Source organism: Streptomyces montanus (assembly GCF_005786655.1).
GTDB lineage: Bacteria > Actinomycetota > Actinomycetes > Streptomycetales > Streptomycetaceae > Streptomyces > Streptomyces sporangiiformans.
In genome coordinates this window covers 1-56,421 of sequence record NZ_VBZC01000031.1, presented here as the reverse complement: position 1 = coordinate 56,421, position 56,421 = coordinate 1, and the positions used below count along the sequence as shown (strand labels likewise).

The 56,421-nt window shown below is 69.6% G+C and carries 53 protein-coding genes, 2 pseudogenes and 1 riboswitch (1 of these 56 only partly in view); of the genes and pseudogenes, 32 read left to right on the top strand and 23 right to left on the bottom strand.

The features are described 5' to 3' along the window. Window positions 1–1,401: the 5' portion of an alpha-amylase family glycosyl hydrolase gene (locus FE633_RS26380; protein WP_138047679.1), read on the bottom strand. 210 nt of this gene lie to the left of the window's left edge; the window shows 1,401 of its 1,611 coding nt (coding positions 1–1,401); it begins with the start codon at window positions 1,399–1,401; the stop codon falls past the left edge of the window. A gap of 160 nt (window positions 1,402–1,561) precedes the next feature. Here FE633_RS26380 and FE633_RS26375 point away from each other — a divergent pair, with 160 nt between their 5' ends. Then, window positions 1,562–2,326 carry a class I SAM-dependent methyltransferase gene (locus FE633_RS26375; RefSeq protein ID WP_138047737.1) on the top strand — a complete coding sequence of 255 codons (765 nt, stop codon included), beginning with the start codon at window positions 1,562–1,564 and terminating at the stop codon, window positions 2,324–2,326. Window positions 2,327–2,415: 89 nt separating this feature from the next. Next, window positions 2,416–3,147: a thioesterase family protein gene (locus tag FE633_RS26370; protein WP_246113839.1), complete on the top strand. Its 732-nt coding sequence runs from the start codon at window positions 2,416–2,418 to the stop codon at window positions 3,145–3,147. A gap of 15 nt (window positions 3,148–3,162) precedes the next feature. On the opposite strand, the gene FE633_RS26365 is transcribed toward FE633_RS26370, so the two are convergent. Then, window positions 3,163–5,238 (bottom strand): ATP-binding protein, encoded by a 2,076-nt coding sequence (locus FE633_RS26365; RefSeq protein ID WP_138047677.1) that lies wholly within the window; start codon window positions 5,236–5,238, stop codon window positions 3,163–3,165. A 171-nt stretch (window positions 5,239–5,409) separates the two neighbouring features. Here FE633_RS26365 and FE633_RS26360 point away from each other — a divergent pair, with 171 nt between their 5' ends. Together FE633_RS26360 and FE633_RS26355 are read left to right on the top strand one after the other, a co-directional pair. After that, window positions 5,410–6,351 carry an MEDS domain-containing protein gene (locus FE633_RS26360; RefSeq protein WP_138047676.1) on the top strand — a complete coding sequence of 314 codons (942 nt, stop codon included), beginning with the start codon at window positions 5,410–5,412 and terminating at the stop codon, window positions 6,349–6,351. Continuing rightward, entirely contained in the window at window positions 6,348–7,349 is a 1,002-nt protein-coding gene (locus FE633_RS26355; RefSeq protein WP_171060127.1) for a sensor histidine kinase, read from the top strand. Before FE633_RS26360 ends, FE633_RS26355 begins: the two co-directional genes overlap by 4 nt. Window positions 7,350–7,357: 8 nt before the next feature. On the opposite strand, the gene FE633_RS26350 is transcribed toward FE633_RS26355, so the two are convergent. The 5 genes from FE633_RS26350 to FE633_RS26330 form a co-directional block, all read right to left on the bottom strand. Continuing rightward, window positions 7,358–8,320, bottom strand: coding sequence for an ABC transporter substrate-binding protein (locus FE633_RS26350; RefSeq protein ID WP_138047675.1), 963 nt, complete (start codon window positions 8,318–8,320; stop codon window positions 7,358–7,360). Window positions 8,321–8,463: 143 nt separating this feature from the next. Beyond that, window positions 8,464–9,138, bottom strand: a complete 675-nt coding sequence (locus tag FE633_RS26345; RefSeq protein ID WP_138047674.1) for an ABC transporter permease — start codon at window positions 9,136–9,138, stop codon at window positions 8,464–8,466. Next, on the bottom strand, window positions 9,135–9,878 hold the full coding sequence (locus FE633_RS26340) for an ABC transporter permease (protein ID WP_138047673.1): 744 nt from the start codon (window positions 9,876–9,878) through the stop codon (window positions 9,135–9,137). Before FE633_RS26340 ends, FE633_RS26345 begins: the two co-directional genes overlap by 4 nt. Beyond that, window positions 9,875–11,026 carry an ABC transporter ATP-binding protein gene (locus tag FE633_RS26335; protein WP_138047672.1) on the bottom strand — a complete coding sequence of 384 codons (1,152 nt, stop codon included), beginning with the start codon at window positions 11,024–11,026 and terminating at the stop codon, window positions 9,875–9,877. Before FE633_RS26335 ends, FE633_RS26340 begins: the two co-directional genes overlap by 4 nt. 165 nt (window positions 11,027–11,191) lie before the next feature. Next, window positions 11,192–12,346, bottom strand: coding sequence for a serine hydrolase domain-containing protein (locus FE633_RS26330; protein WP_138047671.1), 1,155 nt, complete (start codon window positions 12,344–12,346; stop codon window positions 11,192–11,194). A gap of 566 nt (window positions 12,347–12,912) precedes the next feature. Here FE633_RS26330 and FE633_RS26325 point away from each other — a divergent pair. After that, window positions 12,913–13,734, top strand: a complete 822-nt coding sequence (locus FE633_RS26325; protein ID WP_246113838.1) for a putative immunity protein — start codon at window positions 12,913–12,915, stop codon at window positions 13,732–13,734. An 86-nt stretch (window positions 13,735–13,820) separates the two neighbouring features. Here FE633_RS26325 and FE633_RS49300 read toward each other — a convergent pair whose 3' ends face one another. Next, window positions 13,821–14,090 (bottom strand): FAD-dependent oxidoreductase, encoded by a 270-nt coding sequence (locus tag FE633_RS49300; protein WP_281291262.1) that lies wholly within the window; start codon window positions 14,088–14,090, stop codon window positions 13,821–13,823. 40 nt (window positions 14,091–14,130) lie between these two features. On the opposite strand from FE633_RS49300, the gene FE633_RS47870 reads away from it, so the two are divergent. Continuing rightward, complete coding sequence (locus FE633_RS47870) at window positions 14,131–14,445, top strand: hypothetical protein (RefSeq protein WP_212747282.1); 315 nt, start codon at window positions 14,131–14,133, stop codon at window positions 14,443–14,445. Between the two features lie 192 nt (window positions 14,446–14,637). Here the strand turns inward: FE633_RS47870 and FE633_RS26315 are convergent, their stop codons facing one another. The 4 genes from FE633_RS26315 to FE633_RS26300 form a co-directional block, all read right to left on the bottom strand. Further along, a complete protein-coding gene (locus tag FE633_RS26315) occupies window positions 14,638–15,606 on the bottom strand; it encodes an acetylxylan esterase (RefSeq protein WP_138047670.1) in 969 nt (322 codons plus the stop codon). A gap of 99 nt (window positions 15,607–15,705) precedes the next feature. Then, a complete protein-coding gene (locus FE633_RS26310; protein WP_138047669.1) occupies window positions 15,706–16,290 on the bottom strand; it encodes an Rv1733c family protein in 585 nt (194 codons plus the stop codon). A gap of 167 nt (window positions 16,291–16,457) precedes the next feature. Continuing rightward, the gene (locus FE633_RS26305) at window positions 16,458–17,228 is read right to left on the bottom strand and encodes a ferredoxin reductase (protein ID WP_138047668.1); all 771 of its coding nucleotides are present in this window, start codon (window positions 17,226–17,228) and stop codon (window positions 16,458–16,460) included. Next, the gene (locus tag FE633_RS26300) at window positions 17,221–17,826 is read right to left on the bottom strand and encodes a sulfite oxidase-like oxidoreductase (protein WP_138047667.1); all 606 of its coding nucleotides are present in this window, start codon (window positions 17,824–17,826) and stop codon (window positions 17,221–17,223) included. The genes FE633_RS26305 and FE633_RS26300 overlap by 8 nt, the downstream gene beginning before the upstream one ends. A 171-nt stretch (window positions 17,827–17,997) precedes the next feature. On the opposite strand from FE633_RS26300, the gene FE633_RS26295 reads away from it, so the two are divergent. From FE633_RS26295 to FE633_RS26280, 4 genes are all read left to right on the top strand, one after another. Then, complete coding sequence (locus tag FE633_RS26295) at window positions 17,998–18,918, top strand: NADP-dependent oxidoreductase (RefSeq protein ID WP_138047734.1); 921 nt, start codon at window positions 17,998–18,000, stop codon at window positions 18,916–18,918. Window positions 18,919–19,204: 286 nt separating this feature from the next. After that, the gene (locus FE633_RS26290; RefSeq protein ID WP_138047666.1) at window positions 19,205–20,059 is read left to right on the top strand and encodes a putative protein N(5)-glutamine methyltransferase; all 855 of its coding nucleotides are present in this window, start codon (window positions 19,205–19,207) and stop codon (window positions 20,057–20,059) included. A 61-nt stretch (window positions 20,060–20,120) separates the two neighbouring features. Then, complete coding sequence (locus FE633_RS26285; RefSeq protein WP_138047665.1) at window positions 20,121–22,136, top strand: NADPH-dependent 2,4-dienoyl-CoA reductase; 2,016 nt, start codon at window positions 20,121–20,123, stop codon at window positions 22,134–22,136. 85 nt (window positions 22,137–22,221) lie between these two features. Then, window positions 22,222–22,776, top strand: a complete 555-nt coding sequence (locus FE633_RS26280; protein ID WP_138047664.1) for a PadR family transcriptional regulator — start codon at window positions 22,222–22,224, stop codon at window positions 22,774–22,776. Between the two features lie 70 nt (window positions 22,777–22,846). Here FE633_RS26280 and FE633_RS26275 read toward each other — a convergent pair whose 3' ends face one another. The 4 genes from FE633_RS26275 to dhaK form a co-directional block, all read right to left on the bottom strand. Next, a complete protein-coding gene (locus FE633_RS26275) occupies window positions 22,847–23,389 on the bottom strand; it encodes a hypothetical protein (protein WP_138047663.1) in 543 nt (180 codons plus the stop codon). A gap of 194 nt (window positions 23,390–23,583) precedes the next feature. Then, window positions 23,584–24,018, bottom strand: a complete 435-nt coding sequence (locus FE633_RS26270) for a PTS sugar transporter subunit IIA domain-containing protein (RefSeq protein ID WP_138047662.1) — start codon at window positions 24,016–24,018, stop codon at window positions 23,584–23,586. Continuing rightward, window positions 24,011–24,610 carry a dihydroxyacetone kinase subunit DhaL gene (dhaL, locus tag FE633_RS26265; RefSeq protein WP_138047661.1) on the bottom strand — a complete coding sequence of 200 codons (600 nt, stop codon included), beginning with the start codon at window positions 24,608–24,610 and terminating at the stop codon, window positions 24,011–24,013. The genes FE633_RS26270 and dhaL overlap by 8 nt, the downstream gene beginning before the upstream one ends. A 35-nt stretch (window positions 24,611–24,645) precedes the next feature. After that, a complete protein-coding gene (gene dhaK / locus FE633_RS26260) occupies window positions 24,646–25,638 on the bottom strand; it encodes a dihydroxyacetone kinase subunit DhaK (protein ID WP_138047660.1) in 993 nt (330 codons plus the stop codon). Window positions 25,639–25,798: 160 nt separating this feature from the next. On the opposite strand from dhaK, the gene FE633_RS26255 reads away from it, so the two are divergent. Next, window positions 25,799–26,644 carry a class I SAM-dependent methyltransferase gene (locus FE633_RS26255; RefSeq protein ID WP_138047659.1) on the top strand — a complete coding sequence of 282 codons (846 nt, stop codon included), beginning with the start codon at window positions 25,799–25,801 and terminating at the stop codon, window positions 26,642–26,644. 211 nt (window positions 26,645–26,855) lie between these two features. Here the strand turns inward: FE633_RS26255 and FE633_RS26250 are convergent. From FE633_RS26250 to FE633_RS26235, 4 genes and pseudogenes are all read right to left on the bottom strand, one after another. Beyond that, window positions 26,856–27,452 (bottom strand): annotated as a pseudogene (locus FE633_RS26250) (aldehyde dehydrogenase family protein); the annotation flags it as partial. A 138-nt stretch (window positions 27,453–27,590) separates the two neighbouring features. Beyond that, on the bottom strand, window positions 27,591–28,682 hold the full coding sequence (locus tag FE633_RS26245; protein WP_138047658.1) for a proline racemase family protein: 1,092 nt from the start codon (window positions 28,680–28,682) through the stop codon (window positions 27,591–27,593). Then, on the bottom strand, window positions 28,682–29,599 hold the full coding sequence (locus FE633_RS26240) for a dihydrodipicolinate synthase family protein (protein WP_138047657.1): 918 nt from the start codon (window positions 29,597–29,599) through the stop codon (window positions 28,682–28,684). Before FE633_RS26240 ends, FE633_RS26245 begins: the two co-directional genes overlap by 1 nt. A gap of 56 nt (window positions 29,600–29,655) precedes the next feature. Then, window positions 29,656–30,900 (bottom strand): NAD(P)/FAD-dependent oxidoreductase, encoded by a 1,245-nt coding sequence (locus FE633_RS26235; RefSeq protein ID WP_138047656.1) that lies wholly within the window; start codon window positions 30,898–30,900, stop codon window positions 29,656–29,658. A gap of 220 nt (window positions 30,901–31,120) precedes the next feature. Here FE633_RS26235 and FE633_RS26230 point away from each other — a divergent pair, with 220 nt between their 5' ends. Continuing rightward, the gene (locus FE633_RS26230; RefSeq protein ID WP_138047655.1) at window positions 31,121–31,357 is read left to right on the top strand and encodes an ATP-binding cassette domain-containing protein; all 237 of its coding nucleotides are present in this window, start codon (window positions 31,121–31,123) and stop codon (window positions 31,355–31,357) included. Window positions 31,358–31,386: 29 nt separating this feature from the next. Next, window positions 31,387–32,097, top strand: a complete 711-nt coding sequence (locus tag FE633_RS26225; RefSeq protein WP_138047654.1) for a GntR family transcriptional regulator — start codon at window positions 31,387–31,389, stop codon at window positions 32,095–32,097. A gap of 114 nt (window positions 32,098–32,211) precedes the next feature. Here FE633_RS26225 and FE633_RS26220 read toward each other — a convergent pair whose 3' ends face one another. Beyond that, on the bottom strand, window positions 32,212–34,854 hold the full coding sequence (locus FE633_RS26220) for a carbohydrate-binding protein (protein ID WP_138047733.1): 2,643 nt from the start codon (window positions 34,852–34,854) through the stop codon (window positions 32,212–32,214). A 581-nt stretch (window positions 34,855–35,435) separates the two neighbouring features. On the opposite strand from FE633_RS26220, the gene FE633_RS26215 reads away from it, so the two are divergent. From FE633_RS26215 to FE633_RS26180, 8 genes are all read left to right on the top strand, one after another. Then, the gene (locus tag FE633_RS26215; protein WP_138047653.1) at window positions 35,436–36,497 is read left to right on the top strand and encodes a LacI family DNA-binding transcriptional regulator; all 1,062 of its coding nucleotides are present in this window, start codon (window positions 35,436–35,438) and stop codon (window positions 36,495–36,497) included. 267 nt (window positions 36,498–36,764) lie between these two features. Continuing rightward, complete coding sequence (locus FE633_RS26210; RefSeq protein WP_138047652.1) at window positions 36,765–38,009, top strand: sugar ABC transporter substrate-binding protein; 1,245 nt, start codon at window positions 36,765–36,767, stop codon at window positions 38,007–38,009. A gap of 19 nt (window positions 38,010–38,028) precedes the next feature. Beyond that, entirely contained in the window at window positions 38,029–39,015 is a 987-nt protein-coding gene (locus tag FE633_RS26205; protein WP_138047651.1) for a carbohydrate ABC transporter permease, read from the top strand. Continuing rightward, window positions 39,012–39,869, top strand: a complete 858-nt coding sequence (locus tag FE633_RS26200) for a carbohydrate ABC transporter permease (protein WP_138047650.1) — start codon at window positions 39,012–39,014, stop codon at window positions 39,867–39,869. The genes FE633_RS26205 and FE633_RS26200 overlap by 4 nt, the downstream gene beginning before the upstream one ends. Before the next feature lie 78 nt (window positions 39,870–39,947). After that, entirely contained in the window at window positions 39,948–41,708 is a 1,761-nt protein-coding gene (locus tag FE633_RS26195; RefSeq protein ID WP_138047649.1) for an amylo-alpha-1,6-glucosidase, read from the top strand. Between the two features lie 114 nt (window positions 41,709–41,822). After that, entirely contained in the window at window positions 41,823–42,167 is a 345-nt protein-coding gene (locus FE633_RS26190) for an RICIN domain-containing protein (protein ID WP_246113837.1), read from the top strand. A gap of 104 nt (window positions 42,168–42,271) precedes the next feature. Then, complete coding sequence (locus FE633_RS26185; RefSeq protein WP_212747281.1) at window positions 42,272–42,991, top strand: DUF6183 family protein; 720 nt, start codon at window positions 42,272–42,274, stop codon at window positions 42,989–42,991. 67 nt (window positions 42,992–43,058) lie between these two features. Continuing rightward, complete coding sequence (locus FE633_RS26180) at window positions 43,059–43,430, top strand: four-helix bundle copper-binding protein (RefSeq protein WP_171060126.1); 372 nt, start codon at window positions 43,059–43,061, stop codon at window positions 43,428–43,430. An 89-nt stretch (window positions 43,431–43,519) separates the two neighbouring features. On the opposite strand, the gene FE633_RS26175 is transcribed toward FE633_RS26180, so the two are convergent. Further along, window positions 43,520–44,098, bottom strand: a complete 579-nt coding sequence (locus tag FE633_RS26175; protein WP_138047647.1) for a histidine phosphatase family protein — start codon at window positions 44,096–44,098, stop codon at window positions 43,520–43,522. A gap of 130 nt (window positions 44,099–44,228) precedes the next feature. Continuing rightward, window positions 44,229–44,369: riboswitch (cobalamin riboswitch) on the top strand. A 36-nt stretch (window positions 44,370–44,405) separates the two neighbouring features. On the opposite strand from FE633_RS26175, the gene FE633_RS26170 reads away from it, so the two are divergent. The 4 genes from FE633_RS26170 to FE633_RS26155 all read left to right on the top strand — a co-directional run bounded on the left by FE633_RS26170 (window position 44,406) and on the right by FE633_RS26155 (window position 47,352). Further along, window positions 44,406–44,639 (top strand): CbtB domain-containing protein, encoded by a 234-nt coding sequence (locus tag FE633_RS26170; RefSeq protein ID WP_138047646.1) that lies wholly within the window; start codon window positions 44,406–44,408, stop codon window positions 44,637–44,639. A gap of 30 nt (window positions 44,640–44,669) precedes the next feature. Then, window positions 44,670–45,437, top strand: coding sequence for a CbtA family protein (locus FE633_RS26165; protein WP_138047645.1), 768 nt, complete (start codon window positions 44,670–44,672; stop codon window positions 45,435–45,437). A 175-nt stretch (window positions 45,438–45,612) separates the two neighbouring features. Beyond that, a complete protein-coding gene (locus FE633_RS26160; RefSeq protein WP_138047644.1) occupies window positions 45,613–46,803 on the top strand; it encodes an acyl-CoA dehydrogenase family protein in 1,191 nt (396 codons plus the stop codon). Window positions 46,804–46,992: 189 nt separating this feature from the next. Next, on the top strand, window positions 46,993–47,352 hold the full coding sequence (locus FE633_RS26155) for a hypothetical protein (protein ID WP_138047643.1): 360 nt from the start codon (window positions 46,993–46,995) through the stop codon (window positions 47,350–47,352). A gap of 23 nt (window positions 47,353–47,375) precedes the next feature. On the opposite strand, the gene FE633_RS26150 is transcribed toward FE633_RS26155, so the two are convergent. Next, entirely contained in the window at window positions 47,376–48,998 is a 1,623-nt protein-coding gene (locus tag FE633_RS26150; RefSeq protein ID WP_246113836.1) for an MFS transporter, read from the bottom strand. A 481-nt stretch (window positions 48,999–49,479) separates the two neighbouring features. Between FE633_RS26150 and FE633_RS26145 the strand changes: the two genes are divergently transcribed. From FE633_RS26145 to FE633_RS26115, 7 genes and pseudogenes are all read left to right on the top strand, one after another. Then, the gene (locus FE633_RS26145) at window positions 49,480–49,977 is read left to right on the top strand and encodes a winged helix-turn-helix transcriptional regulator (protein ID WP_138047642.1); all 498 of its coding nucleotides are present in this window, start codon (window positions 49,480–49,482) and stop codon (window positions 49,975–49,977) included. Between the two features lie 114 nt (window positions 49,978–50,091). Next, entirely contained in the window at window positions 50,092–50,625 is a 534-nt protein-coding gene (locus FE633_RS26140; RefSeq protein ID WP_138047641.1) for an SRPBCC family protein, read from the top strand. Continuing rightward, window positions 50,625–51,683 carry an LLM class flavin-dependent oxidoreductase gene (locus tag FE633_RS26135; RefSeq protein ID WP_138047640.1) on the top strand — a complete coding sequence of 353 codons (1,059 nt, stop codon included), beginning with the start codon at window positions 50,625–50,627 and terminating at the stop codon, window positions 51,681–51,683. The genes FE633_RS26140 and FE633_RS26135 overlap by 1 nt, the downstream gene beginning before the upstream one ends. A 121-nt stretch (window positions 51,684–51,804) precedes the next feature. After that, on the top strand, window positions 51,805–51,969 hold the full coding sequence (locus tag FE633_RS47435; protein ID WP_171060125.1) for a hypothetical protein: 165 nt from the start codon (window positions 51,805–51,807) through the stop codon (window positions 51,967–51,969). 362 nt (window positions 51,970–52,331) lie between these two features. Beyond that, window positions 52,332–52,709, top strand: a pseudogene (locus FE633_RS26125) (cupin domain-containing protein); the annotation flags it as partial. 414 nt (window positions 52,710–53,123) lie between these two features. Then, window positions 53,124–53,906: an oxygenase MpaB family protein gene (locus FE633_RS26120; protein WP_138047731.1), complete on the top strand. Its 783-nt coding sequence runs from the start codon at window positions 53,124–53,126 to the stop codon at window positions 53,904–53,906. 60 nt (window positions 53,907–53,966) lie between these two features. Then, complete coding sequence (locus FE633_RS26115) at window positions 53,967–56,207, top strand: serine/threonine-protein kinase (protein WP_138047639.1); 2,241 nt, start codon at window positions 53,967–53,969, stop codon at window positions 56,205–56,207. The last annotated feature ends 214 nt before the right edge of the window (window positions 56,208–56,421 follow it).

Genomic DNA, 56,421 nt, shown 5'->3' with positions numbered 1-56,421 from the left:
GGAGTGCAGTACCTCCACCGCTGCGCCCGAGCCCAGCTCCGGTGTGCGGGCGCGCAGCGCGATGAGGCGGCGTACGCGATGGAGGAGGGAGGTCTCGTCGGCGCGCTGGGCGGCGACGGTGGGGCGGTCGGGGGACGGGTCGAGCGGGAGGTAGAGGGCGTCCGCAGGGGCCGTGGAGAAACCGGCGTTCGGGCCGTCGTCCCACTGCATGGGAGTGCGTGAGCCCGCGCGGTTGTAGTGGGGGCCGATCACGCTGCCCTCCTTGTCGGGGAGCCCCGGGACGTAGCGCATGCCGATCTCGTCGCCGTAGTAGATCGCCGGAAGTGTGGGCCAGGTCAGCTGGAAGGCGAAGGCGACGGGGAGCTGTTCGGCCGTGCGCGGGCCACAGTTGAGGCGGGAGAAGTCGTGGTTGGCGGTGGGCAGGGAGATGAAGCCGCTGGTGCCGAGGGAGGTGGATGCCCGGTGATACGCCTCGACGAAGGGGCGCGGCGAACCCCTGCCGATCGCGTCGAAGAAGCAGTCGAGCGGGTCCCAGTCTTCGTTGACCGTGCCTTCGCGGTTGCTCCACAGCGAGCGCAGGGCGAGCCCGTCGGCGGGGCCGCCGAAGTGGAGGAAGAAGTCCGCGTGGAAGCCCGCCGGTACGGAGACATCCGGTTCGCCCCACTCCGCGAGGAGCACCGCCTCCGGGTGCGTACGGTCCAGCCAGAGGCGCAGCTCCGTCCACAGCGCGCTCGTTTCGACCTTGCCCGGGTCGTCCTTGACCAGTGACGCGGCCATGTCGACGCGGAAGCCCGACACACCGAGCCGCAGCCAGTGGTCCATGATCGTGCGCAGTGCCTCGCGGTTGGCGCGCGGGCCTTCGGCGTCCACGGGCAGGCGCCACGGCTCGGCCGGGTTCTCGCGCGCGTAGCCGAAGTTGAGGGCCGGCTGAGAGTCGAAGAAGTTCGGCAGATACGCGCCCGGGCGGCTGCCGGGGGAGGGGACGAAGCCGTCGGGGCAGCCCTGGGACGTCCAGATGTAGCGCTGGTCGTCGGGATCGTTCGCCGAGGCGGTGAACCAGGGGTGCTCGTCGGAGGTGTGGCCGGCGACGAGGTCCAGCAGTACGCGGATGCCGCGCCGGCCCGCGAGATCGACGAGCTTGGCGAGGTCTTCGCCGGTGCCGTAGCGGGGCGCGACGCTCAGGTAGTCGGAGACGTCGTATCCGGCGTCACGGAACGGTGAGACGAAGCAGGGGTTGATCCACACGGTGTTGACGCCCAGCCACGCGAGGTGGTCGAGGCGCTCGGTGATCCCGTTGAAGTCGCCGATGCCGTCGCCGTTCGAGTCCGCGAACGACTGCGGATAGATCTGGTAGAACACGGCGTCGGCCAGCCAGGCGGGTGCGGGACGGAAAGAGGTCATGAGGTTGACTACGGCCTTTCCTGAGGAGCACTTCGACATGGAGCGGCGCGGCCGACGAGACCTGGGGATCCACGCCGACACTGTCGAGGGTGACAGCCCCGGGGTACGTCCGAAAAGTCCGCCTCATGGCAAGGGCTTCGACATGGCTAAGCTGACCATGATGTTCACCCCTCAGGGCCCCACCTTCCGCGAGCTCGCCGTCCAGGCGCTTTCGTCCGTCGAGCATGGTTACGACCTGCTCGCGCCGAAGTTCGACCACACCCCGTTCCGTACGCCGGACTCGATCCTGCGCTCCGTCGCGCGGGCGCTGGACCGGATCGGCCCGTTCGACCGCGGGCTCGACCTGTGCTGCGGCACCGGTGCCGGCATCGATGTGCTGCGCGCGGTGTGCCGCGAGCATGTCACCGGCGTCGACATCAGCTCGGGCATGCTCGCCGTGGCACGGGAAAGCGCACGGGAAAACGCAAGGGGAGGGGCACGGGAACGTGGGCGCCCAGGCGGGCCTCCGGTCGCGTGGGTGCGCGGCGACGCCCGCGCCCTGCCCTTCGGGCCCGCCTTCGACCTGGTGGTCAGTTTCGGGGCGTTCGGGCACTTCCTGCCGCGGGAGGTGCCGGGGCTGTTCGCCCAGGTGTACTCGGTGCTGCGCCCCGGCGGGCGGTTCGCCTTTCCCGTCGTGGCCCCCGCCCGGCCCGGCTCCCCCGGTTACTGGGCTCTGCTCGCCTTCGACACGGCGATGCGCGTACGCAACGCGGTGTGGCGTCCTCCGTTCGTCATGTACTACCGCGCGTTCCGGCTCGGCGACGTACGACGCGAACTGATGCGGGCCGGGTTCGAGGTGGACCTGCACACGCTTCCCGAGTTCGGCCACAGGAGCGACGGCAGCCCACGCTGCCGGATGGTGGTGGCCACGCGCCCGGCATGGTGAGCCGCTTGTGAGTTTGCTTTCCCAACCCACATGGACATAGTGAGTCTACTTTTCAAACTCACTGGGGGGCACGCATGAGGATGATAGCGATGCGCGAACCCGGCAGCCGGGGAGCCCGCCCGGTGCGGGCCCTGACCGCGCACTTCCTCGCGCCCGCCGTGGCCGGATCCCTGCACCTGTCCGTCGCCGTACCGTCGGCCCGGCGCCGCGCCTCCACCTGCGCGGTCACCGGCCGGCAGGACGGTGCCCGTGTCCTCGTCGGGTCCGCGGTGTTCGGCCCCGGCCGCCCAGGGCCCGCGTATGACGGCCGCCCGTCGCTCGCCGTCCCCGGACCGCAGGACTGCGGGCTCCTCGACTCACCCCTGGAGTTGTCGCCGTTCGCCCAGAACCTGGAGATACGCCCCGCCACCGACGCCCAGCCGCTCGGCGGCGGTGAGAAGGCAGAACTCGTCGCCTGGGTACGGTTCGTCGACGGCCGGGCGCTGGACGCGGAGGCGGTCGCGATCCTCACCGACGTCCTGCCGCCCGGGCTGTACGCCCGCTGGCGCACCGCGTGTCCCATACCGACCGCTGAGCTGACCGTTCACTTCACCGACGCGCTGGACGCGGGTCCGGCGGAGGGCTGGGCGCTGGTCCGGATACGCACCGAACAGGCGGGCAACGGCTGGGCGCTCGACGAGAGCGAGGTCCGCTCCGCCGAAGGACGGCTCCTGGCCCTCGCCCGCCAGGCCCGCGTGGTCCAGGACGCGCCCGGACACCAGAACCCGTCCGGACACCAACACCAGACCCTGCCCGGACACCAGACCCCGCCCGGACACTAGAACCCGTCCGGCCGGTCAGGGGTCCGCCTGGTCCTCCAGGGCGCCGCCCAGCGCGAGCCGCATCGCCTCGTCCGGCCCCAGCTCCTGGCCCGCGCGCACCGCCTCGGCGAACGCGGTCTCGCCGAGCACGGTGCGCAGATGTCGGGCGTACTCCCTGCGGAAGACAGTTGTTTCGCAGTCGCCGAGCTGTGGCAGCCCGGCCGCGTACCAGAGGCGTGTGCCGATGCCCAGGAGCCGCGCGGCGGTCTCGGGTTCGTCGCGGGAGGCCTGCGCGGCGACCAGGAGGTCGGCGACGGCCGCGACACCGAGGCGGTCGTGGACGCGCCACTTGGCGGCCAGCGCCTCCCGCGCGGAGCGCAGCCCCTCGTCCGGCAGCCCCAGGCCGATCCCGGCCAGGGAGACGAAAAAGTCGGCCCAGGCCCGCATCCACACCTCGCCGCGCTTCGCGCAGTCGGCGCGCAGCCGCTCGGCCACGGTCGCGCACCGCTCGAACGCGCCCTGCCCGGCCAGGAGATACGCCTGCAACGCGAGCGTCAGCAGCTGGAAGAACTCCGCTCCGCCCCCGCCGCCCGGCCCCTGCGGACTGCTGCCGTACAGCACGGCGGAGCGCGCGGACTCACCGCGCACGGCGAGACTCGCGCCCGTCAAGGGCAGGGCAGGCACGGGCAGTTGGCGCTCCTGGGCGAGCCACACATACGCGGCGCTGACGGACTCGGCCGCGTCCAGATCGTCCGGGACGACGGTGACCAGGCGGTGTGCCCAGATCGCCAGGGCGTGCTCGGGGCCCGGGTCGTGCGCCCGGCGCAGCGCCCGCTCCAGATAGCCTCGCCCCTCCTCGGCGAAACCACAGGCGAACCAGAAGTACCAGAGCGTCCCCGCCAGTTCGAGCGCCGTCTCGGGTGCCTGCGCCACCAGGCACTCCTCCAGGGCGAGCCGCAGGTTCGCGTGCTCCACGGTCAGCCGCTCGGCCCACATCCGCTGCCCCGGGCCCAGCCACTCGGCCTCTCCCTGACGGGCGATCCAGCGGAAGTAGTCACGATGACGGCGGCGCACGGCGTCCCGTTCGCCCAGGCCGTCGAGCCACTCGGCGCCGAAGGTGCGCACGGTGTCGAGCATGCGGTAGCGTCCGGCCACGCCGTCACCCTCGCGTGTCACGATCGACTTCTCGGTGAGGGAGGCGAGCAGCGCCAGGATCTCCTCGGCGTCCAATGGGCCGCCGTGGCAGACGAATTCGGCCGCTTCCACGTCCCACCCGCCCGCGAACACGGAGAGGCGGGCCCACAGCAGCCGCTCCAGCGGAGTGCACAGTTCGTGGCTCCAGCCGATCGCCGTACGCAGTGTCTGGTGCCGGGCAAGCCGTGGCCGGGCTGGCGAGACAAGCAGGTCGAAACGGGAGTCGAGACCCTCCAGGAGCCGGTCGAGCGGAAAACCGCGCAGCCGTACCGCCGCCAGTTCCAGGGCCAGCGGAATCCCGTCGAGGCGGGCACAGACCGCCGCCACGTTCGTCCGGTTGGCGTCGGTGAGTGCGAACGACGGCACGGCGGCCATGGCGCGCGCCGCGAACAGCGCCACGGCGTCGTCGCGTTCCCCGAGCGGCAGCGGCGCCACGGACAGCAGATGCTCGCCGGGCACGCCCAGCGGCTGCCGGCTGGTGGCCAGAATCCTCAACTCCGGTACGTTCGCCAGGAGCTCCTGCACCACGCGCGCACACTCGTCGAGGACGTGCTCGCAGGTGTCCAGGACGAGCAGCAGCGGCCCCACGGTGAGATGCTCGCAGACCGCGTCCAGCAGCGGGCGCAGTGTCTGCTCGGTCAGCCGGACCGCCTCGGCCACGGCGTTCGTGAGCAGGTCGGGGTTCTTCAGCTCCGACAGCTCCACCAGCCACACCCCGCCTCGGAACGCGGCGCTCTCGTCATGCGCGGCGCGCAGCGCGAGCCGTGACTTGCCGACACCCCCGGGGCCGGTGAGGGTGACGAGCCGTGCCGTGCCCAGCAGGCCGGAGATTCGGGTGAGTTCGGATGCGCGTCCGATGAATGCGTTGGCCTCGGCTGGAAGATTGCCGGTGCTGCCGTTGCGCACTGAGGACGCCATCGCTCCCCCTCAACCGACCGATGGCGGTCACCTTAACTCCGTTACGGGCCCGTGTCCGACCCCCGGTCGGGTGACCCTGAATCGGACACATCCCCTCACACCGAGCCCGCCGAGGGCGTAGCGTGGAAACAACCCGGCACGCCGAGCGGCGATCTTGGGAGGTGCGGGGGAATGGAAGCCGTGCCCGCCCTGAGAGCAGTGGGACAGATGCGCGCCGGAGACCATCTGTTCCTCGGCTATGACACGGACGAGGAGCGGGAGACCGTACTCGCCGCGTTCCTCCTCGACGGGCTGGCCAGCGGGCACCGCGGGCTGGTCCTGCCGCCGGCCGACCTGCCGGCGAGTCTCGCTCTCACCTTCCTGGAGGCGCACGGCTGCGCCGTCGACGACGAACTCGCCGCCGGGCGGCTGGCCGTGGACCCGCACCTCGCGACACCCGAGGGCCTGTGGGACCTGGACGAGATGATCCGTCGCGAGGCGCGCCGCGCGGTTGCCGAGGGTTACCTCGGGCTGCGCGTCAGCATGGAAATCCTGCGACGCCACGCGGGCAAGGGCCTCAAGACGCTGCACGACAGCGAACTCCTCCTCGACCCCGTCTTCGCGTCACTGCCGGTCCTCGGCATCTGCCAGTACGACCGCCGCGTCTTCGACGAGGGCGAACTGGCCCCGCTCGACGGGCTCCACCACGGCCGGGTCGCCGCCGACCTCGTCTGGCAGGACGACCTCCTGTCCATCACCCGCACCTTCGCCCCGCCCGGCCTCGCTCTGGCCGGCGAGATCGACGACACGAACGTCACCGCTGTGGCCCGCGCCCTGCACGCCGAGACGACCCGAGCCCTCGCCCGCCCCGCCAACGGCGTCCGTACCCGGCTCGACCTGCACGAGCTGCGCTTCGTCGACGTCGGCGCGCTGCGCTTGCTGGTCTTCTCGGCACTCGGCCTGAACGAATCCGGCGGCACCCTCGTGCTGCACGGCGTCGCCCCGCATGTGCAGCGGCTGATGCGGGTCACGGGGTGGGACCGCGTCCCCGGTCTGCGCGTGGAGAAAGGGAAGCGGGGCGAGAAGGAGGAACTGGGGGAGCAGCGGGCCAACGGGGGAGAGGAAGGTCCGTGACCCGCACCGGGTTCGTTCATCAGGCGCTGTGCTACGGCTCGGACGACGAGTTCCTGGAGGGGACCCTCACCTTCGTCCACGACGGCCTGGACGCCGGTGACGCCGTTCTCGCCGTCGTGAAGTCCCGCAACATCACCCTCCTCGACGAGGCGCTCGGCCGCCGCTCCCGCGATGTCGAGTTCATCGACGCGGACGACTGGTACGGCTGGCCCTCCCGCACCATGGGCCGGTACAGCGCCTACTGCGCCGACCACGGCACCGGTCCCTCGGGCGCCTCACGCCGGGTCCGCATCATCGGCGAACCGGTCTGGTCGGGCCGTACGGACTTCGAGGCCCGCGAGTGGATGCGCTACGAATCGCTGCTCAACGTGGCCTTCGCCGACACAGGTCACTGGATCCTCTGCCCCTACGACGCCGGTGACCTCCCGGCCGGCATCGTCGGCACGGCGATCCGCACCCACCCCGAACTCGCCCTCGGCGCAAGGGAGTCGGCACCCAGCGGACACTACGCCGACCCGGCCGAGTTCTACGCCGAGTGCGATGCGGCCCGGCCGTCCGGCAAGCCCGCGGCCACACCCGCGAACCAAGACGACGACATCCCCTTCGCGCGCGGCCGTTCGGCGGCCGTCCGCCGCGCCCTCACCGCATACGCCCACGGTCTGGGGCTGCCCGAGCAGCGGACGTACGACTTGGTGGCAGCCGTGCACGAGGCCGTGGTCAACGCCGTACGGTACGGGGGCGGGCGCGGCGTGGTGCGTCTGCGCAGCGACCCCGACTACGTGACCTGCGAGGTCTCCGACACAGGCACGACCGTCCCGCCCGCGCCGTTCCCCGGGCACCTGCCTCCCGAACCCCGCGGCGTGAACGGCCACGGGATGTGGGCCGTACGGCAGTTGAGCGATCTGGTGACCGAGGAACTAGGTCCCGAGGGCTCCGTCGTGCGCATGTACTTCCGGCGTACGCGTGCACTCACGGGGCCTGGGCCGGACGGGCGTTGAGCTGCCCGTCAGGTCAGTCCCTCGGAGGACAGCCAGGTCTTGGCCACGTCCAGCGGGTCCTTTTTCTTGTTCTGCACCTCACTGTTGAGTTCGATCAGGGTCTCCGTGTCGAGCTTCGCCGATACGGCGTTGAGCGCGGAAACCCCCTTGGCCGGGAGATCGCTCTGGTACACCAACGGCGTCACGTTCTCGAAGCCGAAGAGGTTCTTGGGGTCCTGAAGGACGACGAACTGGTTCTTCTCGATGCCGGGGTCCGTGGTGAAGATGTTGCCGGCCTGGATGTTGTTGCTCTTGAGGGCCGACACCGTCAGCGGACCGCCCGCGTCCAGCGCCTTGAACGACTTGAACTCGAGGCCGTAGTCGTCCTTGAGTCCCGGGATCCCGTGGTGCCGGGTCTGGAACTCGGGCGATCCGCCGATGACCAGCTTCGGCGCGATGCCGGCGAGGTCGGCGATCGTCGACTTCTCCGTGAGCTTGTACTTCTTGGCCGTGGCCGCGTTGACGGCGACCGCGTCCTTGTCCTGAGCCTCCGACGACTCCAACAGGGTGAGTTTCGAGTCGAGTTCCGCCTCGATGCCCTTGGTCGTCTCCTCGGCCGTCTTCGGGGCCGCCTTGGAGTTCAGGTAGGCCAGCAGCGCACCGTTGTACTCGGGCAGGACGGTGAGCGTGCCGTTCTTGATCAGACCGTAGGTCGTCTCTCGGCTGCCGATGTTCAGCTTGTAACTCACCTTGACGCCCTTGGACTTCAGGGCTTCACCGTAGATGTCGGCGAGCAGGATGCTCTCGGGGAAGTTGTTGGAACCGACCACGACCTTGCCGCCGCCTGCGGCGTTGCCCTGCAAGGGGTCGTCCTTGTCGGAGCTGTCGGAGGAACCACAGCCCGTGAGGGCGACCGCGGCTACAACGAGCAGGGATACAGCGTACGTTGCGGACGTTCGGGTGCTGCTGCTGGCAATGGTCACGTTGCTCATCCAGACTCGGTTCGGCGGAGAGTGCCCGGTGGGCACGGACATCGATCCAAGCGAGCCCGGGAACAAGCCGTCAAGCACAATAGATCACCTGTTGAGACCGGTGCGGCAGTGCCACGTGTGCGCGACATGCCTGAAATCCCACGTCACGCCGCCCGGCGCCTGCGCACACCCGGCGACACGGCCCCGCGGCCCACGGCCCAGAACACCACGAGGACGAGCAGCGCGAGGACGGCTGTGAGGGTGGCTCCGCCGACCACCTTCTCGTAGTTCCGCTGGTACAGGCCGTCGACGATGTAGCGGCCGACCCCGCCCAGGCTCACATAGGCGGCGATCGTCGCCGTGGACACGATCTGGATCGCCGCCGAGCGCAGACCGCTGAGGATCAGCTGCAGCGCCGCCGGAACCTCGACCTGGAGCAGGATCTTCCCCTCGGACATGCCCATACCGCGGGCGGCGTCGACGGGGGAGGGGTCCACGGTGCGCACCGCCTCGTAGGTGGTGATGAGGATCGGCGGGATCGCCAGCACCACGAGCGGGACCATCACGGGCAGCACGCCCAGCCCGAGCCAGACGAACATCAGCACCAGCAGCCCGAAGGTCGGCAGGGCCCGGGCCGCCGCCGACACGAAGGCCAGCGCGTTGCCGCCGCGGCCGGTGTGCCCGGTCACCAGCCCGATGGGCAGTCCGACGGCCGCGGCGATCGAGAGTGCCGCTGCGGAGTACTGAATGTGCTCCCACACGCGCTGCGGGATTCCGTCGTAGCCGCGCCAGTGTGCGCTGTTGGTGAAGAAGGACTCGATGAAGTTCAGTACGTTCACGAGACGCGCTCCGGTGCGCGGGCGCCGCCCGCCGTAGGGGAGGTGCGGGTCGCCCCGGTGCCCTCGGCCGCACGCGTGGCCGTGCGCCGGACCTTGCGGTCGGAGGGCGGCTGCCAGGGGGTGAGCAGCTTGCGCAACAGCACGAGCAGGGCGTCGACCAGCACGGCGAGTACGGCGGTGGTGACCACCGAGTTCACGGCGAGGGCGGGGCGCTGGTAGAGCATCGCGGTGGTCAGCAGATTGCCGAGCGCGCCCTGGTTGCCGATCAGCGCGCCGACGCTGACCAGGCTGATGCTGGAGGCGGCGGCCACCCGCAGCCCGGCGATGATCGCGGGTACGGCGATGGGCAGTTGGACCTGGACGTAGCGGCGTACGAGGCCGATGCCCATCGCCGCGGCGGCGGCGTTCGTCTCCTCGGAAACCGACCGGACGCCGTCGACGACCGACGGGACGAGGATCACCAGGCTGTACAGGGTCAGCGGGATCATCACGGTGAGCCGGCTCAGCCCGGTGTAGTCGATGAGCACCACGAAGAAGGCCAGCGACGGGACGGCGTACAGCACCGTGGTGATCCACAGCACCGGCGGGTAGAGCCACCTGACGCGCACGCACAGCAGACCGATCGGCAGCGCCAGCGCGAAACCGACGAGCACCGGGATCAGGGCCTCCTGCAGGTGCGTGGAGACCAGGCCGAGATAGCTGCTCTGCAGGTCGCTGGGGATGTCGAAGAACCCGTTCATCGGACGGCCTTCACCGGCGCGGAGCCCTCGGACGGGTCGTCAGGGGAGTCCGAGGCCTGCCGCTGCCTCGCCGCGCGTATCGCCGCGCCGACCGTCTCCTGGCCGGCGGTGCCCAGCACCCGCCCTGCACCGTCCACGGCGACCGCATGACCGGTGGGCGACAGGACCGCCCGGTCCAGGGCGATACGCAGTGAGTCCCGGCCCACCTCGAAGCTCTGCCCGTACGGCGTCAGAGCCTCGATGTCACCGTCCCACACCGTGGGGTCGGCCCAGCCCAGCGGCTTGCCGTCGGCGTCGGTGATCAGGACCTGAGGCTGCGCGCCGGTGCTCCGGGCGAGCTGCTTCGGGTCGGTGCCCACCGGGAAGACCCGGGAGCGGTCGAGTTCGAGGTCGCGGGTGGACAGGAACGACAGACCGCGGATGCCTCGGTCGCCGCCCAGGAACTCCTCCACGAACGGATCGGCGGGCGACGACAGCAGTTCGTCGGGGGCGGCGAACTGTGCGAGCTTCCCGCCGGTGCGCATCACCGCGATACGGTCGCCGACCGTGATGGCCTCGTCCATGTCGTGGGTGACGAACACGATCGCCTTGCCGAGTTCGCCCTGAATGCGCAGCAACTCCTCCTGGAGGCCGCGGCGGACGACGGGGTCCACCGCGGAGAACGGTTCGTCCATCAGCAGGATCGGCGGGTCCGCCGCCAGCGCGCGGGCCACCCCGACGCGCTGCTGCTGGCCTCCGGAGAGCTGGTACGGATAGCGGCGGGCCATGACCGGGTCGAGGCCGACCCGCTCCATGAGCTCGGCTGCCCGGTCCCGGGCGCGCTGCTTGGACCAGCCGAGCAGCCGCGGCACCGTGGCGATGTTGTCGAGGATGGTCCGGTGCTGGAAGAGCCCGGCGTTCTGGATGACGTAACCCATGGAACGGCGCAGGGCGTTGACCGGCTTCTGCTGGATGTCCTCGCCATCGACCCGGATCGTGCCGCTGCTGGGTTCGATCATGCGGTTGATCATGCGCAGGGTGGTGGTCTTGCCGCATCCCGAAGGTCCGACGAGCACGGTGATGGAGTGGTTCGGTATCTGGAGGGAAAGGCGATCGACGGCCACCGTGCCGTCGGCGTATCGCTTGCTGACCTCTTCGATGGCTATCAAGCGTCGTAACCCTTCGGGAACGGGCGTGCTCGGCGTGGCGCGATCACGTGCACGAGGCTGCGTATTCTAGCCAGTTGACGCTTGGCCACGGTTCGGCAGGTGGCGGCGGCCGGTTGAGGGTGACGTCCAGGTCAGGCGGCCTGAGGGCGCGGCCGGGCGGCGGCGTCACAGGGCGCTGTACAGGGCGTCTATGAGTTCCATCTTCCGCGGGTCGTCGGCGATGTGTGAGCCCATGCGGTTGGGGACGTAGCCCAGAGAGACGCCCGCTTCCGGGTCGGCGAGTCCGCAGGAACCGCCGTAGCCGTCGTGCCCGAAAGCTCTCGGGTTGGGTCCGTACGAGCCGCCCGGGCCGCTGAGCCAGAGGCCGAGCCCGATCTCCGTGTCGTGCTGGAAGCCGGCACCGAGGACCAGATCCCGGCAAACGCCCTGCCCTTCGCGGACCCGCTCGGCGGCCTCCGGCGCGAGGACGCGGTGCGAGCCGTACGACCCCCGCCCGGCGAAGATCCCGTACAGCGCGGCGACCGCACGTGCCGTGCCGTGCCCATTGGCGGCCGGGATCTCGGCGGCACGCCACTCCGCGGTGTGGGCCTCGTCCACACCGATGGGAGGATTGGCCAGGGCGGCCAGTGCCGCGGGCGTCAACTGGGCGAAGATCGCGGCCTGTTCGCTGCTGTCCGTGGCCGGCGGATGCACCAGCTCGGCCGCCCGACCGGTCTCCTTCTCCGGCAGCCCCAGTCGGAAGTCGATGCCGAGCGGCCCGGTCACCTCCCGCTCCAGGAACGCGCCCGGCAGCAACCCCGAGACGCGCCGCACCACTTCACCGACGAGGAAGCCGTACGTCAGCACGTGATACCCGGACACCGTCCCTGGCTCCCACCACGGCTCCGTCTGCGCAAGCCGCTTCGTCGTCAGCTCCCAGTCGTAGAGCTGCTCGATCGAGTGCGGTTCCCGCAGTCCGCACAGGCCCGCCCGATGCGACAGCAGATGCCGTACGAGGACGGATTCCTTGCCGGCGGCCGCGAACTCCGGCCAGTACACGGCAACGGGCGCGTCGAGGTCCAACAGCCCGCGGTCGGCCAGAATGTGCGCGCACAACGCCGTGGGCCCCTTCGACGTCGACCACACGTTGGCCAGCGTGTCCCGCTCCCAGGCGCGGGTGCGGGCCGCGTCCGCCCAGCCGCCCCACAGGTCCACCACCGTCTCGCCGCCGAGAGTGACGGTCACCGCCGCGCCCAGCTCACCGCGGTCGCGGAAGTTCTCCTCGAACGCGTTCCGCACCGCCTCGAAGTGTGCCTCGCAGTGGCCTTGAACCTGGGACATGGACCCTCCGTCGTCGCCGGAAAGACCGGGTCCGCGGAAGATCGGCCCGGCCTCCCCGAACGTACCGACTGGTCGGGCCGGGTGGAAGCCGCCGGATACGGCTCATTCGAGGAACAGCGAACCGGTGGGCTCCTGGTAGCCGCTGCAACACAGGCCGGAGGCTTGGGCTCCTTCCAGGTGTATGGAGCCCAAGCCAGTGGCCACACAGTGTCTTCTTTCTTCCCGTCTCCAGCAGGTCAGGGCTCGTCAGCAGCCCTACCGGGACTGGCCGGGCGGAGAAGGCGGCCGCGGTGGGGCCTTCTTAGCCGTTGCTTTCTTCGCAGTTGCTTTCTTCGCCTGAGTAGTGGTCGTGCTCTGCTGTCCTCCGTTGCTGCCAATCGCACCGGCGATGGCTCCGCCGACGGCCAGGGCGATGGCTGCTGCTCCTGCTACTGCCACGGCTTTGAAATTGAACGCTTTGCGCCTGCTCCGTCTGTTCACGATGCCCTTCCTCTCTTTGTCATCAAGCTCCACTTATGTGGACTGACACCCGAAAAGACGAATAGCTGAGCAAGAAGAGCATTTCAATGATCTGGATGTCCGCTGCGTTTGAGGCTGCAAGACCACAAGGTAGAGACGCGCGGTTCTTGGAGCAGAAAGGCTGCGGCTTCAAGTCGGTCTACCGCTCGTATGTGGTTTCGGCGGTGACGGCGCACGCCTCGGATCTTTTCATCCTCCGGCCACCGTATCCCGAATTCTCGTGCGGCGCCTCATGGGGGCGGATGAGGCGCAAAATCGTGCAGGCCGCATCGACGTTTGCTTGGCGACTGGCCATCAGATGGGACGCCAGTGAGATGCTTGATTTCATGACGACGACCGTGTCCGGTGACTTCGAGCTGACCATGGACGAGTTGCGAGTCGTAGCACGCTATGTAGCAGAGACCGCTCAGGAAGTCCTCCCTGTGTTCGAGGACGCCAACCCCGGTGATTCTCGACCTCGCGCAGCCCTTGATGCCGCATGGGAGTTCGTCAACGGTGCGAGAAGGACCAAGCTGCAGCGTGTCACCTCGTTGGACGCACACCGAGCAGCGAAGGAAGCTTCCACCGAAGCCTCACGTCTCGCTGCGCGCGCTGCCGGCGATGCCGCATCTGCCGCGTACCTCCACCCGATCGCGAAAGCTCACCAGGTAGGCCACATTCTGCGCGCCGCTGCAAGTGCAGCGCGCATAGCTGAAATCAACGCAGGCGACGATCCCGAAGTCGGGAACAAGATGATCGAGCAGGCTCGGCAGCGCGCCACACCGGTCTTGATCGATATTCTTGAACGGTATCCCCTCGCGCCAGCCGGCAAGAACCGCATTGCACAACTGATGACCACCTTGGATGATTCCCTGCGCGCTTCCCGCTGAGGGACCCCTCTGTCCTTCGCGATCAACGCGCTCGCATCACCGGGTTCGAACCGTTCAGCTGCCTGAAGCCGCAACTGCTCGCGAAACTACTGCCGTTCGGCGGTCAGACCGTCGCCTTGTGGATGGCCGGCCCCTACCGCGGCGGCGATCTCCCGGCCGAGTTCGGCGCCGTCGAGCATGGCGAGGTTGACACCCTGGCCACCGAACGGGGCCATCAGGTGTGCCGCGTCGCCGAGCAGGGTGATGCCTTGGCAGTGTTCCCAGGCCAGGGGCGAGGGCAGAGCGAACCGCCTGGACGCCGTTGGCGTCGACCGCGCCGCTCCGGCCGTCGTGTGCGCCGAGGCCGGCCCTGGCAAGCCAGTCGAGTTCAATGCGCATGCCGAGGTAGCCGCGCACGTGGCCGCCGCTGTTGCGCTGCAGGATGATGTTGCGACCGTCGCCGTTGGCCCACATGTGGCCGGAACCGACGAGGTGAGCGATCGTCGGATGCCGGGTGTCGACCTCGTCGAAGCGCAGCTCGACGAAGCTCACCCCGGTGTATTGCGGCGTCGCGTCGGTCAGCAGCGGGCGCACTCGCGACCACGCGCCGTCCGCGCCGATGACGAGATCGGCGGTGACCGCGCGCTGCCGTTGGAGAAGGTCACCTCGTGCGAGTGGTTGCTCGCGCGGACGGCTACGGCCTTGTGGCCCCAGCGGATGGCGGCGGGCTGACGTACCGCCGGACGGGGCGAGCATGCGCTTGGACTGGCTCTCCGGGCGGGCCAGAGCAACAAACGCTTACCGAACCGCACCTCGACGCCCCGCTCGTCCGCGAAGGACCAGCGCAGGTAGGGCGTACTCGGGTGATGCGACAACGCGGCGAGGTGCCGTGCCATGCGTCGCGGACCCGGGGTGACCGTTCCGTCAAAGACGCGAGGGCAGCCAGCTGAGCTTGGCCGCCTCCTGGTACGGGCCCCCGCCCTCATGGTCGTTGAACTCGTAGACCTCGATCTCCTTGTCGTCGTGCGGCCACGCGTTGAACGCGGCGAACACCGTCGACGGCGGGCAGGTCTGGTCCTCCAGGGCCGCCGAGAACAGGGCGGGCGCCCGGCCGCGCGCCGCGAAGTGCACGCCGTCGAAGTAGGAGAGTGTGCGCCGTACCTGCTCGGTGCGGCCCCGGTGTGTCTTGAGGTAGTTGCCGATCTCCCGATACGGGTCCCGGTCCGTCAACGTCGTCGCGCGCGGGAAGTCGCACAGGAACGGCACGTCCGGGGCGATCGCCGCCAGGTCGGGTACGAGACCACCGACGGCGATCGCGATGCCGCCGCCCTGGCTCGAGCCGACCGCCGCGGTGCGCGAGGCGTCGACCAGCGGATGCGAGCGCGCCGCCTCCACGGCCCGTACCCCGTCGGTGAACACACGCCGGTAGTAGTAGCCCTCGGGCTCGTCGACACCACGGGTCATGAACCCGGGATACGCGGGCGAACTGCCCACCGGATCCGGTGTCCCGCCCCCACCACCCCATGCACTGCCCTGACCGCGGGTGTCCATCACGAAGTGCGCGAAGCCTGCCGAGGCCCACAGCAGATGCGTGTGCGGCAGCCCGCGTCCACCTCCGTACCCTATGAACTCGACGACGGCGGGGCGTGGCGTGTCCGCGCCGGCAGGCAGCGTCAGCCACCCCTTCACCGGGTGACCGCCGAACCCGGCGAACGTGACGTCGTACACCTTCACGGACGTCAGATGTGTCTCGACCGGCTCGAACCGTGCGTCCAGCTCGTGCTCGCGCGCCCCCTGCAGGGTCTTGGCCCAGAAGGCGTCGAAGTCCTCGGGCTCGACGGACGCGCTGCGGTAGCTCCGGAGTTGGTCCAGGGGCAGGTCGAACAAGGCCATGGATGACCGCCTTTACGGATCAAGGTCAAGGATGCGGATGATCACACGGTACGGGTGGTGTGGGCGGGCGGCCAGGCCTTATCCGGGCAGGTGGGCCGCTCAGGCCCAGCGCCGCTGCCACTCGGGTCCCGTACGCGCCCACTCGGCTTCCCACTCGGCCATGCGGCGCCGGAGGGCCACCCGGCGGACCACGAAGTGCGCGGCCAGGACGACGGCCGCGATGCCGCCCGCCGCGCACGCACCCGCCGCCACCGTGCGCTGCCAGATCACGGTGTTGTCCACCGGGGCCGCGACGATCCGGCCCCGGCCGTCCAGCCAGACATCGGTCCGCTCGCCGGCGCGTGTGCCGACCGGGACCAGCGCCTCGCCGGTGCGCGGCCGCTCGCCGGGTTCGGCCCAGCGCACGGTGACCTGGGAGGTGGGCTGCTTGTCGCCCTCAGAAGTGGGCACCGCGGTCGACGCGTGCTCGGTGACCTCGGCCGGCACCCGGTGGCGTTCGGCCCGCTGCTCCTCGGCCGCGACCCTTGCCTCGTCGTACACGTGCCGCCCCGTGGCGAGCCCCGCCAGTGGGGCACCTACGCACAGCAGCACGACGACGACAAGGGTCGTCCACGCCTTCACCACGTCGCAGTGGCGGCGCAGTGGATTGCGTCGCCGGCGCAGGCCGCGGACCCGCGTGACCATGCCCCTGCCTCCTCATCGCTCGTGCCCGGTCGGCGTCGTTCGTCGTGCCGCGCCGGACCGGGCTGTCAGCCGTCGAACGCCGACCGGGTTCCCCGCAGGGGCGGAGGGACTCGGGTGAGATGCGGTCCGATTCCCGGGGGCGGTGTCCTCCCGGGCGGGGCTGCTGGTCAGCCGAAGCGTTCGATCCGGATACGGTCCACCGGCTGACCCGCGGCGACCAGCAGTCGTGAGGCGTGCTCGGCGAACCCGTTGGAGCCGCACACATAGGCCTCCCAGCCGCCTTCCGGCCGGTCGGCCAGGAGCGTGGCGACCTGCGCGGCCGACAGGCGCCCCACGGACACGCCCCGGGGGGCGCTGCGCGTGAACACGGGGGTGGTCTCGGCGCCGTACTCCGACGCGTAGATCAAGTCCTCGGGGCCACGCGCCGAGACGAGCAGACGCAGCGGCACGGACAGCTCGCGCGCGCGATGATGGCGGAGCATCGACATCAGCGGTACGACGCCGGAGCCCGCGCCGACGAGCAGGGCGGGCCGGTCCCCGGTCCAGGCGAAGAAACCGCTGTGCGGCCCGCGCACCTCGACCGTGTCGCCCGGCTTCGCGACCGTGTGGAACCAGCCGGAGACCTCGCCGCCCTCGACATGGTCCAGAGTGAGCTCGATGTGCCCGGCGTCGTCGGGCGGCGACGCGATCGAGTAGTGCCGCTGGGCGACGTAGCCGTCCTCCGCGGTGAGCCGCAGCATCAGGTGCTGGCCGGGCACATGACCGCGCCAGTCGGGCACGGCGAACCGGAAGGTGGCCGCACGAGGAGTCTCGCGGCGGATCTCGGTGAGCGTGGCGCGCTGCCAGGTGGTCGCCGTGTCCGTGTTCACGGCGATCCGGCCGGGCACGGCGAACCGGGTCGGGGGCGTGAAGGTCTTGGCCGGCTCGGTCTCAGTCACCGGAGTACCGCTGCTCTTCCCAGGGGTTGCCGCGGTGGTGGTAGCCGTTCTGCTCCCAGAAGCCCGGCTCGTCGTGGTCGAGGATCCTCAGGCCCGCGATCCACTTGGCGCTCTTCCAGAAGTACAGGTGCGGCACGAGCAGCCGCGCAGGGCCCCCGTGCTCGGCGGCCAGTGGCTCGTCGCCGTACTCCCAGACGATCCAGGACCGCCCGCCGGTCAGATCGGCCAGCGGCAGGTTCGTCGTGTAGCCGGTGTGCGCGTAGGCGACGGCGTGCGTCGCCTCCGGGGCAGGGCGTACGAGATCGAGGAACGCGTCCACCGAGACACCCCCGAAGCGCACCCCGAACTTCGACCAGCTCGTCACACAGTGGATGTCGCCCTCGTAGGCGGAAGCGGGCAGCGCGTGCGCCTCGTCCCAGGACCAGGTGCGCGGTTCGGCCACCAACCCGTCGACGGTGAACGTCCAGTCCGCGGGCGCCAGTTCGGGCGTGACCTCGGCGGACAGGACCGGCCAGTCGTCGCCCGCGTCGTACTGGCCGGGCGGCAGCCCCGCGTTGGAGACGCGCGGGCGTCCTGTGAAGCCTCGGGTGACATGCATACGGGTCGGTGCCTCCAGGCCGCGGGCGGCGGCCCTTGATCGCTGCGTACGCGTTCCACGGTACCTGGCCCGGTTCGGGGAATAGCCGCCCTGCGATCTTCCTTGCACGCAGTATCGGGTGTGCCCGGACGGCCCCACGGCCGGCGACAGTTCAGGAGAGTGAGGCAGCAGATGCCCAAGGCGTACGTCTTCACGCGGTTCGGCGGCCCGGAGGCCGAGGCCCTTGTCGACCAGGAACGGCCGAGTCCCGGGCCCGGCGAACTGCTGGTCGCCGTACGGGCGGCGGGCGTGAACCCGGTCGACTGGAAGCAGCGCAGCGGCTACGCCCGCCCGGGCCAGGCCGCGCGCGAGCTGCCCGCGGTGTTCGGCAGCGAGGCGGCCGGGGTGGTCGAGGAGGTCGGCGAGGGCGTCACCGGGTTCGCGGTCGGCGACGAGGTCTTCGGCAGCCCGGTCGCGGGCGGATACGCCGAGTACGCGCTGCTGCCCGTCGCGGTGACCGCCCACAAGCCCGAGGAGATCTCCTTCACGGACGCGGCCGCCCTGCCGGTCGCGGCGGCGACCGCGTACGACGGCATCCGCCAGCTCGACCTGCCGGCCGGCGCGACCCTGCTGATCACGGGCGCGGGCGGCGGCGTGGGGGTGGCGGCCACCCAGATCGCGCGCGCCTTCGGGCTGAAGGTCGTGGGCACGGCGAGCGCGGGCAAGAAGGACTTCGTCGAGTCGCTCGGAGCCGTGCACGTGCCCTCGGGCCCGGACTTCGTTACGGGCGTACGAGCCGCGGCACCGGACGGCGTGGACGCGGTCTACGACCTGATCGGCGGCGAGGTGCTCGAAGCCGCGGCGGAACTCCTCACCGACCGCACGAAGTTGATCACCGCGGGCGGCAAGGACATCGTGGGCCGACTCGGTGGCGCCGCGGTCGTCCGGGCCCGTACCGCCGCGGTCCTCGACGAGGTGGCACGACTCGTGGTCGACGGCAAGTTGAACCCGTTGGTCACCCAGACCTTCCCCTTGGCCCGGGCCGCGGAGGCGCTGCGGACCGTGGAGGACGGCCACGCACGCGGGAAGATCGTGCTCGAGGTCGCCGGCTGAGGCTGTGGTGGGGCGGTCCGCGGGCATCCGGTGGGACTTAGGGCCTGTTGTCGACGACAGGCCCCAGTCCCTGTCCGGCGGATCAGGGTCGGACAGGCCCTGAGCGACGGTGCCTGCCACCGTGTAATGTTGCCGTCCGGCTGGCGCGGACCGCCCCAGCCCCGCATGGAACGAGGAGGTGAGCCCCATTACCGCTGTGTCAGTTCGGGTGCTCTCGCCTCGAGGCGTCGCCGTCGCCAGGTGACCCGGAGAGTGCCCTTCGGGTTCCGAAAGGCTCTCAGCTTCCATGCTCTCTTCTGATGTTCCAGACGTTCCAGACATTCCAGATGTTGTCGTCGCCGCGCTCCGGTCCGCGGGCTGTGTCTTCGCCGAGGACGAGGCGCGGCTGATCGTCTCCACCGCCCGCACCCCCGCCGAACTCACCGCCATGGTGGACCGCCGCGCCGCGGGCCTGCCCCTCGAACACGTCCTGGGCTGGGCCGAGTTCTGCGGTCTGCGCATCGCCGTGGAACCCGGCGTCTTCGTGCCCCGTCGTCGTACCGAGTTCCTCGTTCAGCAAGCCGTCGCACTCGCCCGCGAGGCCCCGCTCGTCGTGGACCTCTGCTGCGGTTCGGGTGCTGTGGGCGCCGCGCTCGCCGCGTCCCTCCCCGGCGCCGAACTGCACGCCGCGGACATCGACCCGGCCGCGGTGCGCTGCGCACGCCGGAACGTCGGCGAGGCCCACGTCTATGAGGGCGACCTCTTCGCGCCGCTGCCGAGCGTCCTCCGCGGCCGCGTCGACGTGCTGGCCGCCAACGTGCCGTACGTCCCCACCGAGGAGGTCGGCCTCCTGCCTCCGGAAGCCCGCGACCACGAGCCCCTCGGCGCGCTCGACGGGGGAGGGGACGGCCTCGACATCCTGCGCCGGGTGACGGCCGAAGCCGCGCAGTGGCTGACCCCCGGCGGCTGCCTCCTGGCCGAGACGAGCGAACGCCAGGCGCCGGCCGCCCGCCAGGCCTTCGCCGACGGCGGCCTGGTCCCGCGCCTCGCCGTGTCCGAGGAGCTGTACAGCACGGTCGTCATCGGAACGAGGCCCTGGTCACAGAACGAGGCAGAGAGGGAGGCCCTGGTCACATCGACCCCTCCGCCATTGTGCAACTAGTTGCATAAAGCCCGAGCCCTCGTCTACAACAGACGTGACGACACCGCGCACGGAGGGGCCCATGAGCCGTTACCCGCACCTGATGAACCCGCTCGACCTGGGCTTCACCACGCTGCCCAACCGCGTGCTCATGGGTTCCATGCACGTAGGCCTCGAAGAGGCCGAACACGGCTTCGAGCGCATGGCGGAGTTCTACGCCGCCCGGGCGCGTGGCGGTGTGGGGCTCATCGTCACCGGCGGCATCGCGCCCAACGAGGCGGGACGGCCCTACGAGGGCGGCGCCAAGCTCACCACCGAGGCGGAGGCCGAGCAGCACACCGCCATCACGGACGCCGTACATCGCGAAGGCGGCCGGATCGCGATGCAGATCCTGCATTTCGGGCGGTACGCCTACCACGCCGACCTCGTCGCACCCAGTGCCCTCCAGGCCCCGATCAGCCCCCACGTCCCGCACGCCCTCACCGACGACGAGGTCGAGCGGACGATCGACGACTACGCCCGAGCCGCCCGCCTCGCCCGGCAGGCGGGCTACGACGGTGTCGAGATCATGGGCTCCGAGGGCTACCTGATCAACGAGTTCATCGCGGCCAGGACCAACCACCGCGAGGACCGCTGGGGCGGCTCGTACGAGAACCGCATGCGTTTCCCCGTCGAGATCGTCCGGCGCGTACGGGAAGCGCTCGGCGAGGACTTCGTCATCATCTACCGGCTGTCCATGCTGGACCTGGTGCCCGGTGGCTCCTCGTTCGACGAGGTGATCACACTCGCCAAGGCCGTCGAGGCCGCCGGGGCGACGATCATCAACACTGGAATCGGGTGGCACGAGGCGCGGATCCCCACCATCGCGACCTCCGTGCCGCGCGGCGCGTACGCCTGGGTGACCAAGAAGGTCATGGGGGCCGTCTCGATCCCGCTGGTGACGACCAACCGCATCAACACCCCTGAACTGGCTGAGCAGTTGCTCGCCGAGGGGTACGCCGACATGGTGTCGCTGGCCCGCCCGATGCTCGCCGACCCCGACTTCGTCAGCAAGGCGCGGGACGGGCGGCCCGAGGCCATCAACACCTGCATCGGCTGCAACCAGGCCTGCCTCGATCACACCTTCAGCGGCAAGATCACCTCCTGTCTGGTCAACCCGCGCGCCTGCCACGAGACCGAACTGGTCCTCGCGCCGACGCGGCGGCGTCTGAGCGTCGCCGTCGTCGGCGCGGGCCCGGCCGGACTCGCCTGTGCCGTCTCCGCCGCCGAGCGCGGCCACGACGTCACGCTCTACGACGCCGCGAGCGAGATCGGCGGCCAGCTGAACGTGGCCCGCAAGGTCCCCGGCAAGCAGGAGTTCGACGAGACGCTGCGCTACTTCCGTACGCAGCTCGAACTGCACGGTGTGGATGTGCGGTTGAACACGCGGGTCACGGCCGACGACGTCGCCGGCCACGACGAGATCGTCGTCGCCACCGGTGTCACCCCGCGCGTCCCCGAAATCCCCGGTGCCGACCACCCGAGCGTCGTCGGCTACCTCGACGTGCTGCGCGACGGGGCCCCTGTCGGCGACCGCGTCGCGATCCTCGGTGCGGGCGGTATCGGTTTCGACGTCGCCGAGTACCTGACCGACAGCGGCGACAAGGCGAGCGAGGATCCGGCGACGTACTTCCGGCAGTGGGGCGTCGACATGGACTACCGTGCGCCCGGCGGCCTCGCCGCGCCCGAGCGGCCGGCCCCGCCGCGCTCTGTCCACCTGCTGCAACGCAAGCCGTCCAAGGTCGGCGCCGGGCTCGGCAAGACCACCGGCTGGATCCACCGCGCGGAACTCAAGCACCGCGGGGTCACCATGGTCCCGGGCGTCCAGTACGACCGGATCGACGACGCGGGCCTGCACGTCACCGTCGACGGGCGGAGCACCGTCCTGCCGGTCGACACCGTCGTGCTCTGCACCGGACAGGAGCCACGCCGCGACCTGTACGACGAACTGCGCGCCGCGGGCCGCAGCGTGCACCTCATCGGCGGCGCGGACGTGGCCGCCGAACTGGACGCCAAGCGCGCCATCAAGCAGGGCACGGAGCTGGCGGCGGCCCTGTAGCGGCCCCGTCGTGGTCCTTCGGTCCACGAACGCACGCTCGTCGGCGGCACGAATGTGCCCTCGTCGGCGTACCTAGGATGACTCCATGTCACTCCCGCACGCGATCCTCACCGCCCTGCTCGAAAAGCCGTCGTCAGGCCTTGACCTGACCCGGCGTTTCGACAAGTCGATCGGCTACTTCTGGTCGGCGACGCATCAGCAGATCTATCGCGAGCTGGGCAAACTGGAGGCCGAGGGCTACATCCGGGCCCTCCCGACGCAGCAGCCGGCCCGGGGACAGAAGAAGAGCTACGAAGTCCTGCCCGCGGGCCGCGCCGAACTCACCCGCTGGACCGCCGCGTCCCAGGACCCGAAACCCCTGCGCGACACGCTGCTGCTGCGCCTGCGCGCCGCGGCGGTGGTCGGCACGGAGGGTATCGAGGCGGACCTGCGCCGTCATCTCGAGCTGCATCAGCGGCAGTTGGCGGAGTACGAGGAGATCCAGCGGCGGGACTTCCCACCGGGACGGGACGCGCCGCAGGATCGCCTCCAGCACCTCATCCTGCGCGCCGGGATCGACCTGGAGACCTTCTGGACCCAGTGGCTGACCCATGCGCTGGAGGAGTTCGGCCGGCTGCCCGCGGAGGGTCCGGCTTCCTGACGCCGCCGCTCTGAAGGCAGCGGGTTGCCCGGCTCCCCGTCCGCGACAGGGAGCCGGGCCTCCGGAGTGATCAGAGCCGGTGAGGCTTGGACCGGCGGCGCAGGACCCAGACCGTGGCCACGACACCCGTCGTGACCAGGACCCCGCCGGCCACATACGTGATCGTGCTGAAGTCCTTGAAGGAGCCGCCCACCCCGCCCATGATCCCGCGCGTCGGCGAGGGCGAAGGCGACCGCGTGGCCGTCGCGGAGATCGTGGGGCTGGTGGTGGGGGAGACGGTGATGGACTGGGTGCCCGCCGTCGTGCCGTTCGCACAGACCACGATGACGGTGTAGGTGCCCGCGCTGACCCCCGACCAGGAGGCGCTCTGGCTGCTGCTGCCGCCGGACAGCGGCACCTGGCGGCCCTGGGTGAAGTTGACCTGGCCGCTGGAGAGCAGCGAGGCACTGCCGCCGGTGGTGCACACGGTGGTGTTCACCTGGACCGTTGAGCCGTTGGCGGTCACGGTGATCTGCGTGTTCACCGCGGCGGCGGGCACGGCGGTCAGGGTCAGCGGCAGCGCCGCGGCCGCCACGGTCAGGCCGGAGCGGACGAGCATCTGAGTAGTACGCATATGACTGCCCTCCGACGGCACGGTTGGCGGTACATCCCATGCGCCGCCGAGGATTGGGAAACGCCCGTGCTGCCTTCGGAACGAGCCAACGTGTCCTTGCCCGGGTCCGCATGCGGGCCGGGACCGGGCAGGTGACGGATTCCTTCGTCCGGCGGACCACGGATGGCGTGTGGCGGCACCCGTGACCGCCTCACTCACACCTTCCGATAGGAGTACGCCTCCGAAGCCGCCGCCTCCACCGCCGCCAGGTCCGCTCCCGCCGACGCGGTGACGACCGCGGCGACCGCGCCCTCGACGAACGGGGCGTCCACGAGGCGGGTGTGCGCGGGGAGCTCGTCCCCTTCGGCGAGGAGGGTCTTGACCGTGAGGACGGCGCTGCCGAGGTCGGTGAGGACGGCGACGCCGGCGCCGCGGTCCACGGAGGCGGCCGCGGCGGAGATCAGCTCGGCGCTGGTGCCGAAGCCCCCGCCCTCGATGCCGCCCGCCGGGGCCACCGGAGCGGTCGTGCCGCCGCCCGCGAGCCCGGCCGCCAGCTCGGCGACCGAGGCGGCCACCGCGGCACTGTGCGACACGAGCACGATCCCCACCAGCTTCTCCGCGCTCGCCGAGCCGCTCGCCGCGTCACTCATCGGCCGCCTCCGCGAGCGCCGCGAGAAGGAGCGCCGAGGAGGTGGCACCGGGATCCTGATGCCCGATGCTCCGCTCGCCCAGATAGCTCGCCCTGCCCTTGCGGGCCTGCAGGGGCGTGGTGGCGAGGGCGCCCTCCTCGGCGGCGGCCCGCGCAGCGGCGAAGGACTCGCCGAGCGCGTCGACCGCGGGAACGAGGGCGTCGATCATGGTCTTGTCGCCGGGCGCCGCCCCGCCCAGCTGCATCACCGCCTCCACGCCGGTGCGCAGCGCGTGCGTGAGCTGTTCCTCGCTGACCTCGGCCGCGTCACCGAGCGCCTTCCCGGTGCGGCGCAGCAGCGTGCCGTACAACGGACCCGACGCACCTCCCACCGTCGAGATCAACTGCCGTCCGGCCAGCGTGAGGACGGCGCCGGGCGTGTCCGGCGCCTCCTTCTCCAGCGCCGCCGCCACGGCGGTGAAGCCGCGCTGAAGATTGCTGCCGTGGTCGGCGTCGCCGATCGGTGAGTCGAGGGCGGTGAGCCGTTCCGCCTCACGGTCGACGGACACGGCGGTCGCCGTCATCCAGCGGCGGAAGAAGTCGGCGTCGAGCACAGGATCTCCTTGAGTGGTAAGGGAGTTGACCAGTCTCACATGCCCCAGCGCAGGCCCGCTGTCCGCACCGGTGCGTCCCACAGCCGCAGCAGGTCCTCATCGACCTGACACAGGGTCACCGAGGCTCCGGCCATGTCGAGCGAGGTGACGTAGTTGCCGACGAGCGTGCGCGCCACGGCGACACCGCGCTCGATCAGCACGCGCTGCACCTCGGCGTTGAAGCCGTACAGCTCCAGGAGGGGTGTCCCACCCATGCCGTTGACCAGGACCAGGACCGGATTATCGGGGTTGAGGTCCTCCAGGATCGCGTTCACCGAGAAGTCGGCGATCTCCCGCGAGGTCATCATCGCGCGCCGTTCCCGGCCGGGCTCGCCGTGGATCCCGATGCCCAACTCCAGCTCTCCGGCCGGGAGATCGAAGGTGGGGCTGCCCTTGGCCGGAGTGGTACACGCGCCCAGTGCGACGCCGAAGGTGCGGGAGTTCTCGTTGACCTGACGGGCCAGCGCCTCGACCCGCTCCAGCGGCTGTCCCTCCTGGGCCGCGGCGCCGGCGATCTTCTCCACGAACAGCGTCGCGCCGGTGCCTCGCCGCCCGGCCGTGTAGAGGCTGTCGGTCACGGCCACGTCGTCGTTGACGAGCACCTTGGCCACCTGGATGCCCTCGTCCTCGGCGAGTTCCGCGGCCATGTCGAAGTTGAGCACGTCACCGGTGTAGTTCTTCACGATGAACAACACCCCGGCACCGCTGTCCACGGCGGCCGCCGCCCGCACCATCTGGTCCGGCACCGGGCTGGTGAACACCTCGCCCGGGCAGGCCGCGGACAGCATGCCCGGTCCCACGAATCCGCCGTGCAGCGGCTCGTGCCCCGACCCGCCGCCGGAGACGAGTCCCACTTGTCCGGCCACCGGAGCGTCGCGCCGTACGATCACCCGGTTCTCCACATCAACGGTCAGCTCGGGGTGGGCGGCCGCAAGTCCCCGCAGCGCGTCCGCGACGACCGTCTCCGCGACGTTGATGAGCATCTTCATGGGTGCCTCCTGGTGAGATGAGCCTCTGACCTGTGTCTGACATGTGGGTTGACGGTTCTGGAAGCCTGCTCTCGGAAGTATCGATGCTGAGTGAGCGCGGGTCACGTGTGCGGGCATCAACACAGGGCGCGGCTTCGTCAACTCGTGGGGTGGAATTGAGATGCCTGATGGATGGCAGTGGGACAGCACCCTGTTCCAGGGAAGCGCGGCCCACTACGAGCGTGGTCGGCTCCCGTACGCTCCAGGCTTTGCCGAAACACTGGCCACGGCCCTCGGTCTGGACGGCCGGGGCAGACTCCTCGACGTCGGCTGCGGCCCGGGCACCGTGCTGCTCGCGATGGCGCGGTACTTCACCGAGGCGGTTGGCGTCGACCCGGATGAGGACATGCTGGCCGAGGCCGAGCGACAGGCCAGTCGTCGCGGGGTGGCCAACGCACGTTGGGCAGCCGCCCGCGCCGAGGATCTGCCGGCGGGGTTGGGTGAGTTCCGGGTCGTGGTGTTCGCCCAGTCCTTCCACTGGACGGATCGCGATCGTGTCGCGGCCACCGTGCTGGAGATGCTGGAGCCGGGAGGCGCGTTCGTCCACATGGGCGACCTCAAGAATCCACCCGCCGAGGCAACGCCGCTGCCGTTGCCCGCGCCCCCGTACGACCAGATCAGCGACCTGGTGCGCCGGTACTTGGGCCCGGTGCGCCGCGCCGGGCAGGGGAAGCTCGTCAACGGCACGCCGAACCGGGAGGACCTCGTGGTGGAACGGGCCGGATTCGAGAACTTCCAGCGACATGTGGTGCCGGCGGGGGAAGTGGTCAACCGCACCACGGACGACATCGTTGCGTGGGTGTTCTCCCGATCCGACTCCGCGCCGCACCTGTTCGGCGAAAGGCTGGAGGATTTCGAGCGGGACCTGCGCGCGGTGCTGCGGCAGGCAGCACCTGAGAACCGCTTCGCGGAGCGTCTTCCGGCAACCGAGATCATGACCTGGCGAAAGCCACATGGTGAGCGGTGACACCCTCGGCCGGGATCATGATGTCGGGCCCGTCGGAAATCCTTCGCAGTCCTGCTCCCGATGTCGGTTTTCCTGGTTCTGGAGGCCGTGACTGGCTTCGCAGGCACCGGTGGCCGAAAGGTGTCGGCGTGTAAGCCGAGTGCGGCATCGCCGCGCCACAAGGGGCCCGTCGGCCGAGAATCATCAATTCGTACGGCACCGATGACGCCGGTCAGTGGCTGGTGAAGACCACGTCGTGCCACGACTTGTGCCGCTCGCCGGTGATCTCCGACATGACGTGCTTGATGTTGGTGTACTCGTCGAAGGAGTAGGCGGACATGTCCTTGCCGAAGCCGGAGGCCTTGTAGCCGCCGTGCGGCATCTCGCTGATGATCGGGATGTGGCCGTTGATCCAGACGCAGCCGGCCTGGATTTCGCGGCTCGCGCGTCCGGCGCGGAAGACGTTGCCGGTCCAGGCGGAGGCGGCCAGTCCGTACGGGGTGTCGTTGGCCAGGCGGATGGCCTCGTCGTCGCTGTCGAAGGGCAGGCAGACGAGGACCGGGCCGAAGATCTCCTGCTGGACGACGGGGGAGTCCTGTGCCGCGTCGGTGATGAGGGTGGGCTCGTAGTAGGCGGCCTTGCCCAGCGGCCCGTCGGGGATCCTCCCGCCGCGCACGATGGTGGCTCCGGCCTCGCGGGCGGCCTCGACCATGGCGGCGACCTTGTCGCGCTGCCGGAGGGAGATCAGGGAGCCCATGTCGGTGTCGGGATCGTCGACCGGGCCCAGGCGCACGCCGTCCATGAGGGCGGCCACCCGCTCGACGAACGCAGCCGCCGCCCGCGGCGCGGTGGCCGGAGCCCTCGCCGGGGCGGCCCGCAACCTCGGGTTGGTCACCGAGTACTGCTCGCCGGACGTGCCGGAGCGGCGCTTGCCCGCGATGAACTGCTGTCCGGTGCTCTCCATCAGTCACTTCTCCGACTGGGTCTCGGGGTTGGAGCTCTGCTCGCCCCACAGGTCGCCGAGCGTGTAGCCCTGCGGGAAGGGGTCGGTCTCGTCCAGCACGTACTGACTGAACGCGGTGATCCAGCCGCGGCCGCTGATCGTCGGCAGCACGGCCTCGTAGGGGCCGATCCGGGTGGTGTCCAGGAGCGTGCCGGTGAAGGTGGTGCCGAGGATCGACTCGTGGACGAACGGTGTGTCCAGGGGGAGTTCGCCGCGGGCGTGCAGGGCGGCCATACGACCACTTGTGCCGGTGCCGCACGGAGAGCGGTCAAGGGTGCCGGTCCAGGTCGCCGGGTCCGCAAGGTCCACCTCGCCGTTCGGCAGGACGACCACGTTGCGGCCGGAAGCACCCGGCGTCGGGGACGGGCAGTGAATCATCGTCAGGGAGATCCGGTTGATGCCGGGGTTGAGCGGGTGGCTGACCGGGAACTGCTGCTGGGCGGCGGTCCGCAGCACCGCTCCGGCGCGGGCGATCTCCTTGGCGGCGGACGGATCGAGCCGGATGCCGAGGTCCGCCGCGCGCGCCTGGACGTAGAACTGCCCGCCGAAGACGATGTCGGCCTGCACGGGGCCGTATTCGGGCAGCTCGAGGACGTGGTCGAGGGCGATCGCGAAAGCGGGCACGTTGGCGAAGGTGACCCGGGTGGCCCTGCCGCCCTCGACGTCGGCGCGGACCCGGACGAGACCGACCGCGGTGTCCACGGTGAGTTCGGTGACCGGCTCGGTGACGGGGACCGCGCCCGTCTCCACGAGGGCGGTGACGGCGCAGATCAGGTTGGAGCCGGACATGGGGCGGAAGCCGCCCTGTTCCAGCACGACCAGGCCGAAGTCGGCGGCCGGGTCGGCCGGGGGCAGTACCAGGGCGCCGCACAGGGCCGGGTAGCCGCGCGGCTCGCGCAGCAGGAGCTGGCGCAGATCGTCGAGGTGTTTCTCGCAGTACTGCAGCCGTTCGGCCATGGTGGCGCCCCGGACGTGCAGATGGCTGCCGATCAGTACGCGCCCGGGCTCGCCCTCGGCGTGGACGTCGATCGTGTGGATGCGGCGGTGCGCGGCCATTACGCCGCCACGCCGGCGTCGACGGTCTCGACGCCGGCGGCGGTGAGCAGGGTGCGCAGCTCCTCGCGGTACTGGGGGGCCAGCGGCAGGACGGGCCGGCGGGTGGGGCCGGCGCTCACGCCGACGAGGTCGAGCCCGGTCTTGATGCCGCAGGAGTAGTTGTGGGACTCCAGGAACCGGCAGATCGGGAAGATCTTCGCCCACAGTTCGCGCGCGGCGTGCAGATCGGCCCGGACGGCGAGGGCGTCGTACAGATCGGCGCACAGCCGGGGGATCACACTGGCGGTGCCCCACACGCCGGCCTTGGCTCCGCTCGCCAGGGCGGCGAAGGTGAGGGTGTCCCAGCCGTTGAGGGTGGTGATGTCCTGTGCGTGCTGCTGCTGGACGGCGGAGAGCCAGGCGAAGTCGCCGCCGGTGTCCTTGTAGGAGGTCACCGCGGTCTCGCGGGCCAGTTGCGCCAGCTCCTCCGGGGTGAGCTGCACGCCGCTTGCGGAGGGGATGTTGTAGTACATGATCGGGATGTCGATCGCCTCCGAGACCGTGCCGAAGTAGGCGAGGAGTTCCTCGAAAGACGGGGCGTCGTAGAACGGCGGCACGATCATGACGGCGGACGCGCCGGCCTTCTCGGCGTGGACGCTCAGTTCCACGGTCTCGGCCGTGCTCAGCGCGGCCGTTCCGGCGACCACCGGGACGCGTCCGGCGGCGGCCTCGACGTACAGCTCGGTGACCTGCTTGCGCTCGTTCGAGGTCAGCGTCGTGAACTCGCCGGTGCTGCCGCCGGGGACGAGGCCGTGGATGCCGCCGGAGATGATGTGGTCGACCTGGCGCTGGACGCCCGTGGCGTCGAGGGCGGAGCCGTCCGCGGTCAGCGGGGTGACGGCGGCGGCGAGGATGCCGGTGAACTGCGGGGCGCTCATGGGGTCTCCTGAAGCGAGAAGGGGAGAGGGAAGGAGGAAACGGAGCCGGGTGAAGGTCACCGGCGGGTGAAGCGGAGCGGGGAGACCGCCTCGGCGACGGCGGGGAGGCGCTGCCGGGTGATGGCCTCGGTGATGATCTCGGCGGTCGCGGGAGCCAGGGTGAGGCCCAGCATGCCGTGGCCTGAAGCGACGTAGACATTGGGTAGCGGATGGAGTCGGCCGATGACGGGTAGGCCGTCCGGAGTCATGGGCCGCATGCCCGCCCAAGGGGCGGCCTCTCCCGGAGGGTTGTCCCAGTCTGTGAAGGCGTCGGCCGCGGCCTTCTTGATGGCGGCGACCCGCGGGAGGTTGACGTTCTCCTCCAGGCCCCCGAACTCCATCGTGCCTGCCAGACGCAGGAAGCCGCCCAGCGGGGTCACCGCGACACGGGCGTCCTCCAAGGTGAGAGAGGTGCGCAGGTGCAAGGGGGCGGGGGAGTAGTCGACGCTGTAGCCCTTGCCGGGGCGGATGGGCATAGGGACGCCCAGTTCGCGGGTCATGCGGCCGGTCCACACTCCGGCCGCCAGCAGCAGCGTGTCGCCGGTGATCTCGCCCCGGTCTGTGAGTACGCCGGTGACGGCGTCGCCCCGGCGCAGGAAGCGGTGTACCGGGCTGTGCTCGTGGATCTCCACGCCCAGTGCCTGACATCGCTTGAGCAGGCCCTGGGTGAGAGAGTCCGGCTCGACCTGCCGGTCGTCAGGGAAGTACAGGCCATGGCGTATCCGGCTGTTGAGTGCCGGTTCGCGGGCCTGGACGGCGTCCCCGTGCAGGTGCTCGGGAACCATGCCGAACCGCTCGAAGACATCGAGGGAGGCACACTGCTCCTCGTAACGGTCCCGGGTCTCGAAGGCCAGCAGCACGCCGGCCTTGTGCATTTCGAAGGAGATGCCGTCCCGGGTCCAGTCGTCGAGGAGGTCCATGGTCCCCTCGGCAAGGCGCAGTTGGACCTCCAGCCCGCGGCGGAAGTCCCGGGCGGTGCAGTGCCGGGCCATGCTCAGCATGAACTTCACGAAGCCCGGGGCGAGCGAGGGCTTGACGTACAGCGGGCTGTCCGGCTTCAGCATCCACTTCAGGGACTGCAGGATGACTCCGGGGGCCGGTACCGGTCCGCTCTCCGCCAGTGCGATCTTGGCCGCGTTGCCGTGCGTGGCGGCGGAGCCCGCGCGCCGGGCGTCCAGTACCACCACTTCGCAGCCGCTCTTGGCCAACCGGTAGGCACTTGCCAGGCCGACGGCCCCGGCGCCGACCACGATGATCCGCATGGAGTCGTGTACCTCCTGACAGGGTGCGACCGGCGCCTCTCGCAGCGGGGCGGCGACCCCTATGATGTCCGCAGATTGTCAAACAATCTGCGGGACCGAGGGTCACGCTAAGCTCGGCGCCCGGCGCAGTCAATAAGTCGCGGTGAACTAATGGCGCCTGTGCGCTGTGCGACGAGATCACCTCCGCGCTCGATCCGCCGGTGGCCGCGAGGTACTGGGCGTGCTCACCAAGCTGAAGCAGGAGGAAGGCATCGCCAGCGTCATCGTCATCCACGACATGGCGTTCGCCTCCAAGGCAGCCGACCGCCTCTGCTTCTTCGGGGACGGCGTGATCAAGGAGGACGCCCTGCCCGGCGAGGCTTTCACCCATCCCCGTACACCGGGCCTCAGGGCGTTCATCGACGCCACCGGTTCTGAACCGCGCCGCGTGCCCGTCGTCCCTCCACCGCCCCCATAGAATGCGGTCTGACAATCTGCGGAGGATGTATGAGCGAGCACGCAGCGCAGGCCGCCGGTCCGAGGCCGGTCACCACCCAGACGCGCCGCGATGCCGTGGTGGACGAGCTCCGCCGCGCGATCATGGCCGGCGAGCTGCAGGCAGGCCAGCGCGTGCGCGAGGTCCACATCGCCCAGCAGCTGGGGGTCAGCCGCCCGACCCTGCGCGAAGCCGTCTACCAGCTGATCCACGAAGGGCTCCTCGAACAGCAGCCCTATCGCGGAGTCGTCGTCACCTCGATCGACGAGAAGTTCATCACCGACATCGCGGACGTGCGCGTCGCCCTGGAGACACTCGCGGCGCGGGCGTTGGCCGACGACCCCGACGGCTCTCGGAGGGCAACACTGGAGGCCGCCTGGCAGGAGTACCGCGACGCGCACGGCTCGCAGGACGCCGCACGCCTCCATCAGGCCCATGTCGCCCTGCACCGCACGATTTGGGACGGCTCCGACAACACCATGCTGAAGAGGCTCTGGCCCACCGTGGAAGCCCAGATCAACGTTGCCATCACGGTCGACGAGAGCACGCGGTCCGATCCCGACCGGGCCCTGCACGTCCACGAACGGCTGATCGACGCCATTCTCGGCGGCGACCCCGCAGTCATCCAGGCCGAAGTGGAACGCCACACCCGGGCGAGCGCCGACGAGCTGATCGAGATGATCGCCGAGCGAAAGCGCGGCGGAGAGGGCTCCGAGGCCTGAACAGTTCCGCGACCGTCCGCGGCCGCGCAACGGGTGTCCCCGGACCGCCTGGCCCGGGTGCAAAGGTCCCGGGAAGGCCGGTGATCCACCGGCACGTCCCGGGACATTCGCGGGCTACCCCTGTGTGAGCGGTGTGACGGCGATCCGGTCGATGACGGGTGCGTAGGGGGATCGCTGGTCGTACTGGTTGTAGGTGTCGCCGTTGAAGTCGGGAAGTTCGTCCGCGGTGAAGGTGAGCCGGTTCGTGCCCTTCTTCAGGGTGACCGGGACGGTCAGGTCCCAGAAGTTGTTGTAGTGGAAGGTCGTCGGGAAGAGGACGCGACGGGCCGGTTCGCCGTTGACCGAGAGGTCGGCGTGACGGGCGATCGGGTCGGGGTTGTAGTGGGTGGCCGGGGCCTGTTCGGCGTTGGAGTAGCGGATGGTCAGCGCGTGCCGGCCGGAGCGCTCGGCGACGACGTCGAGGGTGAGGGCGTTGGCCTTGCCGTCGCCGACATCGGTGACCGCCTTCCCGCCGGAGGCGAAGCCGTAGGCGTCGGTCACCTTGGCGGCGCCGCTGACTGTGCCGTCCTCCGCCTGGTAGACCTTCGGCACCAGAGTGCCGTGGGACTGTGTCACGCGCAGGCGGTCGAGGGCGAGTTCGCGTGAGGCACCGGTGACGGTGATCTTGTTGATGCCGCCGGACAGGAACACCCGGACGTCGTCCGTACCCTCCTTGCCGCCGCCGACTTTGGGCACGTCGAGCTTCTCGCCGTTGAGGGAGAGACCGGCCCGGCCGCCGCCGAGGTGGTCGACGGACACGGTCGCCTCACCGTCGGTGGGTGCGTATACCCAGAAGGTCGCGGAGGCGTCCTTGGGCAGCCTCACCGCGCCCGGCCCGGACGTGGAGGCACTGGTGTAGTCGGGGCGGGCTCCGGAGAGGGTGGCGTACTCGGCCTCGTAGATCGCGGGTGCGGTCACGTGCTCGTCGCGCAGCGAGAGGTCGATCTTGTCGATGATGGCGTCGCCCTTGGTGACGCCGAGGTCCGGGTCCTTCGCGGCGAGCGTGATCCGGTGCTTTCCGGCAGTCAGCTTCACCGAAGTGTCGGTGTGTCCCCAGACCACCCACTTGTAGCCGAGCGGCAGTCGCAACTCCTGCGGGTCCTTGCCGTCGACGCGCAGGAAGACGTTGGTGGGGCCTTGTTCCTTCACCAGGTCGTACAGGTTGTAGGAGTTGGCGAAGACGCTGAGATCGTACGTGCCGTCCTGCGGGACCTCGACGTCGAAGGCGAGCACTCCGTCGGAACCGGTGCGCAGGCCGCCGACGTTGTAGGCGCCGGAGGTCGCGAACTTCCCCACCTGGGAAGGCGATCCCTCGGGGCCGTTCTTGGAGTAGCCGCGGCCGGTGTAGGTGGCGTTCTCCGCTTCATAGGTCTTGCGCCAGCCGACGGAGGGTTCGGCCGGTGCTCCGCCGTTTCCGCCGGGGGAGAGGATGACCTGGTACGCCGACATCTCGTTCATACCGGTCATCGGGAGTGTGGCGGTGCCGTCGGTCCCGACCTGGATCTCCTGGTCCGCGATGCGCAGCGGCTGGGCGGAGTCGCCGACCTGCCCGGTCCACGGGATCTCCTGCACGGTGGCATGCACCGTCGTGCCGAACAGTTCGGGGTCGATGTTCTGGAAGACGACGTCCGCGTCGCCGCTCTTGCCGCCGAAGATGGCCCGGGACTGCTTCTTGTCCTCGTCGAGCGTGGCGACACCCTGGAGGGTGTACTGCACGTTGGGGTGAGGCGCGGTCACCTTTACGGTGTGGCCGGTCATCTGGCCGTAGGCGTTGAACAGCCACCATTGGCCGTTGCCCTTGTTCGCCTCCACCGCCGAGTCGTTGAGGTTGCCGTCGATGTTCCAGTACGCCAGGTCGGCGTCGATCTTGGACTCCTCGATGGCGGAGACCCACTGGACGACCTGGCCGGGCACGGACAGATGGTAGTTGTGGCCGTACTCGTTGACGTTGATGGGCAGCGGGTCGATGCCGACCTCCTTCTCCCACTGCCGGTACTTGGCGACACTCGTACGGACCGCGGCGGGCGACGACAACTCGTGCCAGGTCATCACGTCCGGGACGACGTCGTTGGCCTTGGCGTACTGCAGGAAGCCCTTGACCTGGTCGTAGAGCACGCTGGTGTTGGGTCCGGCGATGCGCGCCTGCGGGTCGAGGCTCTTGATGAGCTGGTAGGTCTCCTTCCACGCCGCGAAGTAGTGCTGCGGGTCCTTGAGCCAGGAGACCTTGTTGTAGCTCCAGTCACCGGTGCCGAACATGTTCCCTTCGGGTTCGTTGAAGGGCACGTAGACGACGTGGTCCTTGTAGTCCCCCATGGTCAGGACCTGCTGGACCTGCTTTTTGATCTTCGCTTTGAAGTCGGCGAGCCGCGCGGGACCGTCCGCGCCCGGCCACTGGTAGGGGAAGCCGCGGTAGATGTCGGTCATGTAGATGTAGACGTCCTTGCCGCCGGAGTCCACGAACGGCGGCAGCACCTCGAGGGCGTCGGCCCCCGGGTGCTGGGGCCCGTCCTGCGCCTTCGTCGACACCGTACGGACGTGCATGCCCTCGAGGAGATTGCGGCTCGGCACTCCGTCGCCGTAGACGCCGTACAGCGAGCCGGAAGCCCCGCCGTGGAAGGGGCCGGTGTCGGTCGCGAGGTCCACGACGAGCCGTTCCGGCTCCGCCGCCCCGGCCGTGCCGACGGTGGTCGAGGCGAGAACGGTGGCGAGGACCGCCACCGCCGCGGCGCCTGCTCCTGCTGTTCTTCTTCTGCGTCGCACTGAAGTCTCCGTGTTGTCCCTGGGGGCGCAAAGAAGGGGGGGGTGGTTCGGCGGTCGGGTCTGCCTCGATCGCCGCCGATTCGAACCGGTTCGACAATGCCCACGATCACCTGGATCGCTGTCATGGGGAGGTTTGTTTCGACGGCGGAGTGGTGTCCCGCGCACTTGTCGAACCGGTTCGCCGGAAGCTAGCACCGGCGCACCGGGCCAGCAATACTCCCGACACAATCTCTTTCGCCCCGGTGCGGGCGGATGCACGGTGCGGCGTGGACCGCAGGAGACATCAAAGTTCGTGGTCAGAGCGATTGCACGGGGTGCGGGCGGTGGTTGCCGCACGTGGTGCGTCGGGCTTCCGGGCTGTTCCGGAGTGTTTCGGAAAGTGTGCGCAAGGCATTGACACCTGCCGGGTCGGCTTCCTACCTTCCCTTTCATGCGAACCGGTTCGACAACCGGATGACCGCCCCTTCTGTCCCTCAGCACCCCGACCGGTACGATCCTCCCTCTCAGGGATCAGCGAACCGGTTCGATGAAGGAGTTCCGTGAACATCGGTGAGATTGCCAAGCGGGCCGGTGTCTCGCGGAGCACCGTGTCGTACGCGTTGAGCGGCAAGCGTGCCGTGTCGGACCACACCCGAGAGAAGATCCAGCGGGTCATCGACGAGCTGGGCTACCGGCCCAACGCGAGCGCACGCGCCCTGGCCAACGGCCGGACCAACACCATCGGCCTGGTCTTCCCTCCGGCCGGCGACCACTACACCGGAATGCAGCTCGATTTCATCGGCAGCGTGGTGGAGGCCGGGGCCACCTACGACTACGACGTACTGCTCTCCCCGAGTGGTGTGGACAGCGACCGCTCATTCCAGCGGCTTCTGGGCGAGCGACGCGTCGACGGCGCGATCCTGATGGAGATCAGGCTCCAGGACGACCGGGTCGACCACCTCCTCGCCGAGAACTTCCCCGCCGTCTGCATCGGCCGTACCGCGCGGCCGGAGGGGGACTGGTGGGTCGGCCTGGACCACACCGCGCTGGCGGCGGCCTGTGTCCACCACCTCGCGGACCTGGGTCACCGCAGGGTCGCCTTGGTCAACCGGCCCGAGCGGCTCCTGCGCGCCGGGTACGAGTCCGCGCACCGAGGGCTCGAAGGCTTCACCAAGGCCGCCGCGGAGCGCGGGCTCACCGTCCGCACGTACACCTGCGGGGACGACGCCCCCTCGGGCCAGGCCTGCCTGGAGCGGATCCTGTACGACGACCCCGCCACCACGGCCCTCGTCACGCTGAACGAAGCCGCACTGGGCGGCCTCTACCGTGGCCTGTCCCATGCGGGCCGCCATGTACCGCGCGACTTCTCCGTCACCGGTGTCGTGGCCGCCCGGTGGGCCGAGACGGTGACACCGCAGCTCACGGCGGCCGACATGCCGGCGGCGCAGATGGGGCGTCTGGCCGTCGAACTGCTCGTCGAGCGGCTCGACCACCCCGACGCGCCGCCTCGCCACCACTTGCTCGCTCCGCCGATCTCGCTCCGCGCGAGCACTGGGCCCGCCGGCACCGGGCCCGCCGGCAGCGTTGCGCCCACGCCCCCCGGCTCCGACTTGAACGCCTGACCGGCTGCCCCCTGTCGGAGCTGCGACTGTCCGCGTCGGAGGCGTTCTTCGCCCCCGCCGCCCCTACCCGTCCCATCCCCCAGGGGCTCCGCCCCTTCAACCCCGCTTCGGGGGCCGGCCCCCGGACCCCCGCTCCTCAAGCTCCCCCAGCTACCGCTGGGAGGTGCCCCCAGATGGGCTGAATTGTGCGCGGCTGTATCGCGCGCAGTCCTTCGCGTGTTTGGCATGCCCACATCCAAACCTGATCCGTAATAAGAGGAACGTCCCATGAACAGACCCACAAGACGCCGTCTCACCGCCGCCGCCATGACCGTCGTCGCCCTCACCGCCGGCACCACCGCCTGCTCCTCCGGCGACGACACCCCGTCCGCGAAGGCGGCGGACGGCGGCAGCTACACCATCTGGGACCCCTATCCGCAGTTCGCCAAGGATTCGGACTGGGCGAAGCTGCTGGACAGTTGTGGCAGCAAGGCCGGGGTCAAGATCAAGCGGACGGCCTTCGACACCAGCGACCTCACGAACAAGGCGCTGCTGGCAGCCCAGCAGGACAACTCCCCGGACGTCCTCATCCTCGACAACCCGGTGGTGTCGACCCTCGCCGAGGCCGGGGCGCTCACCACGACCGACGAGAACAAGGTGGACACCTCGAAGGCGGACCCCAACCTGCTCGCGGCCGGTCAGGCGGACGGCAAGACCTATGGCACGCCCATCGGCGCCAACACCCTCGCCCTCTACTACAACAAGGACGTCCTCAAGGCCGCGGGCGTGGACATCGCCTCGGTCAAGGACTGGAAGTCGCTGACGGCGGCGCTGGCCAAGGTCAAGAAGGCGGGGAAGAAGGGCGTCACCTTCTCCGCGATCGGCACGGAGGAGGGGAGCTTCCAGTTCCTGCCGTGGTTCTGGGGCTCGGGAGCGCAGCTGACGGAACTCGACTCCTCCCAGGGTGTGTCGGCGCTGTCCCTGTGGAACGACTGGCTGAAGAAGGGCTACGCGCCCAACTCGGTCATCAACAACACCCAGACCACCAGCTGGCAGGAGTTCGCGAGCGGCGACTACGCGTTCGCCGAGAACGGCACCTGGCAGCTCGCCAACGCCGAGAAGGCCGGCTTCGACTACGGCGTCCTGCCAGTCCCCGGCGCCGACGGGGGCAACGCCGCGGCGCCGACCGGCGGCGAGTTCGTCACCGTCCCGGTCCAGAGCGACACCGGCCGCTACGCCACCACGCGGAAGCTGCTGTCCTGCCTGACCAGCACCGAGAACCTGTACGACACCGACACCACCCTGTCGTACGTGGCCCCCACCGGCGAGGTGCAGGACAAGCAGGTGGCGTCCGACGCCAAGCTGAAGCCCTGGGTCGAGGCGGTCAAGGCGGCCAAGGGACGCACGAGCGACGACCTCGGCACCAAGTACCCCAAGATCTCTGAGCAGTTGTGGAAGGCGGTCCAGTCCGCCCTCAGTGGGTCGCAGTCGCCGAAGGCCGCTCTCACCGCGGCCCAGGACGCCGTCAAGTAACCCGAAACCAGGTCTTGTTGTGAACCGAACGACGCAACTGCCGGACCACCGGCCGGTACGCGACCGGAACGGGGCGGCGGCCACCGCCGCCTCGCCCCGGGCTCGCACCGCCACCCGGCGCCGTCCCAGATCCCAGCAGTGGGCCGCCTGGGCATTCCTCGCCCCGGTGACCGTCTACCTCGCCCTCTTCTACGCCTATCCGCTCTACCGCAACGTCGACCTGAGCCTGCGCAACTACACCGTCCGCTCCTTCGTCCAGGGCAACGCGCCGTTCACCGGCTCGCAGAACTACCGGACCGTCTTCGACGACCCGACCTTCGGCCCCGCCCTGATGCACACCGTGGTGTTCACCGCCGTGTGCCTGTTCTTCCAGTACGCCATCGGCCTGGCCCTCGCGGTCTTCTTCAACCAGCACTTCCGGCTCTCCGCGACCCTGCGGGCCCTGTTCCTGGTGCCCTGGCTGTTGCCGCTCATCGTGTCGGCCTCCACCTGGTCGTGGATGCTCAACAGCGACTCCGGTGTCGTCAACGCCGCCCTGCACGCCTTCGGTATCGATCCGGTGAACTGGCTGACCTCACCTTCGTGGTCGCTGACCTCGGTGATCATCGCCAACATCTGGATCGGCGTGCCGTTCAACCTGGTCGTGCTCCACAGCGGTCTGCAGTCGATCCCCCGCAGCCTCTACGAAGCGGCCGCCCTCGACGGCGCCGGCGCCTGGCGGCGCTTCAGGCACATCACCTTCCCGCTCCTGCGCCCGGTGTCCGCCATCACCCTGCTGCTGGGCCTGGTCTACACGCTCAAGGTCTTCGACATCATCTGGATCATGACCAAGGGCGGCCCGGCGGACTCGTCCACCACCTTCGCCACCTGGTCCTACCGGCTCGGCTTCGGCAACCTGCTCCCCGCCTTCGGCCCCGGTGCGGCCGTCGGGAACCTGCTCGTCGTCGCGGCCGTGGTCTTCGGCCTGGTGTACCTGAGGGTCCAGCGAAAGCAGTACGCCTCATGACCAGCCTCACGACAGCGCCCAGCACACGCCGCCGGCGCCGCGGGCAGGCCACCTGGTGGAAGACCGCCACAGGCCTGTTGCTCACAACGGTCATGCTCTTCCCGGTCTACTGGATGCTCAACGTGTCCTTCACCCGAGACCAGGACATGCGCAAGTCGCCGCCGGACTGGTTTCCCGTCCACGGCACCCTGGACGGCTACCGCGCCGTACTCGACCAGCAGCTTCCCTACCTGGCCACGAGCCTGGTCATCGGTCTGGGCACGGTCGTGCTGACCGTGGCCCTGTCCGCGCCCGCCGGCTACGCACTGGCCAAACTGCGGCCACGCGGCGGCGGCGTGATCGGCTTCCTCTTCCTGGTCGCCCAGATGATCCCCGGCATCATCATGGCGATGGGCTTCTATGCCATCTACCTCAGCCTCGGCCTGCTCCAGTCGGTGCCCGGCCTGATCGTCGCGGACTCCACGCTGGCCGTCCCGTTCGCCGTCCTGATCTTCACCGCGTTCATGTCCGGCATCCCCGGCGAACTGCTCCAGGCGGCGAAGACCGACGGAGCCGGGGCCTTGCGCACCTTCTGGTCCGTCGTCCTGCCCATGAGCCGCAACGCCGTCGTCACGGTGTCGCTGTTCGCGTTCCTCTGGTCGTGGTCCGACTTCGTCTTCGCCAGCACCCTCGCGAACGGCGGGGCTCACGAGCCGATCACCCTCGGCATCTACCAGTACATCGGCAACAACAACCAGGAGTGGAACGCCATCATGGCCACCGCCGTCGTCGCCTCGCTGCCCGCCACGGTGATCCTCGTCCTCGCCCAGCGCTACGTCGCCGCCGGCGTCACCGCCGGAGCCGTCAAGGACTGACGTGACGGACCGACTCCCTCCTGTCCACCGCATGGCCAAATCGCCGGTGACCCCTGCTGAAGAAACGAGTAACCCCTCATGACCGCCGCCCGATTCGGCCCGGCCTTCTCCATCCATGACATTCCGTTCAGCACACACGGCTCCTGGTTCGGCATCTCGCCCGTGGTGGCGGAGAAGACGTACGCCGAGGACCTCCACCTGGTCTCCCACCAGAACGGCATGCACGCCGTCCTGCGCTTCGTGCCCCTCGAAGCGACGACGGGCGACCGGGCCGAGACCCGTGTCGAGGCGACACCGAGCCTGCTCAGGTGGGTCCATGACGGCGGACGCATCGGCCTCGCCTACGCGTCACCGGACACGGTCCGCCTGCGCGGTGAAGGGCTGGGCCTCCGCATCACCGCGGCGGCGGAGACCCTCACGCCCTTCACGGGCACGTACTTCTACCGCGACCCGGTGGACGGCGCGTACATGTTCACGTCGTACGAGACCGGTCGCCGTTACCGGGTGACCGTACTGTCGGGCGTGGGCGAGGCGTCCGGCAGCGAGGCTCTGGGCAGTGGCGACCGCGCCCTGACGATCAGCGCGGACGCCGGCGGAGTCTGGGAAGCGGCGGTCGAGGAACTGGACAGCGCACGACGTCCCTACACCTCCCGCATGTCGTTCGGGGAGGTCGTGTACGCGGCGGAGGGGGCCTTTGCGGCCTTCGCCCACGCGGTGGCTCCCTGGCGCTCCTCCCGTACTCCGGCCGCAGAACTCGCCGCGTACGTCCTGTGGTCGGCGACGGTCAGCCCGGCAGCCCTGGTCACCCGGCCCGCGGTGCTGATGTCCAAGCACTGGATGGACAAGGTCTGGAGCTGGGACCACTGCTTCAACGCCCTCGCCTTGGCGCCCGGAGCACCCGCGCTGGCCTGGGACCAGTTCTCGCTGCCGTTCGACCACCAGGACGAGAGCGGGGCGCTGCCCGACTCGGTGACCCACTCGGAAGTCCTCTACAACTTCGTCAAACCACCCATCCACGGATGGACCCTGGCCCACCTGCGCCGACGGCTCCCCGAGCCCCTCGGCCGTACGGAACTCACCGAGATCTACCGCCAGTTGCGACGCTGGACGGACTTCTGGCTCACCGCACGCCGCGCACCGGATGCCGCCCTGCCCCACTACCAGCACGGCAACGACAGCGGCTGGGACAACGCCACGACCTTCGACCCCGAACGCGTGGTCGTCAGCGCCGACCTGGCCGCCTTCCTCGCCCTCCAGCTCCGTGAACTCGCGGGCCTGGCCGCCGAACTGGGCCTCCCCGACGAGGCCCGCAACTGGACCCGCACCGCCGAGGCGACCCAGGCGGCGATGCTCGACGAGCTGTGGACGGGGGAGCGGTTCGTGGCCCGTGGCGTCGAAAGCTCTCGGACCTGGAGCACGTCCAGTCTGCTGGACCTGATGCCGATCGCGCTCGGCGAGCACCTGCCAGAAAGCGTGAGCAGTGTCCTGGCGGCCCGTATCGAGGCCCACCTCACCCCGTACGGACTGGCCACCGAACTGACCGCCTCACCCCACTACCGCCCCGACGGCTACTGGCGCGGCCCGATCTGGGCGCCCGCCACCGTCCTCATCGAGGACGGCCTGCGCCGCAGCGGCCACCACCGTCTCGCGGACGAGATCAGCGCCCGCTTCCGGGCCCTGTGCGAAACCCACGGCTTCGCGGAGAACTTCGACGCCCTCACCGGCACGGGCCTGCGCGACCGCGCCTACACCTGGACCGCCGCCGCCTACCTCCTCCTCGCCGAAGCCCACGAACTCCGGCGCACGGCACCCACATCCGCCGCACACACCGGCAGCTGAACGACCACCTGGGCGCCACGCCCAGGCAACACCCACCTTCTCGGGAGACCACCTGCGTACGTCTCGCATCCTTCCTCCGCCCAGCAGTATTACTGCGAGGGCGGCTACCAGCAGATGCTCGACTTCAAGCCGGTCGCGGGCCGGTCGAACACCTACACGGTGGTCAACCAGCACAGCGGCAAGTGCCTGGACATCTCGGGTGCTTCCACGGCCGACGATGCCGCCGTCATCCAGTACACCTGCAACGGCGCCACCAACCAGATGTTCACCCTCAACCCCGTCACCGCGCTCGGCAACAGCAAGGACTACCAGCTGGTCGCCGTCCACAGTGGCAAGTGCGTCGACGTCAGCCAGATCTCGACCGCACCCGGCGCGAAGATCCACCAGTGGACCTGCGATCCGGCGAGCGCGCTGAACGACAAGAGGAACCAGATCTGGCGCCTCCAGGGCATGCGCTGAGCTGACGTCACTTTCTCAGGGGGCTCCCGGGCCACAGGCGGGAGCCCCCATCTGCTGCCACGGGCCGATTATCGATCGCCACGTCTGCTCGTAGGCTCCCGGGCGTGGACGACAACCATGTGACGCACCCGCTGGCCCGGCTGCCCAGGACGCGGCTGGACATCGAGCACCGGTTCGGGGTCCGGGTCCGGGGCTTCCTCTCCGTAAAGACCCCGGATCAGCTACGGTCGCGTTTCCCGGAGATTCCACCCACCGACAGCGGTGCGGCAGCCGGACGTACGGCCGGGGAAACACCTGACGGCCGGCGCGCACGGGCGGCCGCCGAGCCCTTCACCGTCAGCGGCTGGTCGCGCGAGCCCGAGGCGCGATTCTTCACGCTGCCGAGCCCGCTCGATCCGGACGACTTCAACATCGCGTTCATCAAGGAACTCCCCCTGGAGTGCCTGGAGGGCGCGGCCACGCGCCGGGGTGGTGCCCTCACCTGCCACACCACACCCGACGACGTGATCAACGAACTGTTCGCGGCAGCACACAACGGCGGGGTGAACGGCCGGGGGCAGAGCGGCGCGTACGCCCGGCTGCACGCCTGGAACAGCCTGTACGCACTGATGGGGCTGCCCGACGACATCCCGTTCCCGGAGGCGGCGCGGCGCGCCACCGACCACCGGTGGCTGCGCTTCATGGCGTTCACGGACTGGTTCCACCACGACACGTCGGACGCTGCTTTCGCCGTGCTCGATCCCACCCGCACCCGGGTGGCGGTGCTGGCAGCGACCGACACGGACGCCGACACCCACACCGATTCCTCCACCGACGTCCACTGAACAGACGGGTGACCGCGTCTGCGCTTGTGCGGGGTTTGGCGCGCCGCTGTCCGGCTACCCGGACAGCGTGTCAGCAACAGATCAGCAGGAACTCGTCCGTTTCCTCGAGGACCGGTTCGCCTGCGCGCAGGCCTGTACCGAGTGCGCGCGCATGTGTGCCCTGCGCGCGAGCCTCGCCGATCTCGACGGTCCGGAGAACCAGCAGCAACTGCGGCGCAAGGGCATCCTGTGCGCGGAGGTCTGCGACGCGACGTGCCGCGTCCTGGCCGATCAGACCTGGCAGGAGGAGACCGGAACACGCGCCCAGGTCGAGTGGTGCCGAGCCGTCTGCCTCGAGACCGCGCATGTCTTCGACCGGAACCCCGGTGCCGAGGACGGTGCGAAGGCCTGCCGCGACTGCGCACGCGCCTGCACGGAGTTTCTCGCCCTCCTGGTGTGAGGGTGTGAGGGTGTGAGGGTGTGATCGGAGTTGCAAGAGTAACCGGAGCAACTGGGGTGAGGTGATGGGGCGGACGGGGCACCCCGTCGTCAGTCCCCAAAGTCCCCAAGCGCCCGTCCCACGCGGACATTCCAGCGCCCGTCCCGCCCACTGAGCTCCGTCCCGGTCAGCGGCGGCACGTCGATGCGCCAGAACGCCGACTCCGGAGCCCCGAGCGTCCGTACCATCACGGCCCGTACGATCTCCGGCTCGACGACGGCGACGATCCGGCCCGAGAACTGGCCGGCCGATTCCAGCCACTTCTCCACCCGGTCGCACAGCCCGTGCAGGGACTCGCCGCCGTGCGGGGCACAGGACGGGTCCGTCAGCCACCGCGCGACCGCCTCCGGTTCGTCGGTGCTCACTTCGGCCAGGGTGGCGCCACGCCAGCGGCCCACGTCCAGCCCCGCCACCTCGGGCTCTGCCGCGGCGTCGAGGCCGAGGGCGGCGGCGGTGTCGCGGCAGCGCACGCCGGGGGAGAACAGGGCCCGGTCCGGGGCGGGCAGCGAACCCGCGGCCGCCTCCGCGTTCCGCAGCCCGGCGGCGTCGACCGGGCATCCGTCGTCGAAACGTGCCTCCCGCAGCGCCGCACTGATCGCTGGTGAGATCAACATCACTCGGCTCGTCATCAGTCCCCCTCTCGTGCTCAACAGAGCTCAACACCCTTGGCAGCGCCCGGAATTGATGCCGTGACCAGGACACCGGCGCACCTTCCGAACTCCGTGCGCCCTTGGCCGCGTCCCCGCTTCGCGGTACGTTCTCGTCGATATTGACGACGGTTCGACGGAAGCCGGTGAGAATCCGGCACGGTCGCGCCACTGTAAGCCGTACCGACCGCCTCCACCCAGGAGCGGTGCAGTTCGGGCAAGTCAGACCCGTGGCCGTCGTCCTGTGCACCACCGAGTCGGGACGCGAGTTCCCCCAGGAGGTCCTGCCATGGCCCACTCCGTCGCTCAGCCGAGCGCAACCACCCCTGCCGCACCGGCCGCCGTGCCGGCCAAGCTGCCGATCGGCGCGATCGCCCCCTGGGCGGTCTTCTTCGGCATCCTGATGCTGGTCCTGCTCTACTTCGTCGGCGCCGAGCAGGGCGCCACCTCCCTGGTCTCCGGTGAGGGTGTGCACGAGTGGGTGCACGACGCCCGCCACCTGCTCGGCTTCCCCTGCCACTGACGGCGACAAGGAACCGAACAGGACAACTCGATGAACTCCATCACCGTCAGAAACCTCCTGGTGCGTGGCATGCTCGCGGGTCTCGCCGCGGGCCTGCTCGCCCTGGTCGTCGCGTACTTCCTGGGTGAACCGCGCGTCGACGCGGCGATCGCATACGAGGAGGCCCACTCCCACGAGCACGGCGGCACCGAACTCGTCAGCCGCACGATGCAGTCCACCGCGGGCCTGTCCACCGGTGTCCTCGTCTACGGGGTCGCATTCGGCGGTATCGCCGCGCTCGCCTACTGCTTCGCCCTCGGCAGGATCGGCCGCTTCGGTCCGCGCGCGAGCGCCCTGCTGCTGGCGACCGCGGGCCTGCTCGCGGTGTACGTCGTGCCCTTCCTGAAGTACCCGCCCAACCCGCCGGCCGTCGGCAACCCCGACACCCTCAACCAGCGGACCACGCTGTACTTCCTGATGGTCGTGCTCGGCGTCCTACTGGCCGTCGGCACCGTGATCCTGGGCAAGCGCCTCGCGCCGCGCCTGGGCAACTGGAACGCCACCGTGGCGGCGGGCGCGTTCTTCGTCCTGCTCGTCGGTCTGGCGTACGCGTTCCTGCCGTCGTTCAACGAGGTCCCGGAGGGCTTCTCCGGAACCTTGCTGTGGCAGTACCGGCTGGCGGCACTCGCCATCCAGGTGACCCTGTGGACCGCGTACGGCCTGGTCTTCGGGCTCCTGGCGGAGCGCGTGCTGGCACCGCGTACGGCTGCCGCTCAGCAGAACGGGGCCGCAGCACAGGCAACTCCTGTCGCACACTGAGAGGTTGAGCGCCGATAAGGGCCCCCGGTTGTCCGGGGGCCCTTTCTGCGCGCCCCCACTGTTGTGTGTTCCCAATTTCTGAAACACGTTCTACGGTGTCCGCCGTCAGGTCCGGGTCGGGTCCGGGTGGCCGGAGCAGCAGGCCAGCGGAGCCCCGTGGGAGCCAGGAGGCGCCGTGCATCTCGAATACACGCCGGAGCAGCAGCGACTGCGCACCGAACTGCGCGCCTACTTCGCCGAGTTGGTGCCGGACGACGTCCACACGCGATACGGCGACCCCGCGGCCCAGAAGCGGTTCTACCGCGAGACCATTCGCCGGCTCGGCACCGACGGCTGGCTAGGGGTGGGCTGGCCGAAGGAGTACGGCGGGCGCGGGCTGAGCCCGATGGAACAGTTCATCTTCTTCGACGAAGCCGCCCAGGCGGGCGTACCCCTGCCGCTGATGGCGCTGAACACGGTCGGCCCGACGATCATGCAGTTCGGCACGGACGAACAGAAGGCGTACTTCCTGCCGAAGATCCTCTCCGGCGAGATCGACTTCGCGATCGGCTACAGCGAGCCCGACGCGGGCACGGACCTGGCATCGCTCAAGACGCGGGCCGTACGGGAAGGCGACGAGGCCACCGGCCACTACACGGTCAACGGGCAGAAGATCTGGACGACCAACGGGGACACCGCCGACTGGGTCTGGCTCGCCGTACGCACCGACCCGGATGCCCCACCGCACAAGGGCATCACCATGCTCCTCGTGCCGACCTCCGACCCCGGCTACTCCTGCACCCTGATCAACACGCTCGCCTCGCACGACACCACCGCGAGCTACTACGAGAACATCCGGGTCCCCGCCTCGCGCCGGGTAGGGGAGGAGAACAAGGGCTGGCGGCTGATCACCAACCAGCTCAACCACGAACGCGTCACCCTCGCCGCGCACGGCACCATGGCCATCCGCGCCCTGCACGACGTGCAGCGCTGGGCGATGGAGACCAAGCTCGCCGACGGCCACCGCGTCGTCGACCTGCCCTGGGTACGCCGCCGCCTCGCCCAGACCCACACCCGGCTCGACGCGATGAAGCTCCTCAACTGGCAGATGGTGAACGCCGTCCAGGAGGGCACGCTCACCCCGCAGGACGCCTCCGCCGTGAAGGTGTACGGCTCCGAGGCGCGCCGGGACGCGTACGCCTGGCTCATGGAGATCGTCGCGGCGGCGGGCGTTCTCAAGGAGGGCTCGGCGGGCACGGTGCTCCACGGCGAACTGGAACGCGGTTACCGCTCGGCCGTCATCTTCACCTTCGGCGGCGGAAACAACGAGATCCAGCGCGAGATCATCTCGTGGATCGGCTTGGGGATGCCCCGGGTACGGCGTTAGCTCGGTGTGACGAGGATTCTTAGTTGGCACATAAGAGGGATGGTTGGCACCGAGCCTGGCCCGGTGGGTGAGAGCCTGTGCGAGAACCTCTGGTGATGTTGAGCCGGGACACGGTAGTTGGAACCTGGCCACGGGAGTTGGAGCCGGCGTCGGGGCGGCAGGCGGGGGCGGCACCGATGGAGTCGGCTGGTGACCGAGCGCATTGTCCAGCCGTCCCTGCCGACCCGAGATCAACTCTGCGCTCTGCGCGACTTCGTTCATGGGCGGAGTTACTCCGCGGGTTCGGTTGCCATTCGGCTTCCCGGTGAACCGTGTCATGCTGCGGACTCGGGTGTGGCCGATGTGGCCCGTGCCTCGGGCGCCCTGTATAACGTCACCAACGTCCTCTGCAAGCGGCTGTTCGCCGACATCGACACCGGTCAGCCCGGCGTCGCTGCCGAGCTCGCGTGGGAGGCGCTTCTCGCGATCGCAGACGCTTGGCGAGATGCACCCAATGCGCCCGCTGAGCTGCGGAAGCTGGTATTTGATGCTGCCCTGCGGCGAGCCTGAGCCTGGGTTCCGCCATCACACTCTCAGACGGAGCTGCGGGCCTCTTCGTAGTCCGGCTCCGGTGTCGGACCCTTCTTCTTTCCGGCAGCAGGCAAGGTCGTCAGCAGCACAGCTGCTCCGAGGAGCGCGATGACCGCGATCCAGCCCGCGCCGACGTGCATAGCATGGATAAACGCATTATCAGCAGCCTGAGCAAGAGTGGGCCGGTGGACAGTGGTGGCGACGTGGCGGGCCTGTTCGGCGGAAACTCGCGCCTGATCCTGCACCGGACCGGGTGCACCCTCCAGCGAAGGTTCGATCGCACGTCGGTACGTGATCGACATGATCGTGCCGCCTACTGCGATTCCGATCACACTGCCGGTTTGTCGCACGGTGTTGGTGACGGCCGATCCTGCACCTGCCTGTTCCAACGGCAGGTCGCTGATCAATGCGGCCGTAACGGGGCCGATCACCATGCCGATCGAGAGACCCTGTATCAACAACAGAATCTCGATCCAGACGAGTGGAGTTTGCAGTCCGAGGAACCCGTACCCGCCCATGGTCAGCGCAGCCACGGTTAGCGCCGGCACGGTGACAAGGCGTAGCGGCAGGTGGCGAACCAGGCGCGAGGCAAGGGGCGCCCCCGCGAGCGCGCCGAATGCGGTCGGGATATTGGCCAAACCCGCCTTCATCGGCGAAAATCCGAGCGCGCCTTGCAGGTAGAACGCGTTATAAAAGGTGATGGTGGCCACACCGAAGAGCAGCAATCCGAGCGCCATATTTCCGCCACCGAATGTGCGTTGCGTGAACATTCGCGGATCAAAGCTGGGCACCTTGACACGCAGTTCGACGAGTACGAAAACGGCCAGCAGAATTAGACCGACAACAATCGGCGCCCAGACGTCGGTACGACTCCACACCGCCACCTGGCCCGCCCGGATCAGCCCGTAGGCCAACGCCACGAGCCCACTGATCGACAGCAACATTCCAGCGGGGTCCAGTGGTCGCGGAGTGGGGCTGCGGAAATTCGGAACCAGCACGGCAAGCCCGACCAGCGCCAATGCCGCGACCGGAACATTGATCAGAAAGACCGAGCCCCACCAGAAATGATCGAGCAGGAACCCCGCCAGCACCGGGCCGGCAGCCATTCCGACACCGGCCGACGTCGAGAAAATGCCGATCGCGGCAGCCCGCGCGGGGCCGGTAAAGGTCCATATAAGGATGGCCATCATGGCGGGCGTGATCAGCGCGCTGCCCACCCCCATCGCAGCTCGAGCTGCAATCAGCTGGCCCGCATCGCTTGCGTACGCCGCCCACAGCGAGGACCCGGCGAAGATCACCAACCCACTGGAGAACACAGTCCGGTGACCGAACCGATCGCCCAATGCGCCTGCAGTGAACATCAATGTGGCGAAGGCCAGAGTGTACGAACCGGTCGCCCATTGCAGCTGACCGGGATTGGCCCCCAGTCCACGGACCGGGTCTGCAAGGGTCTCCAGCGTAGTACTCAGGACGGTATTTTCTATCCAAATCAGCAGTGAACACAGCATAAGAACGGCAAGAATCAACTGCTGCCTGGACTTCGGCAACGTTGGAGGCGGGGTCATGAACACCTTCGGATATCGATCGGCGGGAACCTGAACGACTGGACCATAAGCAAACTCCACGACGCCGTCAAGCTTAGAATTTCTTGTTCAATACTGTTGCGGCTGAACGGACTGTATGCCCTCTGCCGGATTTGCGGACTGAGTAATTTTGCGCCCTCTGGCGGATTTGCGAGTTGAAGGATTTCATGACTTCCGGAGGGTTGCGACTGAGCGGATTTCATGCCCTCCAGTGAGCTGTCGCACCGCGTCCTGCGATCCCTGCTCGGTGCCCACGCCAAACCGCAGCTCCTGCCCGCCCAAGACTGCCGGAACACTGGCACTCACCTGACGCTTTACCGAGCACCATTTCTGCGTCATTCACCATGGCCTTCAGAACTCAGTCCCGGCGGATCGGGTTCGGCTGCGCGAGGTCACTTGCTTTGTCGATCTTCCGTGCGAGATCTTCGGCGTGCTGGATGAGGAGCCCTCGCAGTGCCGCGTAGTGCCCGCTGCTCGGTCTACCTGCTGGGTCTCACGACTGGACGAACCTATGCTGGCCGTCATGAGACGGACATCCTTTGCGCAGTGGCCCTGCTCGATCGCGCGGACCATGGACCTGCTCGGGGACTGGTGGACGCCGTTGGTGCTGCGTGAGGCGTTCTACGGGATCCGGCGGTTCGACGCGTTCCAGGAGTCGCTGGGGATCGCCCGTAACACGCTGACGGACCGGCTGCGCCGGCTGGTGGAGGAGGGGCTGCTGGAGAAGCGGCCGTACCAGACGGAGCCGGTCCGGTGCGACTACGTGCTCACCGAGAAGGGGCGCGACTTCTTTGGCGTGCTGCTGGTGATGAACCGGTGGGGAGACCGCTGGCTGGCCGGTGAAGCGGGCCCGCCGGTGGCGATGCGTCACGAGGTGTGCGGGCAGGAGACCCATGCCGAGGTGGTGTGCGCCGCCTGCGGCGAGCCCATGACCGCGGACAACACTCGCCCCCGGATGGGCCCCGGCTATCCACCGCATTTGGCCGAACGGCCGGATGTGCGGGAGCGTTTCGCGGACTGACTCAACAGCTCCGTGAGGGCTGTGTCCACCCTTGACAAGTGAGTCTATCTACGCAACTTTACTGGTCAGGTACTGGCAAGAGAGGTTCTCGGAAGGCGAGGAGGCCGCGGGATCATGGAGTGGACGGGCGCGCGCTATGCGGACAAGCCGACGGCTGAGGTCCACACCTGGATCGCCGCGGCGCCGACGCAAGTGTGGGCGTTGGTGTCCGACATCGAGCTGATGCCGCGCATGAGTTCCGAGCTGCAGGCGGTGGAATGGCTGGACGGCAGGAGCGGCCCTGCTCTAGGAGCCCGATTCGTCGGCCGGAGCAAGCATGAAGCGTTGGGGGAGTGGGCCACCACGTCCCACATCGTCGAGTACGAGCCGCCGAGCGTGCTCGCCTGGGCGGTCGAGGATCCACAACACCCCACTGCCCTCTGGCGGTTCACTCTGAAGCCGGAGGACGGCGGCACACTGCTGCGGCAGTGGATGCAGATGGGGCCGGCCCGCTCGGGTCTCTCCTTCGCCATCGATCGCATGCCGGAGAAGGAGCAGAAGATCGTCTTCGTGCGCATGCGGGAGTTCGAGGCCAACATGAACTGCACCCTTGAAGAGATCAAGAAGCTGGCCGAGAGCACCGAGGCATCGGGCGAGGCGAGCCTCTGATGCGTACCTCCACCACGATCGAAGCCTCCGGAGCCGACTGGCGGGAGATCGTCGACTACGTCACCGAGGCGGAGAAACTCGGTCTGGACATCTGCTGGGTGGCGGAGGCATGGGGCTCCGAGGCGCCTTCGCCGCTGGGTTACCTAGCCGCGAAGACCGAGCGCATGCTTCTCGGATCCGGGATCATCCAGCTCGGCACCCGCACGCCGATGGCCATCGCCCGCGCCGCGATCACGCTGTCGCAGATTTCCCAGGGGCGCTTCCTCCTCGGGCTGGGCCCCTCCGGACCTCAGGTGATCGAAGGACTCCACGGCGTGCCCTTCGCACGGCCGCTGTCGCGCATGCGCGAGACTGTCGAGATCGTGCGCCAGGCCGCCTCGGGCGAGAAGGTCTCCTATTCCGGGCGGGAGTTCCAAATCCCTCTGCCGGGCGAGGCGAAACCCATGCGTCTGTCGATGCGCGCCGAGTACGACATCCCCGTCTACCTGGCCACCCTCTCGCCGAAGATGCTGCACCTGACCGGTGAGATCGCCGACGGCTGGCTGGGCACCAGCTTCGTACCCGAAGGCGCCAAGGAGGCGTACTTCCACCACCTGGACCGGGGCTTGGCCGACGCCGGTCGTACGCGCGCCGACCTCGACATCTGCCAGGGCGCCGAGGTCGCCTTCGCGGACGACGAGGACGCGCTGCGCGCGATGGTGGCCGGACGCAAGAAGGAGCTGGCCTTCAGTCTCGGCGGCATGGGCTCCGCGACCACGAACTTCTACAACAGCGCCTACAGCCGCCAGGGATGGGCCGAGGTGGCGGCCGAGGTCCGGACCCGCTGGCAGGCCGGAGACCGGGACGGCGCGGCCGGCGAGATCACCGACGAGATGGTGCTGGCGACCACGCTGATCGGAACAAAGGACATGGTGCGTGAACGGCTGCGCGTGTGGCGCGACGTCGGTGTCGACACCGTTCGTTTCTATCCCGCCGGCGAGACCCTCGACGCCCGACTCGCCACCCTGGGCCGGGCCATCGAGCTGGTCCGCGACATCGAGGACGAGGCAGCACGGTAGCGACAGGCCATGGCCGCCGAGGCGGGTCGCCATGCGCCGACGCTGTCCACCAGGCCCCGGTTCAGGTCAATCGGGCGCTGATGCCGTCGGGCGCCAGGCCCGACATCAGCAGGGTGATCGCATGGAACGTCCTGGTCAGGGCGTGCTCCCGGTCCGCCGCGGCGGCGATGATCTGGTTGCCCTCGCACAGGCCGGCCAGCAGCAGCCGGGCGACCGGAGCACCCTGCGCGACGCGTACACCCTGACCACAGGAGGCACACTCAGACGCTGGTCGTGTGGCGGCTGAGAACGGGTTCGCCTACCGCGGCCCGCGACCCTGGGTTTCCGCCCAGTGTTGGTCGATGAGCGCGCCGGCAAGCGTGTGCGTACCTTCCACTACGGCGGCGTGAAACGTACGGCCATGACCGTCCCGGGCACGGAGCATCTCGGACTGCCGGAGGTCTTCCCTCAGCTGGAGGGCGTCGAGGTGGGCCTGGGGTGGACGCGCCCGGTACAGGTCGCCGCCACGATCCAGGCACCCTTGCTAGGACGTGGGCTCCGGCCCGGGCGGCGAACTGGACGGCCGACTGACCCACGCCTCCGCTGGCGCCGTTGATCAGCAGCGTGTGCCCGCTCTTGAGACGTGCAGCCTGGACGGCCTGGTAGGCGGTGCAGGGGCCGCCCGAAGGCCGCGTCCGTGTCGTGGCCGCCGACACCGTGGCACCGCTGTGGACCGGAGAACGGGGGAGCGAGGCCCGGCTCATGCTGACGACCTCAGGTCCGGCCCCTGTCGAGGTCTGGCGCTGGCAACTGGAACCGGACGAGGAATACCCCAGCCACCCCCATCAAGCCGGAGTCGTGGAAACCGTCAGTGTCACCTCCGGCCGGATGACCCTGATCGTCGACGGCACCGAACACACCGTGGACGCCGGACAGACCGCCACGTTCGACGGCGACGCCCCTCACACCTACCGCGGCGACGGCACCGAAACCTGCAGCCTGATCATGACGGTCCACCTGCCGCCCGGTCCCGCTTCCACAACCTGACCCGCGTGGTGCAGGCGGAAGCCCCGATGGTGCCGTCGCCTCAGTGGCAGCACGGTGCGGTGTCCGGCCGCGACCGGGCGCCCGACCGAGGTGTGCCGTGGGCCGGCGGTCACTGCGTCGGCGTCGCGCTCACGCGCAGTCCTCCTCCAGCCCTTCCAAGATGCGGTTCGAGATCTGGGGGAGCTGAGAGTCTCACAGGGCCCGCAGGTCCCGCAGGCGCCGAGGTGGTGGCGCCTGCGGGGCTGGACGGCGCACCGCCGGGCGGTCCGAAGAGAACCGTGTGGAAAGGAGTACCTGCCCGCCCTGGTGCCCACCAGGAATCCTGGTCACACTGGCAGCGTGAACGTGGATCACACGGGCGACCCGGGGCTCTTCGGCCCGTCCTCGGTCACCTGGCAGATACACGGTGACCCGATGATGTGGGTCGCCGGTGTTCGCGCGCTCTACTTCCAGGCCCTGCACCCCCGCGCGGTGCGCGGCGTCATGCAGAACTCCGACTTCCGCAAGGACGCCTGGGGCCGGCTGATGCGCACGGCCGACTTCGTCGGCACGACGACGTACGGCACCACGGAGGCGGCCGAGAAGGCCGGCGCCCGGGTCCGGAAGATCCACACCATGTTCACGGCGACCGACCCCGACACGGGCGAGCGCTACCCGATAGACGAACCCGAGCTGCTGCTCTGGATCCACTGTGCCGAGATCGACTCCTATCTGCAGGTGGCACGCCGCTCCGGGTTCCCGATCACGGAAGCGGCGGCGGACCGCTACATCGGCGAACACCGGGTCAGCGCACGCCTGGTGGGCCTCGACCCTGGCGACGTACCCGCCGACCAGGGCCAACTCGCCGCGTACTTCGAGAAGATGCGCCCCGAACTGGCCGCGGGACCGGAGGCGCGGGAGGTGGATGACTTTCTGCGGAGCCCGCCGACACCACTCCTGCTCGTCCCGGCGCGCGCACTGCTGTGGCGGCGCGTGGCCGACCTCGCGTACGCCGCACTGCCGCCGTACGCCCATGAGTTGTACGGAAGACCGGCGCCGCCGCCCGAGACGGTGACCCGTCACCTGCGTCTCACCGGCACCCTGCTGCGCGGCATTCCCGCACGTGTCCGCTGGCAACTGCCGCCCAAACACATTATCCGCGCCATGTCACGGCTCGGCCCCGGCTCGCGCCCGGCACCGTACAAAGTCGCCAGATAGCTCGCCATACTGGACGGGCCGGGGGAGGGCGGGGCCAGACGACGGGGGCGGTCGCACGAGATGGCGGAGACCAGGCTGATCCAGGGCCGGTACCGGCTGCTCGACCTGATCGGTCGCGGCGGCATGGGTGAGGTGTGGCGTGCGCGCGACGAATCGCTGGGCAGACAGGTCGCCGTCAAGTGCCTCAAACCGCTCGGCCCGCAGCGCGACCACTCCTTCACGCGTGTCCTGCGGGAGAGATTTCGGCGCGAGGCACGCGTGGCCGCCGCTCTTCAGCACCGCGGAGTGACCGTGGTGCACGACTTCGGCGAGTCGGACGGTGTGCTCTATCTCGTCATGGAGCTGCTGGACGGCCGCAACCTCAGCCAGCTCCTGGAGGACAACAAGAACCATCCGCTGCCGGTCGCCGACGTCGTGGAGATCGCGGACCAGGCGGCCGCCGCCCTCGCGTACACCCACCAACAGGGCATCGTTCACCGCGACTTGAAACCGGCGAACATCATGCGCCTCGACGACGGCACAGTGAAGATCTGCGACTTCGGCATCGCCCGCCTCGGCCACGACATCGGCTTCACCGGCCGCCTCACCGGCACCGGCATCGCGATGGGCACCCCGCACTACATGTCGCCCGAGCAGATCAGCGGCGTGCCCGTCGACCAGCGCAGTGACCTCTACTCGTTCGGCTGCGTGCTGTACGAGATCGCCACCGGGGCGCCGCCGTTCGATCTCGACGACGCATGGGCCGTCCTCATCGGACACCGCGACACCCCGCCCGAGCCGCCGCGCGGCCACCGCGCCGAACTCCCCGAGTACCTCGAGCAGATCATCCTGGACCTCCTGGCGAAGGAGCCCGAGGAACGTCCGCACGACGCCCGCGAGTTGGGCCGCCGCATCAGCGCGGGCCGCACCACACCGACATACGTGCCGACCATGGTGTCCCCGCCCGCGCGGCGCCGGACGGCGGAGCCGCCGACGCCCCGGGAACCGCGTCTGCCCTCCTGGACCCGTGGCATGACCACCGGCCACAAGGCGACCGGCGCCGCGCTGCGCACCACACCGCCGGACGCCGCCGCGGGCCTGACCGGCGACTGGATCGCCCGCACCGACACCCGTCGGGACCAGGATCCCGTACCGGCCGAACGGCCCACCCCGTCACCGGAGTTGATCACCACTCTCACCGGCCGGCACAACGCGGGCCTCAGCCTGGGGCGCCTCGGCCGCTGGGCGGAGGCGGGCGAGGTGCACCGCGCGGTCGCCGCCGAGCGCGAGCACGCCCTCGGCCCCGACCACCCCGACACCCTCGCCAGCCGCTACGAGGTCGGCTTCACCCTCAGCCGCACCGGCCGCCCCGCCGACGCGCTGCGCGAGTACACCCACGTCGCCGAGGCCAGGGGGCGCCTGCTGGGACCCGAGCACCCGGACACGCTGGCAGCCCGCCAGGAAATGGCGTACGTACTCGGGCAGTTGGGCCGCCATTTCGAAGCGCACCAGGCGTACACGGCCGTGCTCGCGGCCCGGGAGCGCGCCATGGGACCCGACCACCCGGACACCCTGCGCTGCCGCCACAATCTCGCCTTCAACCTCAGCAGGCTCGGACGCCTGGAGGACTCGTACCGCATGGCCCTCGACGTGGCGGCGGCCCGCGCCCGGGCGCTCGGCGCGAACCATCCCGACACCCTCGTGACCCGGTACGAAGTGGCCTACGTACTCGGCCAGTTGGGCCACTGGCCGGAGGCGCTGCAGACCTACCAGGACGTCGCGGAGGCCCGGGCACAGGCTCTCGGCCCCGACCACCCCGACACCCTCGCCGCGCGCTACGAGGTCGGGATCAGCCTCGGCAGGCTCGGCCGCAGCGCGCAGGCACTGGAGCTGTACCGCGCCCTGATCGACGACCGGACCCGCGTCCACGGCCCAGGCCACCCCGAGACCCTGCGCGCCCGGCACGGCCTCGGAGTCAACCTGGGGCGGCTCGGCCGCTGGGAGGAGGCTCTGGCGGAGTCCCGCGACGTGTGCGCGATCCGCGAGCGCGTCCTCGGCCCCGAGCACCCGGACACCCTGGTCAGTCGCCGCGAGGTGGCCGTCGGCCTCGGCTGGCTCGGCCGCTGGGCGGACGCCCTCACCGAGTATCGCCGTGTCGCCGCCGCCCGCGAGCGCGTCCTGGGCGCCGACCACCCCGACGCCCTCGCCAGCCGCAACGACGAGGCCCACTGCCTGGAACAACTCGGGCGCGGCGCGGAGGCGATCGAGCTGTACCGGAGGGTGGCCGCACTACGGCAGCAGCGGGCGTCCGGCGGCCTCTGAGGCCCGACCGTCCGCTTGGGGCCGTGAGGCCACCGAGTCCGAGCGGCCTCCGGGGCCGGCCGGCGGCGCGAGGCGCGACGCCGGACGGCCTGTCGCCCGCCGGGGCACCTCATGACGTATCCCCTCGCGTCCATGCCGCCCGCCGGTATCGGGCGGCGCGCGGCGCACTCGCCCCCGTTGCGCGGCCCGAGGCCCTGCCGGGCCGCCGCGCGTC

What these genes read in the sequence shown, in the direction of transcription:
- FE633_RS26170 (WP_138047646.1), top strand. Translation starts at nt 44,406, where the DNA reads ATGGCCCACTCCGTCGCTCAGCCGAGCGCAACCACCCCTGCCGCACCG.
- FE633_RS26270 (WP_138047662.1), bottom strand. Translation starts at nt 24,018, where the DNA reads ATGAGTGACGCGGCGAGCGGCTCGGCGAGCGCGGAGAAGCTGGTGGGG.
- FE633_RS26225 (WP_138047654.1), top strand. Translation starts at nt 31,387, where the DNA reads ATGAGCGAGCACGCAGCGCAGGCCGCCGGTCCGAGGCCGGTCACCACC.
- FE633_RS26285 (WP_138047665.1), top strand. Translation starts at nt 20,121, where the DNA reads ATGAGCCGTTACCCGCACCTGATGAACCCGCTCGACCTGGGCTTCACC.
- FE633_RS26255 (WP_138047659.1), top strand. Translation starts at nt 25,799, where the DNA reads ATGCCTGATGGATGGCAGTGGGACAGCACCCTGTTCCAGGGAAGCGCG.
- FE633_RS26315 (WP_138047670.1), bottom strand. Translation starts at nt 15,606, where the DNA reads ATGGCCTTGTTCGACCTGCCCCTGGACCAACTCCGGAGCTACCGCAGC.
- FE633_RS26275 (WP_138047663.1), bottom strand. Translation starts at nt 23,389, where the DNA reads ATGCGTACTACTCAGATGCTCGTCCGCTCCGGCCTGACCGTGGCGGCC.
- FE633_RS26310 (WP_138047669.1), bottom strand. Translation starts at nt 16,290, where the DNA reads ATGGTCACGCGGGTCCGCGGCCTGCGCCGGCGACGCAATCCACTGCGC.
- FE633_RS26325 (WP_246113838.1), top strand. Translation starts at nt 12,913, where the DNA reads ATGATCTGGATGTCCGCTGCGTTTGAGGCTGCAAGACCACAAGGTAGA.
- FE633_RS26240 (WP_138047657.1), bottom strand. Translation starts at nt 29,599, where the DNA reads ATGAGCGCCCCGCAGTTCACCGGCATCCTCGCCGCCGCCGTCACCCCG.
- FE633_RS26200 (WP_138047650.1), top strand. Translation starts at nt 39,012, where the DNA reads ATGACCAGCCTCACGACAGCGCCCAGCACACGCCGCCGGCGCCGCGGG.
- FE633_RS26140 (WP_138047641.1), top strand. Translation starts at nt 50,092, where the DNA reads ATGGAGTGGACGGGCGCGCGCTATGCGGACAAGCCGACGGCTGAGGTC.
- FE633_RS26145 (WP_138047642.1), top strand. Translation starts at nt 49,480, where the DNA reads ATGAGACGGACATCCTTTGCGCAGTGGCCCTGCTCGATCGCGCGGACC.
- FE633_RS26370 (WP_246113839.1), top strand. Translation starts at nt 2,416, where the DNA reads ATGCGCGAACCCGGCAGCCGGGGAGCCCGCCCGGTGCGGGCCCTGACC.
- FE633_RS26195 (WP_138047649.1), top strand. Translation starts at nt 39,948, where the DNA reads ATGACCGCCGCCCGATTCGGCCCGGCCTTCTCCATCCATGACATTCCG.
- dhaK (WP_138047660.1), bottom strand. Translation starts at nt 25,638, where the DNA reads ATGAAGATGCTCATCAACGTCGCGGAGACGGTCGTCGCGGACGCGCTG.
- FE633_RS26235 (WP_138047656.1), bottom strand. Translation starts at nt 30,900, where the DNA reads ATGCGGATCATCGTGGTCGGCGCCGGGGCCGTCGGCCTGGCAAGTGCC.
- FE633_RS26245 (WP_138047658.1), bottom strand. Translation starts at nt 28,682, where the DNA reads ATGGCCGCGCACCGCCGCATCCACACGATCGACGTCCACGCCGAGGGC.
- FE633_RS26115 (WP_138047639.1), top strand. Translation starts at nt 53,967, where the DNA reads ATGGCGGAGACCAGGCTGATCCAGGGCCGGTACCGGCTGCTCGACCTG.
- FE633_RS26135 (WP_138047640.1), top strand. Translation starts at nt 50,625, where the DNA reads ATGCGTACCTCCACCACGATCGAAGCCTCCGGAGCCGACTGGCGGGAG.
- FE633_RS26120 (WP_138047731.1), top strand. Translation starts at nt 53,124, where the DNA reads ATGATGTGGGTCGCCGGTGTTCGCGCGCTCTACTTCCAGGCCCTGCAC.
- FE633_RS26340 (WP_138047673.1), bottom strand. Translation starts at nt 9,878, where the DNA reads ATGAACGGGTTCTTCGACATCCCCAGCGACCTGCAGAGCAGCTATCTC.
- FE633_RS26365 (WP_138047677.1), bottom strand. Translation starts at nt 5,238, where the DNA reads ATGGCGTCCTCAGTGCGCAACGGCAGCACCGGCAATCTTCCAGCCGAG.
- FE633_RS26360 (WP_138047676.1), top strand. Translation starts at nt 5,410, where the DNA reads ATGGAAGCCGTGCCCGCCCTGAGAGCAGTGGGACAGATGCGCGCCGGA.
- FE633_RS26290 (WP_138047666.1), top strand. Translation starts at nt 19,205, where the DNA reads ATGCTCTCTTCTGATGTTCCAGACGTTCCAGACATTCCAGATGTTGTC.
- FE633_RS26350 (WP_138047675.1), bottom strand. Translation starts at nt 8,320, where the DNA reads ATGAGCAACGTGACCATTGCCAGCAGCAGCACCCGAACGTCCGCAACG.
- FE633_RS26175 (WP_138047647.1), bottom strand. Translation starts at nt 44,098, where the DNA reads ATGACGAGCCGAGTGATGTTGATCTCACCAGCGATCAGTGCGGCGCTG.
- FE633_RS26330 (WP_138047671.1), bottom strand. Translation starts at nt 12,346, where the DNA reads ATGTCCCAGGTTCAAGGCCACTGCGAGGCACACTTCGAGGCGGTGCGG.
- FE633_RS26280 (WP_138047664.1), top strand. Translation starts at nt 22,222, where the DNA reads ATGTCACTCCCGCACGCGATCCTCACCGCCCTGCTCGAAAAGCCGTCG.
- FE633_RS47435 (WP_171060125.1), top strand. Translation starts at nt 51,805, where the DNA reads ATGGAACGTCCTGGTCAGGGCGTGCTCCCGGTCCGCCGCGGCGGCGAT.
- FE633_RS26300 (WP_138047667.1), bottom strand. Translation starts at nt 17,826, where the DNA reads ATGCATGTCACCCGAGGCTTCACAGGACGCCCGCGCGTCTCCAACGCG.
- FE633_RS26375 (WP_138047737.1), top strand. Translation starts at nt 1,562, where the DNA reads ATGTTCACCCCTCAGGGCCCCACCTTCCGCGAGCTCGCCGTCCAGGCG.
- FE633_RS26295 (WP_138047734.1), top strand. Translation starts at nt 17,998, where the DNA reads ATGCCCAAGGCGTACGTCTTCACGCGGTTCGGCGGCCCGGAGGCCGAG.
- FE633_RS26210 (WP_138047652.1), top strand. Translation starts at nt 36,765, where the DNA reads ATGAACAGACCCACAAGACGCCGTCTCACCGCCGCCGCCATGACCGTC.
- FE633_RS26165 (WP_138047645.1), top strand. Translation starts at nt 44,670, where the DNA reads ATGAACTCCATCACCGTCAGAAACCTCCTGGTGCGTGGCATGCTCGCG.
- FE633_RS26190 (WP_246113837.1), top strand. Translation starts at nt 41,823, where the DNA reads ATGCTCGACTTCAAGCCGGTCGCGGGCCGGTCGAACACCTACACGGTG.